This is a genomic window from Ruegeria sp. N8, assembly GCF_056531325.1.
Genome location: NZ_JBQFLQ010000010.1, coordinates 57,672 through 101,342, shown reverse-complemented (window position 1 = coordinate 101,342; position 43,671 = coordinate 57,672). Strand labels below are relative to the sequence as shown.

Here is a 43,671-nt window from a genome sequence, read left to right as displayed (position 1 = left end):
CTGGCTGGGGTGGTAGGAATCCTTGCCCTCCGATGATTGTTATCGGCTTTTTAGCGAAGCCTTAGAAACTGGGGCGGTTGCGGGGGCATTTTGGCTGCTAGAGAGGCTGCTGCGAGACCGCTAGAGAACCGCCCACCGGCGCTGAGACGACCGCTGACGAGTCGTTCCGGGTGCTGAAGACTGGTCGCTGGTGCTGGCGGTTGAATGTGGCGTACAGGCCTTAAGTCGAAATTCTACACATATTCTGCTATCCTAAAAATCGGAGGACTTGCATGGAGCGAAGGATAGCAGCCGTTCTCGCCGCCGACATGGTTGGGTACTCGCGCCTCATGGAGGCAGACGAGACCGGTACTATTGAGCGGCAAAAAAGACACCGGATCGAACTCATAGACCCCAAAATAGATGTCCACAAAGGCCATATAATAAAACTAACCGGGGACGGCATGATCGCTGAATTTCCCAGCGTTGTAGAGGCGGTTCATTGCGCGGTTTCTATTCAAGAAGCCATGAAAGCCCGAGAAGAACATGTCCCTGAAGATCGTAAGATTCGTTACCGAGTTGCGGTTAATCTAGGCGACATTGTCTTTGACGAGGGGGATATCTACGGAGATGGGGTTAACATCGCGGCACGGCTGGAAGAACTGGCATCGCCGGGTGGTGTGGTCGTATCCGGCACAGCCTACGATCACCTCAAAGCCAACGTGGAAGTTGGTTACGAAGATCTGGGAGAAAAGAGAGTCAAAAACATTTCTACCCCAGTGAGGGTGTATCGTGTGGTGCCGGGTGGGAAGCCACTTGTTTCAAACTCCGGAAATTTTCCGATCAAAGTAGGCATTTTAACAGCTGCCGTTGTCCTCTTCGCAGCCCTATTGGTTTGGCGGCCATGGATACCTGATTATGATCCTGCCTCACTTGACCAAATGGCCTATCCTCTTCCGGATAAGCCTTCACTCGTTGTGCTTCCATTTGACGATTTTAGTGACGATCCAGAACACGCATTTTTTGCAGACGGAATAACAGAAGATCTGATCACGGATCTGAGCAAGCTGTCTGGCATTTTCGTTATTTCACGGAATTCTAGTTGGACATATAAAGACAAAGCCGTGAAGTCCCAGCAAGTCGCCGAGGAACTTGGTGTTCAATACATCCTTGAGGGAAGCTTGCGTAGAGCAGGTGATCAGGTTCGAGTAAACGCGCAGTTGATCGATGCCTTGAGCGGTCACCATATTTGGGCTGACCGTTACGACAGTAGTGTTCAGCAAGTTTTTGAACTTCAGGATCAGGTCCTAGAAGAAATAACATCCGCATTGGCAGTTCAATTGACATCCCAAGAAAAACAGGGGTTTGGAACAACAGAAACTGAACATCCGGAGGCATATGACTTGGTGCTGTACGGGCTTGAACTCCTGCGTAGCGGCAATTCAGATGACACTTTAACCGCGATTTCCAAATTTGAAGACGCAATCGCAGTAGATCCAGATTACCACAGGGCTTATGCAGCCTTAGCTGCTGCCCACTGGCGAATTGTTCAGAGCGTCTGGTTCCTGGCTATGGGTGGCGGGTTTGAACGGTCCTGGAAGGAAGTGGAACGAAGTCTTGAAAAGGCGATGGAGGATCCATCCGCTCTGGCATATTCGGTTCAGGCCGAAATTCTTGTAGAACAAGGTCGCCATGGCGAGGCTTACAGGGAATTGGACAAAGCGTTGGCTTTGGCGCCAAATGACCCTGACATACATTTAGTAAAAGCCAAGGTTCTCAACGCAACAGGGCGTGCAACGGAAGCGGAAGCGGCGATCCGGTACGCATTGCGTTTTGACCCGCTTGAACCAACCCGTTACTTGCGCGAATTGGGTGTTTCGCAGCTTCACCAAAAAAAATATGAGGACGTCGTGACAACGATGCGGCGCGTACTCAAACGCAATTCTGACATTGTGGCCGATATTACAACGTTGGTATCCGCACTAGGTCACTTGGAGCGGCTGGATGAAATCCCCGATCTGATAACGCAGTACGACGCTATTGCGGTGCCGTCTTATTATGATCCGTTTACGGCTGAAGAAAGCCTTATCTGGTGGTATGGAGACATGTACGGTTACGATCCAGACTATCGCCGACATTTGTACGAAGGCGTAGTGAAAGCCGGTGTACCACCCAGCACTGGCAACGACCTTGATTACGATGAGGTCGCAGGCCGTATGACGCGTGTCGAAGGTTTGTACTACCCTGAATCAATCTCACGAATTGACACTGAAGAAGCACTTGGGCTTTGGGAACAAGGAACAGCGAAATTCGTCGACGTCCGTGCAAAGCTAGATTTCAATGCCGGGCACATACCCAATTCAGTCAACTATTCTCTGTTAGTTGGTCTGTCCCGGGACGCTCTTCTCGAAATAGCAAATCTTGATGACACTATAGTTTTCAGCTGCCATGGGCCTCATTGCCCATATTCGGTTTATGCTGCGATAAAGGCACAACTCTGGGGCTTCGAAGATCCTCGGTACTATGCTGGCGGGTATCCGGATTGGGTCGAGCAAGGGCTTCCGACGGCCGCCATAGAAAACGAGTAGTTTGACGTACGCCTTTCAACCTTGGTTTCAATCCGAAAAGGGCCGGAAGCGTTTGTTGGGAACCTCTGATGGGCGATAGAGCAGATGTTCACTGGCTTTGACGAGTCGTTCCGGGTGCTGACGAGCGGTCGCTGGGGCTAGCGGCTTGGGGGTCTTGGGCAGTTGGTGGTGGGGACGTTCCAGCCAATTGAATCGAAGGACTGTTGAGAGCCCCGAACTGCCGCTAGCTTTTTGCTAGGCCCTCAGGAGACTGCACCTATTTGTCCACCGGATGAAGTAGAACCCAATGCCTTTAGTAGTAAATGAATGTTCGCTCTTGCGGCACCTTCGTTAGCTTTTTGCAACCTTTCAACGCCAACAAATGCCTCCGAAAAATCTGCCGTGTACTCCGACTTTATAGTTCTGTCGAAAAGTATCCTGCTATTAGTATCAATAATGTTGTATCGGACGGTCATTGCGACCTTCAAATCGATGCCAACAAGCGGTTGTTCGACACTAAGAATATCAGCACGTAGCGTGTACTGGCCTGAAGTAGAGTAGATTCCAGCTTGACGAAGAGAAGTTTCTACAGCCGCCTGAAAATCTTCTTTTGATATTTCCGATGTCCACATGGGGTTGGTTTCTTCCCCACCATATCCAGTCACCTTTCCGACTGAACTGTGGTATTTCGCCGAACTTGGTATTGGTGCAATTGAACCCGGAACCATGGCCGTTTTTTGCGCTGGTTGAGCACAACCGGCTAAGAGTATGCACATTGCCACCCCTGTTACTCTGAAGGCAAAATCAAAAGACATAATCGCCCCTTTCATTCACAGCCACTGTTATTTGGCTCAAAAGTGAAGTGAACTGCCCATGATTTAATAATCTTAGGCCAGAAGCGTCTTTGATGTGTATCAACTCAGAATTTAGCTGGCACCGCAACGAGTGTCCTTAATAAGGAGACGCTTTTGTACGTTAACCGGTCCATCAAAGTATTTGACGGTGCCGCACCGGTTCAAACGGCAGCTTTGTCCGCATTGCGGATAATCATCGGAATGGATCGGGTGTCTGCGTAGACTTCAAAGCGGTCTTTCGTGCTAAGTGCACCAAATAGCCAAGCAGCTGATGTACTCTCGGCGTAACGAGTTTGTAGTCGCGCGGGGGTGGCCATATCTCACCTGACCTGGCAGTCAAAAAGTCCAGATACCCCGCGCTTAGTGTGCGTGGGGTATAAACAAAATTGCGCCGCGTCCGGGTGAGGCCGGGGGGTGGGGTGCGGCATTCCGACTCGGTTGGGCCTCGGGGATACGACGCTGGAAGCCTCGGCCAGCGGCGTGAATTTAGGGTTAGAATAGGGGCAGACGCGCAATAACGCGAAATAATTCAATAAAATCAAGGGTTTTTTGGTGGAGCCTAGGGGAGTCGAACCCCTGACCTCTTGCATGCCATGCAAGCGCTCTCCCAACTGAGCTAAGGCCCCATCAAGGTACTGCTTAAGCAGTGGGCGGACGTTTATGAGACGGCGGCGATGAGTGCAAGTCCAAAAAAGGAATTCTGGAAAAAACTTTCGCCCCAATATCCGGGATGGTTCGAGGCGACGCAGGGTCGCCTCTGAACGGGATCAGTTTTCGTCTTCCGACGACATGTCGGTGATGTCGTCCAGCGAAACATCATCATTGCTGTCGTCATCATCATCCAGCAGGTCATCGTCCAGATCGACATCGACATTGTCGTCATCGTCCAGAACCAGATCTTCGTCCGACGCTTTCTCGCGCGCTTTGGCCGATGCCGCATCTTCCGCGTCAGCAGCAATCATCCGGCTTTTGCCGGTGTCCAGTTCCACGATCTCGCCGGTATAGGGGCTGACGATCGGGTCCTTGTTCAGGTCGTAAAACCGCTTGCCGGTTGTCGGGCAAACGCGCTTTACGCCCCATTCTTCCTTGGGCATGTGAAATCCCCTTGATATCAGGTGAGTCGTAATAACGATTCAGGTCACGTGCCACATGCAGCGGGCACTGTCAAAGCCTTTGAGCAGGAGAAACCGACCCATGGGGGATCACGCCTTACCGGGAACGCCTCGGGTCCCGTTGACGTTGCGAAAATCGGCGCGTGCGCGGCGGATCAGCCTGCGGATTTCCCAACTGGACGGGCGGGTTACGCTGACCTACCCGCACGGGGTGCCCGAGGCCGAAGCGCTGAGTTTTGCGCGCGCCAAAGAGGATTGGATCAGGCAGCACCTGCAAGACCGTCCTGACCCCGAACAGGTTCAGATCGGCCAGAGCATACCGGTAGAAGGGGTCGACCGGCGAATCGTTGCTGCACAGGGACGCCGTGTTACCTTGATGGGCGGTGAGATCGCGGTGCCCAAAGGGTCGGAAGGGCGCAGGCTGGCTCGGTTCCTCAAGGAATTGGCACGCGACCGGCTGACTGAGGCCTGTGATGATTATGCGGCAATGCTGGGGCGGGACTATTCTAGCCTGACCATCCGGGACACGCGGTCGCGGTGGGGCTCATGCAGTTCGGCGGGCGGGTTGATGTTTTCCTGGCGTCTGATCCTCGCCCCGTCCGAGATCCTGCATTATGTCGCCGCGCACGAGGTGGCACATTTGGTCGAGATGAACCATTCTCCAGCGTTCTGGGCGCAGGTGGAAAGGATTTTCGGCGACTACCGGGATCAAAGGCGCTGGCTGCGCGACAACGGGGCGCAGCTTCATCACTATAGATTTGATAGCCCGCCGAGTTGACGGCGGGGCTGGATGTGATCACATGGGCACATGCAGAGCCCTCGTTCCTCCGACTCGCAGACCGCGACACATGACCGGATCTATCGGGCGCTGCGCGCGCGGATCATGCATGGCGAGATTGCACCGGGCCACGCGCTGACCTTGCGTGGGATCGGCAAAGAGTTTGGTGTATCCATGACGCCCGCCCGCGAGGCGGTGCGGCGGTTGGCAGCCGAAGGGGCGTTGTTCCTGTCCTCGTCCGGACGCGTTTCGACGCCTGAGTTGACCAATGACCGGATCGAAGAACTTGCCGCCCTGCGCGCACTGCTAGAGGTCGAATTGGCTAGCCGCGCCTTGCCGCGTGCCCATATTGCCCTGATCGACCGGTTGCAGAGCATCAACATGACCGTGGCCGAAATGGTCACGAAAAGGGACGCGGTGGGCTATATTCGCACCAATCTGGAGTTTCACCGCACGCTTTATCTGCGGGCGCAAGCGCCGGCGATGCTGGCGATTGCCGAGACGGTCTGGTTGCAGTTGGGGCCGACTATGCGCGCGCTTTATGGGCGTTTGCGCCGGACCGAGCCGCCGCATTACCACAAGCTGATTATCGCCGCGCTGAAAGCAGGGGACGAGCCGGGATTGCGTCTAGCTGTGCGGTCGGACGTGACCCAGGGGCTGCGGATGCTGGTCAGCTAGGCGGCTTGCCGCCGAAGGGCCTGTTGCTGGGCGAATGGATGACACTTTGCTGGCTTGGGTCCGGCCGCTGCTGTAGTCTGGTTCCAATCAAAACAAGAGCAGATTTCAGCCATGATCAATCGTCGGGTATTTTCCATCGGCCTCGGGGCGTCCCTTTTGACAGCTTGCACGGAAGGGGCGCAGACAACCGCCCCCGCATCGCGGATGCGCCCTGTTCCGAATGCAGGTTGGGACGCTTGGGTCGCAAGCTTCAAAAACCGCGCTGCGGCGCAGGGCATCTCGCAAAGCACACTCGATCGGGCCTTTCAGGGGGCGGGCTATTTGCCGGGCGTGATCGAGCGTGATCGCAATCAGGTCGAATTCAAGCGCTCGCTTGAGGATTATCTGGCCATCGCCGCCTCGGACGAACGGATCGAGACCGGCAAGCAAATGATGGTGCGTCACGCCGGAACCCTGTCGCAGATTGAATCGCAATATGGTGTCGACAAAGAGGTTGTGGTCGCTGTTTGGGGGCTGGAGAGCCGCTATGGCGCGCGGCGAGGCGATATACCCGTGATCTCGGCGACGTCAACGCTGGCCTATGACGGACGACGGGGTGCCTTCTTTGAAAAGCAGCTGATCGCGGCGCTTCAGATCATACAGGAGGGCGACACGACCCCTGCCAACATGACCGGCAGTTGGGCTGGGGCGATGGGGCACACGCAGTTTATTCCGACCTCGTATCTGGCCTTCGCGGTGGATCATACCGGCGATGGACGGCGCGATATTTGGTCTGATGACCCGGCGGACTCATTGGCTTCGACCGCAGCCTACCTTGCCCGTTCGGGTTGGGTGCGTGGCCAGCCTTGGGGGGGAGAGGTTGGGACTGTGTCCGGCACGCCAGTCGCGGTGCTGCAACCGCAGGTGCCGGGACCGCGCATTGCTGTGTTCCGCAATTTTCAGGTGATCAAGCGCTATAATAACTCGGATAGCTACGCGATCGGTGTCGGGCATCTGTCCGACCGGATTGCCGGCGGCGCACCCTTTCAGGCCTCATTCGGCCCGGATGAGACAGGTCTGACATTGGAGGATCGGAAAGAGTTGCAGCGTCGCCTGACCGCGGCGGGCTATGACACGCAGGGCGCGGATGGGGTGGTTGGAAATAACACCAAAACCGCCATCAGCGCCTATCAACGCGCCAACGGCCTGCCGGTGACGGGCACGCCCTCGGTCGCGTTGCTGCGTCGGTTGGGGGGCTAGGGTCAGGAGCCACTAATCTTGCACCACTGGCGCGCGAACGGCAAAAAAAAGCGATGGTTTCTGGGCGCGCCGGGACTGGCGGTGTCAGTTCCAAGCGATCAAAGCCGCTGCTTTGCAGCGGTTCATGCGTCCGAAGGATTTGACTGATTTTGCCTCTGAACTGCGTTACATCCTTTAGAAATAGAACCACTATTCCAGCAAGAATGTGTCTTGTCAGAACCAAAATCAGTCAAACCAGTGGCGCAAGATTAGTGGGTCCTGACCCTAGGCCTACGCGGCTAGCCCTTTGGCGCCGATATCCAGGAATTTCTGGCGGCGGTGCTGAATCAGCGCGGCGGCATCCTTGCCGTCCAGCTCTTTCAGCATGTCCGTGATGGCTGCGCGCACCGATTCCACGGTGGCCGGACGATCGCGGTGGGCACCGCCCTTGGGTTCCGAGATGATCCGGTCGCATACGCCCAGCTTATACAGATCCTGCGCCGTCAGGCGCAGTGCTTCAGCCGCTTCGCGCATCTTTTCAGCGTCCTTCCAAAGGATCGAGGCGCAGCCCTCGGGCGAGATCACCGAATAGACCGAGTGTTCCAGCATCGCCACCTTGTTGGCCGTCGCAAAGGCAACCGCACCGCCCGATCCACCTTCGCCGATGATGACCGAGACCAGCGGTACGCCGATCTTCAAGCACATCTCGGTCGACCGCGCGATAGCCTCGGACTGGCCCCGTTCCTCGGCCCCTTTGCCGGGGTAGGCGCCAGCGGTGTCGATCAGGGTGATCACCGGCAGGCCAAAACGCCCCGCCATCTCCATCAGGCGCACAGCTTTGCGATAACCCTCGGGGCGCGCCATACCGAAATTCCGTTCGATCCGCGATTTGGTGTCGGACCCCTTTTCGTGACCGATCACCATGACAGGCTGGTCGTTGAAGCGGGCCAGCCCGCCGATCACGGCCAGGTCGTCGGCAAAGTTCCGGTCGCCCGCCAGAGGGGTGAATTCCGTAAACAATTCTTTGACATAGTCCTGACAATGGGGGCGTTCGGGGTGACGCGCCACCTGGCATTTCCGCCAGGGGGTCAGATCGCTGTACAATTCATCCAGCAGTTTGACGGCCTTGGCGTCCAGCGCGGCGGCTTCTTCGGCCACGTCCATCTCTTCGTTGGCGCGGGCCAAGGCGCGCAATTCCTCGGCCTTGCCTTCGATCTCGGCCAGGGGTTTTTCGAAATCCAGATATTGGGTCATGACGCCTCTCAACGCGGAAATTCATTGCTATATGACCTGACGTCGCGAGGGATGCAACTCAACAGCAGTTTTCCGCACCAAAAGGCTGTCTAGCCCGGCCACAGGATCGGGTAGAGCGACAGGACCAAAAGCGCGGCCATTGTCCAGTTGAACACCACCAGCCTTCGTGCGTTTGTCAGCAGCCGGGCCATCTGCTGTCCCAGTACTGTCCATGTGCTGACCGAGGGCAGGTTCACCGCACCAAACACCAAAGCAACAGTGATGATCGCGCCCATCGTGTGGTTGGGCGTGTAGACCGTCGTCGCCGTCAAGGCCATTGTCCACGCTTTGGGGTTGACCCACTGGAAAGCGGCGGCTTGCCCAAATGTCATTGGCGTTCCTTCGGTTTCGCCCCTGGTCGCTGGCGCGGCGTGGGCGATTTTCCATGCAAGCCAAAGCAGATAGGCGACGGACAGAATTTTCAGTGCGCTGTGCAACAGGGGTACCCGCATAAAGACCTGCGCCAGGCCGGCTCCCACCAATAGAACCATAACGGTGAACCCGATCCCGATGCCCAGCATATGCGGGACGGTGCGGCGAAACCCGAAATTCGCACCCGAGGCCATCAGCATCAGGTTATTCGGCCCTGGCGTGATGGACGAGACGAAAGCAAACATCATCAATGCGAAAAGCAGATCATAGGTCATTGCAGGATATTTGTCCGATCCACAGCAAATGAAATTGCGAAATCGCGCAAGTTTTTCTAAGTTTCGCAATGAATGGCGAAGATTGACCAAATAAACCAACATTTATTGCGCGAGCTGTCACGCGACGGGCGTATCAGCAATCTGGAGCTTGCCGACCGGGTGGGCCTGTCTCCCTCGGCCTGTCTGAGGCGGGTGCAGGAGTTGGAGCGCGTGGGTGTCATCCAAGGCTATCGGGCGGTTCTGAACCCAGCGGCATTGGGTGTTGGGTTCGTCGCCTATATCGGAGTTGGTCTGGGCGAGCATACCAAAGCTGCACAAGAAGGGTTCGAACGCGCTTTGCAGCGTGCCCCTGAAGTGGTGGAATGTCACAACATTACCGGAACGATTGAATACCTGCTGCGGGTGGAGTGCGCGGACCTTGCCTCGTACAAAACGTTCCACACCGAAGTGCTGGGTACATTGCCGCATGTGACCTCGATCACGTCCTATGTGGTGATGGATTCGCCCAAGGATTTGCGTGCCTAACAGCGCAAATGTGAATTTTAACTGTCTTGCGAGGTTAATTCTCACATCCTAGTGTTTATCCAATGTCCTGACCAAAATGGGGGTTAACCCCAATGGGACCACACTCAGGGAGAAGACCATGAAATTCGCTCAGACCGGAGCGCTGGCCGTGACCCTGGCGATGATCGCCGGGATGGCTGTGTCCGCGCCGCTGAAATTGCAACCTGCCAATCCTCAGCCAAGCCCCAAAGCGGGTTTGAATGTGAAATATGCGTGGGAGGGGAACCCGCCGCGCAAAATCCAGAACCTGTCAAAAGTTGAGTTTTTGTTGAAAAAGGCCGAGCCTGGCCCGCCTTTAATTGGGCTCGACTATCGCGACACGAATGAAGGGGACCCGGTTCTGACTTACAATCAGGCGTTCAATGTGGCGGCTGAAGTCACCGGTTATATCAAGTTCGATTCGCCTGGAATCTATGAATTGGAAACATGGTCCAATGACGGCATTGACGCTTGGGTCGGCGGTCAGCAGATCGGCTATGTGAATGGTCGACAGGGCTGTGAAGCCAATCAACGCACAGAGGTTGAGGTGCCCAAGGCCGGTTGGTATCCGCTCAACATCAAGTATTTCCAGAAATACGGAACCTCTTGCCTGATGATGAAATGGGGCAAGCAGGGCGAGCGGTTCACCTGGACGCCAAACAACGTGTTCGGAAGGTAAGAAAGGCGCCCCGCGGGGCGCCTTTTTCGTCAGCCATTTGCAGCGATCAGCTCGGCCTGTGCCACGATCACCTCGGCCTGCTTGATCGAGGCGATATCGACCAGACGTCCTTTGTAAACGGTTGCGCCTTCGCCATTGGCCTTGGCCTGTTCCATTGCCGCCAGTATCTCGCGGGCCTCTGTAACCGCCTCGTCCGAAGGGGTGAAGACCTGATTGGCCAGAGCGATCTGCTTGGGGTGGATCGCCCATTTGCCCACCATACCCAGCGTGGCCGAACGTTTGGCCTGCGCGATATAGCCCTCATCATCCGAGAAATCGCCGAACGGGCCGTCAACGGGCAGCACGCCATGGGTGCGGCAGGCGGCGACGATGGCCACCTGTGCCCAATGCCACGGATCGGACCAGTGCTTTTCGCCCTCGCGCAGCATGTAATAGTTTTCCTGCGTGCCGCCGATGCCGGTGGTCTGCATCCCCATCGAGGCCGCAAAGTCTGCTGCCCCAAGGCTCATGGCCTGCAGGCGCGGGGATGAGGCCGCGATGGCTTCGACATGGGCGATACCAGCCGCGGATTCGATGATGACCTCAAAGCTGATGGGCTTGGTGCGGCCCTTGGCGCGCTCGATCGCCGTGACCAGCGCGTCAACGGCATAGACGTCCTCCGCACAACCCACCTTGGGTATCATGACTTGGTCCAGACGGTCGCCGGCCTGTTCCAGCAGATCAACCACGTCGCGATACCAGTAGGGCGTGTCGAGGCTGTTGATGCGGACGGACATGTATTTGCCGCCCCAGTCGATTGTGTTCAGCGCCTCGATCACATTGGCTCGGGCCACATCCTTGTCAGTGGGTGCAACGGAATCCTCAAGGTCCAAGTTGATCACGTCGGCGGCCGAGGCGGCCATTTTCGGGAACAGCTTGGTGTTCGAACCGGGACCAAACAGCTGACAACGGTTTGGGCGGGCAGGGGCGGCGGGTTGAAGGCGAAAGCTCATCTGGACCTCGTGCGGGAAAGGAAATTGCGATTTTGTTGGCTTATCTGGTATTAAATTGCGCAACGCGGCGCAAGCGTCTTTGTGCAGGCGCGGCAATGCATTCGCAGCATTCCCCAAAATACGCTGCGTCGTGGGCGGTTAAAGTTTAATCACTTTGGAAACTTGAAAAGTCTTTGCGCATTTTCGGCAAACTGCGCAAAATTCTCCCAACCCAACTGACGTTGACAGAAGGATTCGCGAAACTCTCGCCTGCCGGCTCCACTAGCCTGCGTCGGAATCAAAGGAGTGCACCGCAATGATCGAGACACCGTATCTGTTGTTTTTGGGCGATGCGCCCGACCAGTTGGCCGCAAAAGTCGCCATCGGCATCCGGGACTGGCGTCCCGAGAACGCCGTGGGCCAGTACCGGATGGAGGGTTGCAAGGCCGATCTGGGTATGACCGACCTGACTCTGGCCGAAGCCAAAGCCGCCGGCGCGAAAACGCTAGTCATTGGCGTTGCCAACCGGGGCGGTGTGATCAGTGCAGCGTGGAAGAAAGTGTTGATCGAGGCGCTCGAGATGGGGTTTGATCTGGCCTCTGGCCTACATAACCTGTTGCGCGATGAGGGCGATCTGGTGGCCGCGGCGCAAACCCACGGCTGCACGTTGCACGACGTACGTGTGCCGACTGTTGGCTATCCAATTGCCAATGGTAAAAAGCGCAGCGGCAAGCGGTGTCTGGCCGTGGGGACCGATTGTTCGGCAGGCAAGATGTACACCGCCATGTCGATGGATGCCGAGATGCGCAAGCGGGGCATGAAATCCACTTTCCGCGCCACGGGGCAGACGGGCATTCTGATCACCGGGCAGGGGGTTCCGCTGGACGCGGTCGTGGCCGATTTCATGGCCGGTGCGGTCGAATACCTGACGCCAGAGAATGACGCCGATCACTGGGATCACATCGAAGGGCAGGGGTCACTGTATCATGTGTCCTATTCCGGTGTGACTATGGCGCTGATCCACGGCGGTCAGCCCGATGCGCTGATCCTGTGCCACGAGCCTACGCGGACGCATATGCGTGGCTTGCCCGAGTATTCCCTGCCGTCGCTGCCGGATCTGCGTGACGCGGCGCTGCCGCTGGCGCGGATCGCCAACCCGGCCTGTCAGGTTGTCGGCGTCTCGATCAACACGCAGAACCTGAGCGAAGACGAAGCGCGCGCCTATATCGCCGAGGTCGAGGCCGAGATGGGCTTGCCCGCAACCGACCCGTATCGCTTTGGCGCGGGTAAGCTGGTTGATGCGCTGGCGGCGCTGTAACACGATCTGGCAAAGATTTTTCGTCGAAAAATCTTGGTCGCTCTGCTGGGGAAAGGTGTGTGATGCGGATAGACATTTCGCGGGATGTGTTTCGGTTGGCGCAGGTGTTCACCATCTCGCGCGGGTCTCGGACCGAGGCCAAGGTGCTGACCGTTCGGGTCTCGGACGGGGTGCATCAGGGCTGGGGCGAATGCGTGCCCTACGCGCGCTATGATGAAACGCTGGAGTCGGTCGAGGCCGAGATCGCGGGTCTGCCTGCGGACATCACCCGGCAATCGCTTATGGACCTGCTGCCCGCTGGGGCGGCGCGAAATGCCGTAGACTGTGCGCTGTGGGATCTGGAATGCAAGCGTGCGGGCAAACGGGCGTGGGACTTGGCCAGTTTGCCAGTTCCGGGCCCCGAGATCACCGCATATACTCTGTCGCTGGACACGCCCGAGGCGATGCAGGCACAAGCAACCGCCAACGCGCATCGTCCGCTTCTCAAGATCAAGCTGGGCACACCGGACGACATGCCCCGGCTTGAAGCTGTGCGCGCGGGCGCGCCGAACGCACGGATCATCGTCGACGCGAATGAGGGTTGGTCGGCCGCTGTTTATGCCGACCTTGCCCCGCATCTGGTGCGTTTGGGTGTGGCTCTGGTCGAGCAACCCTTGCCTGCCGGTGAAGATGACGCGCTGATCGGAATGGAGCGTCCGGTGCCCGTGTGCGCCGACGAGTCCTGTCATGATCGCAGCAGCCTACCCGGTCTTAAAGGCAAGTACGATGTCGTCAACATCAAGCTCGACAAAACCGGCGGTCTGACCGAGGCTCTGGCGCTGCGGCAGCAGGCGCTGGCCGAGGGCTATAGGGTCATGGTCGGTTGCATGGTCGGCAGCTCGCTTGCGATGGCACCTGCGACCTTATTGGCGCAGGGTGCGATGGTCACAGACCTTGACGGCCCGCTTCTTCTGGCCGAAGACCGCACCAACCCGCTGATTTTTGATGACGCCGGAGTGCATCCGCCAAAAGCGGCGCTCTGGGGCTGAGGAGAGTGACATGACCCGCACCGTTTACGTGAACGGAGAGTACCTGCCCGAGACCGAGGCCAAGGTTTCGATCTTTGACCGTGGTTTTCTGATGGCCGACGCCGTTTATGAGGTGACCAGCGTGCTGGACGGCAAGCTGATCGACTTTGAAGGCCACGCGGTGCGTCTGAAACGCTCGCTGGACGAGCTGCAGATGGCCGAGCCCTGCAGCAAGGATGAACTTCTGGCAATTCACCGCAAACTGGTTGAGCTGAACGGAATCGAAGAAGGTCTGATCTATCTGCAGGTCTCGCGTGGCAGCGACGGGGACCGGGATTTCGTGTTCCCTGCGGCCGATACCAAGCCGACGCTGGTTCTGTTCACCCAGAACAAGCCTGGATTGGCCGACAGCCCGGCGGCGCAGAAGGGCGCTAAGATCATCTCGATTGATGACATTCGCTGGGGCCGCCGTGATATCAAGACAGTGCAGTTGCTTTACCCGTCGATGGGCAAGATGATGGCCAAGGCCGCCGGATGCGATGATGCGTGGATGATTGAGGATGGCTATGTCACTGAAGGCACTAGCAACAACGCCTATTTCGTCAAAAACGGCAAGATCGTGACCCGTCCGCTGTCCAACGACATCTTGCACGGGATCACCCGCAGGGCTGTGCTGCGTATGGCAGCCGAGGCGCAGATGGAAGTCGAAGAACGCCTGTTTACGATCGATGAGGCGAAAGAGGCGGATGAAGCCTTCACCACCTCGGCCAGCGCCTTTGTCATGCCGGTAGTTGAGATTGATGGGGTTTCGCTGGGCGACGGCACGCCGGGGCCGATTGCCAAACGCTTGCGTGAGATTTATCTGGATGAAAGCCGCAAGGCGGCGATCTAAGCAAAAGGCCCGCCAAACCGGCGGGCCTTTTTGATTTCAGCGTTCAACCTTTTTTTGTGACGTTTTCGTCAAAGGCGACCTCGAAGGCGGCCTGTTTTTCGGCACTGGCTTCGGTCTGATAATTGGCTTTCCACTCATCCATGGTCATGCCGTAGAAAATTTGACGGGCTTCGTCCTTGCCCATCTCGATGCCCTTTTCATTCGCCGCTTCCTGATACCAGCGCGACAGGCAGTTGCGGCAGAACCCGGCCAGATTCATCATGTCGATGTTCTGCACGTCGGTGCGGTCTTCCATCAGGTGCTTTTGCAACCGGCGGAAGGCTGCGGCCTGAAGTTCGATTTCGGTTTGCTTGTCCATGCGCTGACTCCGGATGACAGTATCGTTGTCCTTGACCTAGCGGTCCGGAGGCGATGTTTCAACAAACAGGATGTCAGGCCAGTTTCAAGGCCAGCCAAGGTACGATGCAAAAGATCAATGTAAGGATCTTGTAGTTGGCCAGATACCGGAAATACGCTCGTTTCACTTCCGACCGCTCCATCTGGAATAACTTGCTGTGAATGCCCGCAATCTGCTCCTGCAGCAACAGGACCATTAATGCTGTAAACAACAGCACCGCGATGTTCAGCGCGGCCATCCAACCAAAAACAGAGGTTGCGAATTCCTGGGTCATGGCGATCCCCTTTCGACGAATATATGGGGATCAGGTGGTATCCTCACAATGACGTGTGATCAAAGGTCGCTAGTATCCAGCGCGTCCTGTAACACAACGGCCAAACGTTCCGCCCAAGCCCTTTGTCCCGCGTGATCGGCGATCAGATCATTGCGCAGCTCGATCAGGGCATTGGGGCGGCCAAAGGCGGTGCAATGTTTATCAATCGCATCGCCGGGCAGAACACCGGTATAGGGCTCGTTGACGCCGACGCACAGGTCCCCTTCGGCCTCAAGCCGGTCGACCAGCGGGCGCGAAAAACGCTCGTCCGGGGTGTGCAGCACGCTAACATGCCACGGACGCGGCTCGCGCCCTCGCAACTGACGGGTGAAGGAGTGCATTGAGATGATCACCGCATGAGGCAAGGCGGCCAGCTCGGCCAAAGCGTTGTGATACGGGCGGTAACACATGTTTAGCCGCCGCTCCCGCTCGGCCGCGTCGGCGTAACGATTGCCTGGGATGATCGACCCGTCATAAAGCTTCATCAGCAGGGTCGGGTCATCCTCGCCCCGGTTCGGGTCGATCACCAGGCGCGAGAAATTGGCAGCCACCACGGGCGCGTTCAGGATTTCCCCAAGATGTTTCGAAACCTCATAGGCACCCACGTCATAGGCGATGTGGCGCTCCATATCTTCGCGCGGCAGGCCAAGGTCGCCGCCGTTGATGTCGGGCGGGACGGTGTTGGTGGCGTGGTCACATGTGATTAGCCAGCGCGACGGGCGATCAGCGCCGTGGATAAAAAACGGAGAATACGTCATAAGCCTGTCATCTTGTTTGTCGCAGGTGTAGGGCAGTTGCTTTGAAAAGGGAATTGCGCAATAAGCAGCTTGAAGTGATGTTTGCGGTAACATTTACGCGACACCTAAAGAAAACGTGAGGAGAGCACCACCAATGCGACGCCTGAGAAATGTGAAAATCGTGGCGACGCTGGGTCCGGCGTCGAATGACTATGACATGATCCGAGCTCTGCACGAGGCCGGGGCGGATGTGTTCCGCCTAAACATGAGCCACGGTAGCCATGATGAAATCCGCGAGCGGCACAGGATCATCCGTCAGGTTGAAAAGGATCTGGACAGCCCGATCGCCATTCTGGCCGATTTGCAAGGACCGAAACTGCGTGTCGGCGTCTTCGCCAACGACTCTGAAGAATTAGAAGAAGGCGCGGCCTTCCGGCTGGACCTTGACCCCGAGGCCGGGGATATCAACCGCGTTTGCCTGCCGCACCCCGAGATTTTCGCGGCGCTGGAACCGGGCGCGCGTCTGCTGGTCAATGACGGTAAAATCCGCCTGATCGTACAGGATTGCGGTCAGGATTTCGCCAATTGCACGGTTGAGGTCGGGGGCACGATCTCGAACCGTAAAGGGGTGAACGTGCCCGATGTGGTGCTGCCGCTGGCGGCCTTGTCGGCGAAGGACCGTGACGATCTGGAATTTGTCTGCCAATTGGGCGTCGACTGGTTGGCGCTGAGCTTTGTGCAGCGTGCTAAGGATGTGTTCGAAGCCCGCGGGCTGGCGGATGGGCGCGCTTCGATCCTGTCGAAGATCGAAAAGCCAGCGGCGGTTGAGGCGTTTGACGACATCCTCGATGCGTCTGACGGGATCATGGTCGCGCGCGGCGATCTGGGGGTCGAACTGCCGGTATCGGCCGTGCCGCCGATCCAGAAACGTTTAGTGCGCAAGTGCCGGGGCGCGGCCAAACCAGTGATCGTGGCCACGCAGATGCTTGAAAGCATGATCGAAAGCCCCATGCCCACGCGGGCCGAGGTCTCGGACGTGGCGACGGCGATATATGAGGGCACTGACGCTATCATGCTCAGTGCGGAATCGGCTGCGGGCTCTTACCCGGTCGAAGCGGTCCAGACCATGAACAAGGTCGCCATCGAGGTTGAGGCCGACCCGACCTATACGCAGATCATAGCGTCATCGCGGACCGCGAAAGGCACGACAATTGCAGACGGTATCGTGGCGGCGGCCCGCGAGATTGCGGAAAAGACGGATATCAAAGCGATCTGCTGTTTTACTCAAAGTGGGACCACGGCCTTGTTGACAGCGCGCGAGCGTCCTGGAGTGCCAATCATCGCCATGACCCCTGCGAAGGGCACGGCCCGCCGCTTGTGCCTTAGCTGGGGCTGCCACTGCGTCATGACACCAGAATTGGAGCGGTTCAAAGGCGCGGTTGTGAACGCGGCCCGGGCCGCTCGGTCGGGTGGGTTCGCAGCTGAAACCGACCAGATCGTGGTCACCGCAGGGGTGCCATTCAACGTTCCGGGCACGACTAATATTCTGCGGATTGCACCGTGTGATGAGCGTTTGATCTATAACACGGATCCCGGGTGATGGGTGGTTTGCCTTAATTTTGGGCAAAAAAAGAATATAAAAAACATATATATAGAAAAATAGGAGGGGAAACTTTCAGTTTCCCCTCTATTTTTTGGTGTTTTTCTCGGATACTGGTTCGCGTGGGCGGTCAATTTAAAAAGTTCCAGACTCCGACTGCCCGGCCGGGGGCACGGGCCTCGGTATAATCAACAAAATTGGAGGAACACCATGACAACCAAGATTGTCATCGGACTGGACGGGACAGAAACCGGAGAACGCGCGATCGCATTTGCCAAAGATTTGGCTGAGCGGATCGGGACGTGTGAATTGCTGGTGGTTTATGTCATCGAATGGTCCCCGTTTACATTTCAGACACCGGAAGAAAACGCCCTGCGTCACAAGCGCCGCGAGGAAGAGGTTGAACTGGCCACGACGCGTATCATCGCGCCTGCGGTCGATGCGCTCAAAGCCGCCGGGTTCGAGGCACATGGTATCGTGCGTCACGGCGACGTTGCAGAAACGCTCAACAAGATCACCGTCGAAAACGGCGGCACACAGATCATCGTAGGACGCGCCTCCGCCGATGGGTTCAAGAAACGCCTGTTTGGCAGCTCGACCCAAAATCTGGTCATGCATGCCGATGTGCCGGTCACGGTCGTGAACTGAGGGGAGAGACAAGAATGAGAATGCTCAAACAATTTGGCGCTTTCGCCGCTGGAGCCTTTGCCGCTGGTCCTGCCCTGGCGCAAGAGGCTCCGGGTCTCGACGAAAAGATCAATCAGGCGTTCGCCGATTTCACCGGCCCCTTCGTCAGCTTCATCTTCGCACCGTTTCCGGGAACCGGTTTCCCGTGGATCGTAGGTTGGTTGGTGATCGCCGCCACGGTGTTCACAGTTTATTTTGCCTTCGTGCAATTGCGCTTCTTCAGCCACGCGATCAGCCTTGTCAAAGGCGACTACTCCGACCCCAATGATGCAGGCGAGGTCAGCCACTTTCAGGCGCTTGCAACGGCGCTGTCGGGTACAGTCGGCCTTGGAAACATCGCCGGCGTGGCGGTGGCCATCGGTATCGGCGGGCCGGGTGCTACGTTCTGGATGATCGTCGCAGGTCTGCTGGGAATGGCCTCGAAATTCACCGAATGTACGCTGGGTGTGAAGTACCGCAACGAATACGAGGACGGTACCGTTTCGGGCGGTCCGATGTATTACATGTCCAAGGGGTTCAGTGAACTGGGCTTGCCGGGCGGTAAGATTCTGGCCGTTCTGTTCTCGATCTTCTGTATTCTTGGCGCGCTGGGTGGGGGCAATATGTTCCAGGCCAATCAGGCGCACCAGCAGATCGCGGGCATTGTCGGAGACTATCCGGGTTGGATCACAGGTCTGGTCTTTGCGGGTATCGTCTTTGCCGTGATCGTAGGCGGCCTGAAATCCATCGCCAGCGTAACCGAAAAGGTCGTACCCTTCATGGGTGTCATGTATGTATTGGCCGCGTTGGTCATCATCATCATGCACGCGGATCAGATCGGCTGGGCTTTTGGTCAGATCTTCGCAGGTGCCTTCACCGGTCTCGGCGTGGCTGGCGGCATGGTCGGCGCGCTGATCCAGGGCTTCCGGCGTGCGGCGTTCTCGAACGAAGCAGGCGTGGGTTCTGCGGCGATTGCGCACTCGGCTGTGCGGACCAAGGAACCGATCACAGAGGGCTTTGTGTCACTGCTCGAGCCATTCATCGATACAGTCGTGATCTGTACCATGACTGCGCTTGTGATCATTATCACTCAGCAGCTGATCGTCGATCCGGCAACCGGCAACTACATGCTGAACGAAGCGGGCAATGCGATTGCCACGGTCGATGGCAATACCGGCGTCAGCCTGACCTCAGCGGCGTTCGGCAGTGCGTTTGGCTGGTTCCCGTTCATTCTGGCTATTGCCGTGGTACTGTTTGCCTTCTCGACCATGATCAGCTGGTCCTATTACGGCCTCAAGGCCTGGACCTACCTGTTTGGTGAGGGTCACACCAAAGAGCTGGTCTTCAAGATCATCTTCTGTGTGTTCGTAGTGATCGGTGCGGCGGCCAACCTTGGCCCGGTCATCGACTTCTCGGATGCGGCGATCTTTGCCATGGCGGTTGTGAACGTCTTCGCGCTGTATTTCCTGATGAAGATTGTACGTCAGGAGCTGGCGAGCTATGCGGCTCGGTTGAAAAGCGGCGAAATCCGCAAGTTCGGTCACTAAAACCTTTCACCGGGGCGGCCCGCGTCGCCCCGGTGCCTGACCAGCCGCAAAATAAGCAGATTTTGGTCCAAACCCCCTTGCCAGTATGATCGAACTTGCGTAAACGGCGCTTCTGATCGCGTGACCGGCCGAGATGGCATGCCGAGTCGCGTCTGAAACCGAACCCGAGAATAGGAGACGGAAATGCCTAAGATGAAGACCAAGTCGAGCGCCAAGAAGCGCTTTAAGGTGACTGCGACCGGTAAGGTCCTTGCTGGCCAGGCCGGCAAACGGCACGGAATGATCAAGCGGACCAAGAAATTCATCCGCGACGCCCGTGGCAACACCACCCTGTCCGCCCCCGACGCCAAGATCGTCAAGGGCTACATGCCCTACGACCGCTAAGAGGAGATACCAACATGTCCCGCGTCAAAGGTGGAACCGTAACTCACGCCCGTCACAAGAAGGTCATCAAGGCCGCCAAAGGTTACTATGGCCGCCGCAAGAGCACCTTCAAGGTTGCCCGTCAGGCCGTCGACAAGGCCAACCAGTACGCAACCCGCGACCGTAAGAACCGCAAGCGCAACTTCCGCGCGCTGTGGATCCAGCGCATCAACGCTGCTGTCCGTTCGCACGACGAGGCTCTGACCTATTCCCGCTTCATCAACGGCCTGAACCTGGCCGGTATCGAAGTGGACCGCAAAGTTCTGGCCGACCTGGCCGTGCACGAACCGGAAGCGTTCGGCGCGATCGTCGCCAAAGCCCAGGCCGCTCTGGCTGCCTGACCCTCTGCTACAGAGACAGTGAATGAAAGGCCGTCCCGTTTGGGGCGGCTTTTTTGTTTGTGCAATTGTCCGAAAGTTGGCTCTGCCCTTCCGGCAGACTTCTTTGTCGGAAAATGCTAGATGTTGAACCACTGTTTAAATTGACAAGTTCGGTGTCGGTAACATGCTTGAGTTTGATGAAGAGACAACCCGCCTTTTAGATAGTGTTTATGAAGGCGCCGACGTAACGCGTCGACGTCGAGGGTCATTTGATGCGCTGAAGCCTGCCCCCGGTGAGGTCATTGCGGACATAGGATGCGGCAACGGCCTATTAACGGCAGAGCTTGCTCGGGCAGTTGGCGGAACCGGTCACGTCACAGGAATTGATCCCAGTTATGCTATGCGGCTTTCGGCCAAAAACAGGTGTCAGACCTATGACTGGGTCGAGATCGTTGAAGGTGAAGCCGGGCAACTTCCCGTCAAAGATGTCTCGCTTGATAAGGCCGTTTCAGTACAGGTGTATGAATACCTGGACGATATTCCGGCAGCGGTGGCCGAAGCCTATCGGTGCTTAAAACAAGGGGGACTGCTGGTTATCGGCGATATTCATTTCGACAGTTTGATATGGTTCAGCGAAGATCCCGCTCGGATGGCGCGGATGGTAAGAGCTTGGGATGAGCATTTTGTGGAGAGAGAAGTACCTGCCCTATTGCCTCCAATTCTGACGGATGCTGGTTTTGCAGTAGAGGGCGTGGCGCCAGTCACCATTTGTGATACTCACCTCCGGCCCGATGGGCTGGCCAATATGATGATTGTCCTGATGGAAAAGTTCGCTAAGTCCAAGCGGCTCGTGCCAGAGGCGGAAGCAACTGCCTGGGCGGATGAACAGAGAGCGCTGGCCGTGCAAGGAAAGTTCTTCTTTTCGCTAACTCATTTCGTCGTCAGCAGCCGAAAGCTATAGCGACTTAGCAGTGGAACTGTACTCAGTTGGCTTTATCTCGAGGTGACCACAAAAAAAACCGGTGCCATGGGCACCGGTTTCTGGGCTGTAATCAGCTATTAGTCTACCCAAACACACGCCCCAGCGCACCATCGACGGCATCGGTGATCTGGTCGATATCATCCGCTGTCGCGATCAGCGCAGGCGAGAAACACAGCGTGTTGTTCCGACCCGGAACCGAGCGGTTGGTGACGCCGATGATCACGCCCTGCGCCATACAGTCGGCGACCACGGCCTGCGCCATCTTTTCGTTCACCGGCTCGCGGCTTGCGCGGTCCGAGACCAGCTCAGCACCAAGGAACAGGCCCTTGCCGCGCACGTCGCCGATGACCTTATGCTTTTCCATCAGCCCCTGCAGGTTGCCCATCATGCGCGCGCCCATGTCGGTGCAGTTCTGCAGAAGGTTCTCATCCTCGATGATCCGCATGTTTTCGATCGCTGCCGCCGGGCCTGCGGTGCAGCCGCCAAAGGTCGAGATATCGCGGAAATAGTTCATCGGGTCGTCGGCATTGTCCTTGAACATGTCAAAGATTTCCTCGGTCGTGACCATGCAGGCAATCGCCGCATAGCCCGAGGCGACACCCTTGGCCATGGTCACAAAGTCCGGCTTCACGCCATATTGCTGATAGCCGAACCATGTGCCGGTGCGGCCAACACCACAGACAACTTCGTCGATATGCAGAAGGATGTCGTATTTATCGCAAATCTCCTGCACGCGCTGCCAATAGCCTTCGGGGGCCTCAATGACGCCACCACCGGCGGTCACAGGCTCAAGGCACAGGGCACCAACAGTATCGGGGCCTTCGCGCAGGATGACCTCTTCGATCTGATCAGCCGCCCATTCGCCGAAATTCTCTTCGGGTGCGCCGTCTAGCTCGTGCTTGCGGTATTCCATGCAATGGGGCACGCGCACGAAATCGGGGGCAAAGGGGCCGTATTGCGCGTTGCGCTCGTCCTGACCGCCCGCCGACATCGCCGCCAGGGTCGAGCCGTGATAGTCGCGGTCGCGATACAGAATCTTGGTCTTCTTGCCGCCGTATTTCTTGTGGGCGATCTGACGGACCATTTTGAAGGCTTTCTCATTCGCCTCAGAACCCGAGTTCATATAGTAGACACGGCTCATTCCCGGCATCTTGCTGATCAGTTTTTCCGCAAAGATCGAGCCCGGAATCGACCCGGCCGAGTTGGCGAAATAGCACAGCTTCATCAGCTGGTCGTAGACCGCCTTGCAGATCGATTCGCGGCCATAGCCCACGTTGACCGTCCAGACCCCGCCGGATACGGCATCCAGATGTTCCTTGCCGTTCTGGTCCCAAACGCGCATTCCCTTGCCCTCGACAATGATGCGCGGGTCGTTGGTTTCAAACGGTTTATGCTGGATCAGGTGGTGCCAGATATGGGCGCGGTCGGCCTCGACCACGCGGGAAAGATCGTTTTCGTTGAACGTGCCGTCCATGACATGTCCTTTCGCAAAGTGTGGGTGCGTAAGCGGCGGAGCAGGAGCCCCGGCCCTTGACTATTCGATGGCTCAGATCACCGCGAAAGACCACCGGTAGATAGGGCCAGATTGCACTATCGCGTATTGCCAGTCTATGTCGTATTCATACGGGTTTGTCAGGCGCGCGTCTTTGTGATCAAGTCGCGCGACAGATACTGAGGGAGGATGCGCTGATGACCGCGGCAAATATCTATGAGCGTCATTTGGACAAGGGCAGGGCGAACTACACGCCCCTGTCACCGCTGAGCTTCATCGACCGCACGGCTCAGATCTACCCAGACTACCCGTCCGTCGTTTACGGCGCGCGACGTTATAGCTGGGCGGAAACCTACGCGCGCTGTCGCCGAATGGCCGGTGCTTTGGTTGCGCGGGGGATTGGCAAGGGCGACACCGTATCAATCATCGCGGCTAACATCCCAGAGATGTACGAGGCGCATTTCGGTGTCCCCATGACCGGCGCCGTTCTGAACGCCATCAACACAAGGCTGGATGCCCCGATCATTGCCTTCATCCTGAACCACGCGGAATCCAAAGTACTGCTGGTCGATCCCGAGTTCTCGGGCGTCGTGAAAGAGGCGCTGACGCAGGTCGATCACGATCTGCTGATCATTGATATCGAAGATGACAGCTATGAGGGGGGCGAGAAGCTGGGTGCGCTGACCTATGACGCTCTGCTGGCCGAGGGGGATCTCGAATACGCGTGGTCTATGCCGGGTGACGAATGGGACGCGATCACGCTGAACTATACCTCTGGTACCACGGGCAACCCCAAGGGGGTTGTCTATCACCACAGGGGTGCGGCCCTGAACGCACAGTCGGACCTGCTGGATTGGGATATGCCCAAGCATTCGACCTATCTGTGGACGTTGCCGATGTTCCACTGCAACGGCTGGTGTTTCCCTTGGGCGATGGCGGCCAATGCAGGCGTCTCGGTCTGTTTGCGCGCGGTGCGGGCCGAGCCGATCTATGCCGCTTTCCGCGACGAAAAAGTCACTCATTTCTGCGGCGCACCCATCGTGCTGAACATGCTGGCCAACGCACCCGAGGCACTCAAGGATTTCGACCAGAAGATCAAGGTGATGACCGCAGGGGCCCCGCCCCCTGCCGCCGTGATTGCGAATATGGAAGGGATGGGGATCGAGGTTACACATGTCTACGGCCTGACCGAAACCTACGGTCCATCGGTCGTCTGCGCCTGGAAAGATGAGTGGAACGAAAAACCGGCCGATGAGCGCGCTGCGCTGAAGGTCCGGCAGGGGGTGCGCTACACGGCACTGTCCGGTCTGATGGTGGCCGACCCTGAAACGCTGGAGCCGGTCCCTTCCGACGGGGAGACCATGGGCGAGATCTTCATGCAGGGCAATGTGGTGATGAAGGGCTATCTCAAGAACCCCGATGCCACCGACAAGGCGTTTAACGGCGGCTGGTTTGCCTCGGGTGACCTGGGGGTGATGCACCCCGACGGCTATATCGCGCTCAAGGACCGGTCCAAGGACATCATTATTTCGGGAGGCGAGAATATCTCATCGGTTGAGGTCGAGGATATCCTCTACAAACACCCCGCTGTGATGGAGGCTGCCGTGGTTGCCCGCCCCGACGAGAAATGGGGTGAGACACCGTGCGCATTTGTCGAACTCAAACCCGATGCACAGACGACTGACGCAGACATCATCGCCTTTTGCCGCGATCACATGGCCCATTTCAAGGCACCCAAAACGGTGGTGTTCGGGCCGCTGCCCAAGACTTCGACGGGAAAGGTGCAAAAGTTCAAGCTACGCGATCAGGCCAAGGCTCTGGGCTAAGTGCCCGTTCGATCAAAGATCGTCAGGTCCAACGTCAGCATTTCGCCCATCCAGATAGCACGATCCCGGTGATCCTCAAGATGCTGGCCAGTTTCGGGATGCGTAAAGATGGTGAGCCCTTGTCGGTTCAGCATCAGCCATGGAATAACCTGATCAAACGCGTCGGGCGCAAATGCCAGCTGACAGCTCCAGCGCGGATGTGGGCCAACGTTCTTGGCGTGCATTCGGCCGACCTCAACAGGGAACAAGCGGCCCGCCTTTTCGCAAAGCTGTTGCGCGACTGTTTGAGAATGAGCATCGAAATAGACATGGGCGTGATAGCCGGTGATTTCGGGCATAGGGGTCTCCATCATTGCTGAGACGATCTTAATAAACCAGCGTCGCGTCTTTCCCTATCCGCATGGGTACACAGACCCTGTGCAGTCAGTCAGGCGCGTGCCGGTCCGGGTGAGCCTGCGCAAAAGCGGGCAGGTCTGCGCAGGTAGCGTCGACACTCAAGATACGGGGTAGCCCGGTCAGATCGACCTGCCAGCGACGTGCATTATACATCTGCGGGATTAGACACAGATCGGCCAAACCGGGCTGAGTGCCGGTACAATAGGGGGCTTGTTCGAAACCGTTCAGCAATGCTTCGAACGCCAGTAGGCCGGGACGGATGAAATGGCGCATCCAATCGCCCGGCATGCCTTCGGCGCTGCCACTTAATGTCGTTGCGTGGCGCGCGACCGACAGGTTGCAGACCGGATGCAGATCTACGGCGATGGATTGCGCCAATGCCAAAGCCTGCGCGCGAGCCGCTGGCTCGGCAGGCAGCAAGCCCATACCGCGGGTCTGGTCCAGATAGTCGATGATCGCCAACGACTGGGTCAGACGCAGCCCGTCTATCTCAAGAACAGGCACCAGGCCTTGCGGATTGCGGGCCAGATGCACGTCGGACCTGTGATCGCCCGCCACCAGGTCGACCGAAACTGCCTGATACGAAATCCCGGCGAGGTTCAGCGCGATACGCACCCGATAACTGGCCGAAGACCGCCAATAATCATATAGGATCACACTCATCCGGATCTCCCTACTAGATCAATCCCCAGGCAGCGTGGCCGTTTTCAAAGCTTGTGACAACACCTCGGCATCACCGATGTGGTTGGCCAGAACCAAGATCAGCCGCGCATTCAACGCGTCGCTTTGGTCCTTTCCCAGCCCTTCATGCGAGGCTAGCAACTGCGCATAGAAGTCGTCTGCGCTGTCGAAATTGGGGGTGAGGATCAGATCAGCCATCCTGCTTACTCCTTTCCTGTGGCCCGGCGCATCGCCTGCCGGAACGCGTTTTCTTCGAAATTGTCCCGCCGCGCCGCCACATGTTGGTCTGGGCGGATCAGATAGACGGCACTGGTCGCATCGCCCAGATAGCGGCGCTTCAGCTCAAGCGTCAGGTCATCCTTGACCGAAAGTGCGAGTCGTGTGGCCTCGACTCCGTCTTCTTCGATCCGGTCAGGAGCGTCAGCGTCGATGGTCAGCAAAGTGAATTTGCCCGCCAGTTTTGACAACAAGAATTCGTCGCCCAATGGCGCATCAGGGCAGGCCGCGCCGGGGCAGGTCAGGTCCGGCCCGCTAAGCGCATCAGCCGAACTGAGCGACGATCCCTCGTAGGTACACGGCGTGCTCAGCCGCCCGGAATTGACCAGCGGGCGTGCGAATTCGTAGTGCTCGCTCAGGTCTAGAACTGCATCGCGCATCAGGCGCGACATCTCGGATTTCGGCGTGATGAAATCGGTCGAGCGGGTGGAGTTCTGGATATTCTCATCCGCTGCCTGCACGCGCTCGCGGCTATAGCTGTCCAGCAGCAGTTCGGGTGCCTGTCCGTCGATGACTAGCTTCAACTTCCAGCACAGATTGTCGGTGTCCTGAATTCCCGAATTCGCCCCGCGCGCGCCAAACGGGCTGACCTGATGGGCGCTGTCCCCTGCAAAGAGCACACGGCCATAGCGAAACCGTTCCATCCGACGGCATTGGAACGTGTAGATCGAGACCCATTCAAGCTCAAACATCACATCCTCACCCAGCATTGCCTTGAGGCGCGGGATGACGTTTTCGGGGCGTTTCTCGCGCTCTTTGTCGATGTCCCACCCCAGTTGCAGATCGATGCGCCAGACATTGTCGGGCTGTTTGTGCAGCAGTGCAGACTGACCCCGGTTGAAGGGGGGGTCGAACCAGAACCAGCGTTCGGTGGGGAAGTCGGCCTCCATCACCACATCCGCAATCAGGAAATTGTCTTCGAATACCCGCCCGTCAAAATCCAGCCCCAGCATCCGGCGGGTGGGAGAATGCGCGCCATCGCACGCAATCAGCCAGTCGGCTTCGACGTTATAGGGGCCTTCTGGCGTCTCGACCTCAAGTTTGACGTGGTCGTCATGGGTGCCGATCGCCTCGACCTTGTTGCGGCCGCGAATTTCGATCGGTGCACCTTCGGCCTGCAAAGCGCGGACACGGTCGACCAGAATTTTCTCAAGATGATATTGTTGCAGGTTCACGAAGGCGGGGTTGGCAAAGCCTTTTTCGGGCAGCAAGTCGAACTCATAAACTTTGCGGTCGTCGAAAAAGACCTTGCCTGCTTCCCATTGAACCCCGGTTTCTGCCATCGGTTTGCCACAGCCCAGCCGGTCGGCAATATCCAATGTACGTTGTGAAAAGCAGATCGCGCGGCTGCCGAAACTGACCTTGTCATTGTCATCCAGCACCACGACCTCGACCCCTTGCTGCGCCAGATCGATGGCGGCGCTCAGGCCAACGGGACCGGCGCCCACAACGATCACCTTGTGGCGCACAGGCGTTGCAGTGTCCTGATCCGGGCTGCGATCATACGCATAAAGGGGTGTTTCGAAGATCTTGTTCATAGGCTCTCTCCCCGGTGCCTTGGCGCGAAACTCCGTGTCTCTGGCGGGACTGGGCCAGAGGGTCTTCCCGAATGGTTCCATCGAAACTCCGGCCGCAAAACGATCTGGATCAAATGCGACGCTATGTCCCTAGGCTTGCAGGGCCTCCCACATCTCCAGATCCCGTTGGGCGGTCCATATGCGCGGCGTGTCAATACCTCGGGCTTCGTCATAGGCGCGGGCGACGTTGAAGGGCAGGCAGTGTTCATAAATCGCGTAATCGGCAAACTTCGGATCACACTCGGCACGCACGGCGTCCCATGCTTCTTTCAGCGATCCTCCACGCGCCGCGACCTTTGCAGCAGGAAGGTAGGTGCTGTCGACGAAATCGCGGGTGTTTTCGATGGCGGCATTGACCATGTTCTTGCCGATCAGAGCGTCACCGCGTCCCGGCGCGATGGCGTCCACGTCGAACCATTTGATCGCATCCAGCGTATCGCCCCAGTCGCCGAAGTGCCCGTCGCCGCAGTAGCAGGCCGAGTGGTATTCGACGATGTCGCCTGTGAACATGACATTCTGATCAGGCACATGGATGACGATATCACCCGCAGTATGGGCGCGGCCCAGATGCATCAGGTCGACCCGGCGGTTGCCCAGATAGACCGTCATCGTATCGCTGAAGGTGGTGGTGGGCCACGTCAGGCCGGGGATGCTTTCATGCCCCTCAAAAAGGCGGGGAAAGCGTTGGAATTCGCTGTCCCAATCCTCTTGTCCGCGTTCCACGACCATAGCGCGGGCCATATCCGACATCAGGATTTGCTGCGCTCCGAAGGCGCTGGCCCCAAGCACGCGCACGGCGTGGTAGTGGGTCAACGCCACATGGGTGATCGGTTTGTCGGTGACCGAGCGGACGCAGTCGATGACCTTCTGCGCCAGACGGGGAGTGGCCTGTGCCTCGATGATCATGACGCTGTCATCGCCGATGATGACGCCGGAATTGGGATCGCCCTCGGCGGTGAAGGCGTAGAGCCCTTCGCCGATTTCCGTGAAGCTGATCTTTTTTTCGGACATGTCCCCTTGGGACGCGAAAGCCTTGGCCATGTTGGGTTCCTTTTTCCGAGCCGTGTGTGGATTGCGGTGTTGCACCGCCTCCGGCGGCCGTATTTTTGACGAGAAGAAGGGCTGGGTTCACCTTTTATAGGGGTCGTCCAATGCGGGCAGCAGGGTGCCGGTGCAATCTCCGAAGCCGATTGTGTAACCGTCGCCTTTGGCGGATCCGGTTAGGGTCAGAGTGTCGCCGTCCTCGATAAAGCTACGGGTCTCGCCAGTGTCGAGGGTCAGGGGTTCCTTACCGCCCCAGCTGAGTTCCAGAAGTGAGCCGCGCTCGGGTTTTGTGGGGCCAGATATCGTGCCCGATCCCAGTAGGTCGCCGGTGTTCATCGGGCAGCCCGAGGTCGTGTGATGGGCCAGTTGTTGGGCTGCAGAATAGTACATCTGGTTGTAATTCGTACGCGCGATCGTAGTGGCGGGCTTGCCAGCGGGGGCCATCGTAACGGACAGGTCGATGTCATAGAGCATGGGTCCACAATCTTTGAGGTGATCCAGCAGCTCATGTTGGCGGGCTGGGGTGTCACAGCGGAATGGCTCCAGCGCGGCTTTGGTCACGATCCAGGGGCTGATCGAAGTGGCCGTGGCCTTGGCCTGGAAGGGACCCAATGGCTGATATTCCCAGGCCTGGATATCGCGGGCGGACCAATCGTTTAGCAGAACATAACCAAAGATGTTGTCGTCCGCCTCCTGCACCGAGATCGGGCCTTCCGACGGTGTGCCCACAATGGCGCCCATCTCAAGCTCAATGTCAAAGCGGCGGCTGGGCAGGAAGGCCGGGCGGTCGTGATCGGGAGACTTCAATTGGCCCCACGGACGACGGATATCCGTGCCCGACACAACAACGGACGAGGCGCGGCCGTTGTAGCCGATGGGAATGTGCAGCCAATTGGGTGGTAGCGCATTTTCGGGCCCGCGGAACATGGTGCCAACATTCTGTGCGTGGTGGCGGCCTGCGTAGAAGTCGGTGTATTCGCTGACTGCGAAAGGCAGGTGCATCTCGGCATCACTTTGAGCCACGAGCAGGGGTTCGACTTGCCCTTGTTCTTCCGATCCGTCGGCCAAAAGACTGTTCAGGCGCGCGCGCAGGGCAGCCCAGACGGCCGGGCCTTGCTCCATCAGTGGGTTCCAAAAGGGCAGGTCAAACAAGGGCTCATCCGTCAGGACGATCAGGCCTTTGGCCTCGGCCGTGGTGATGTCGAGGATCATGTCTCCAATCGCCACTCCGCAGCGCGGTTCACCGTCTTCGGTGGAAAACACACCGTAAGGCAAGTTGTTCAATGGGAACGGATGGTTGGCGGCGTTTGCCGAAGCCACCCAGGAATTCATCAAGGACATTCTTTCTCCAGACCTTTTGTGCAGGTCGAGATTTTTCGTCGAAAAATCTTGGACCCGCGAGGTGTTTATTTTTTGCCGGGTGTTCCGTCGAACTTTTTCTCAAGCGAGGTCCAGCAGTCAATGTAATCATCCTGCAAGGGGGCCTCATTGGCGGCGAATGCCGTTAGGTGCTGCGGAAAACGGGTTTCAAACATGAAGGACATGGTGTTGTCCAACTTGTCCGGGCCGAGGTTGGAATTTGACGCTTTGTCAAACGCTTCGCGGTCCGGCCCGTGGGGCAGCATCATATTGTGCAGGCTCATCCCTCCGGGAACAAATCCCTGTGGCTTGGCGTCATACTGGCCGTAGATATTGCCCATCAGCTCGGACATGATGTTTTTGTGGTACCAGGGCGGGCGGAACGTGTCTTCTGCCACCATCCAGCGTTCGCGGAACAGGACGAAGTCGATATTGGCCGTGCCGGGCTGGCCCGAAGGCGCTGTTAAGACAGTAAAGATCGACGGATCGGGGTGGTCGAACAGGATCGCGCCGACCGGGCAATAGGTGCACAGGTCATATTTGTAAGGCGCGTAGTTGCCATGCCAGGCGACCACATCCAGCGGGCTTTGCCCGATCTTGGTGGTATGAAACTGGCCGCACCACTTTACGGTGACAGTCGAGGGGACCTCGCGGTCTTCGAACGCCGCCACGGGCGCCTTGAAGTCGCGCGGGTTGGCCATGCAGTTCGCGCCGATCGGACCTCGGCCCGGCAGTTCGAATTTCTGCCCGTAGTTCTCACAGACGAAGCCGCGCGCAGGGCCTTCCAGAACCTCGACCCGGTAGACCAGACCGCGTGGGATGATGGCGATCTCTTTGGGTTCAACGTCAATGATCCCAAGCTCGGTGGCAAAGCGTAGACGGCCTTCCTGAGGGACCACCAACAGCTCGGAATCGGCCGAGAAGAAATAGTCATCCACCATGGAGTCCGTCACCAGATAGATATGGCTGGCCATGCCCACCTGCGTATTGACATCCCCCGCCGTGGTCATGGTGCGCATGCCAGTCAGCCAGGTCAGGCCGTCACCGGAATGGGCAACCGAGTCCCAGCGGTATTGACCCAAGCTGATGACATCCGGGTCAACGCAGGGGGCCGATTTCCAATAGGGCAGGTCGATTTTCTCATATCGATGCGAATGCTTGACCGAGGGGCGAATGCGATAGCACCACGTCCGTTCCGGCGGATTGGCGGTGAATGCAGTACCGCTCAGCTGTTCGCCATAGAGGCCATAATTGCAGCGTTGCGGGCTGTTCATCCCTTGCGGCAGCGCGCCGGGCAAAGCTTCTGTTTCAAAGTCGTTTGCCCAGCCAGGCATATAGCCTTCGTGTGTGCCAACAGAGCTGCTGGCCTGGGTCATCTGATGCGGATCAGCCGGACGGTTCATCCCGTACTCCTCCTGTTTTGCTGCTTGTGGGATAATAGTTGATTTTGTAACTAACAAGCATGACAAAGACAGACACCGCAAAAAATGATGCGTTTGATTTGCAGGATTTCCTGCCCTATCTGCTGAACCGCGCAGCCGAGGAAAGCTCGTTGGAATTTCAGCGTGCCTACAAGGACCGCTACGGGATGTTGCGCACGGAATGGCGTGTGCTGTTTCATCTGGGAAACTATGGTGAGATAACCGCGAAAGAGATCGGGGAAAGAGCGCGTATCCACAAGACCAAGATCAGTCGGGCGGTCAGCAAGCTTGAACTCCGCCGATTCCTGACACGCACGCCCAACGAAAGCGACCGCCGGGTCGAGCATCTGAAACTGACCCCAACGGGCAAGGCTGCCTACCGAGAGCTCTGCGGCATAGCCCGGCAATATGATGCCAAACTGGCCGCAATGTTTGATGAGGATGAAGCCGCCCTGCTGCGCAAGATGCTGCAGAAACTGGCCGAGATGAGGTGAACTCTGGTAATTGTCATCCATTGACCCCAGATGACGTTCAGAGCGGACATAGGAAACAAAGAATGACAGCCCCGGAAAAGAACGCGGCGAAATCAACGGATTTGATCAACTGGATTGTTGCCCGCGGCCTTGAAGGCGCGGACAAAGAAGAATTGCTGGACGGGTATTGCACTCGGCTGGTTGAGCTCGGCGTGCCGCTGATGCGGTTTCATGCGGCCCAATCGGCCCTGCACCCGGTCTATGGCGGCACCGGCTATAGCTGGTATCAGGGGCAGGGCGGCGATTATCAGAAATTCAAATACTCGGAAGATGTCAGTGAGGATTGGCAGAACAGCCCATTATACGCGATCCTCAACGAAGACCTCGATTTCGTGCATGAACGGATCGTCGATCAGAACGAACCCAGCCGATATCCTCTGATCAACGACCTGCGCGAGGTCGGTGCGACCGACTATTACGCCACCAGTGTGCCCTTTGACATGCCGACCAACAACATACCACTCGATGCGAAAAAGGCGGTAGATGGGGTCTTGCTGTCCTGGACCAGCAACGCGCCTGACGGGTTTCAGGACAGCGATCTGGACCTGATCAATACGGCCTTGCCGCATCTGGGGTTGGCGTTGAAATCAGCCTCGAACGCGCGGATATCCAAGGACCTGATGCGCGTCTATCTGGGCCGCGATGCAGGCCGTCGTGTGTTGTCGGGCGAGATCCGACGCGGGTCGTTGCAGCAGATCGACGCGGTGATCTGGAACTTCGATCTTGAGGGATTTACCAGCCTGTCCGAAGAGCTGCCCGGCAACGAGATCATCGACATGCTGAACGACTATCTGGCGGTGGCGGTTGGCGTGGTCCATGACAATGACGGGAATATCCTGAAATTCATGGGCGACGGGCTGATGGCCATGTTCGATGTCGGGGATATTGATGAGGACGCAAGGGCCGCGCTGAAGGCCGTTCCGATGCTGCAATCGCGTATTGAAGAGCTGAACGCTGCGCGAAAAGCCGACGGTCTACCCGTGGCGAATTTCACGCTGGCGCTGCATTCGGGGGAAATCCTCTATGGCAATATCGGGTCCGAAAGCCGTTTGGATTTCACCGTCATCGGCCCAGCGGTAAACCAGACCGCGCGGATCGCAGGGATGCACCGGTCATTGGGCCAGCGTATCCTGATCTCGGACGATGTTGCGCAGGCAGCGCAGCCTTGTGGGCAAGACCTGATCTCGGTCGGACGCTACATGCTGCGCGGTGTACCCGAACCGAAAGAGTTGTTTACGGTCTATCGGGCGGGGGGTTAGGTATTGGGGTGCGGCAATACACCTGTCCTTGCTCGTAAGTCGTCGCAGTGATACCCCAGTTGCACGCTCGGCATGCTCGCAGGGCGATGGAGATTTTATGTTTGCGATTGCGGGAAACCGCTGAGTCCTGAACGGAAGGACGACTAGGCCAAATAAAGCCTGTTTATAATTTCTCAGGCTTCCAATGACGTATGGCTCGTGAACAGTCGAAACAACCATAACTGTGAATGACAATGGCACGGGTTCTGCGTCCGCCATATCGATAGCTTTTGCTCGTTTGGCGATACAACGAAAGACGAAGGACCAATGAAAATACGACCAACAATGCGCGACGATGTCGCCGCTTTACAGGAAGTACTTAACGGCACCGAACTTTTCCCAAGTGAGATGCTGCCTGACATGGTGAACAGTTTTCTATCCGATGAAGAAAGCTTTGAAATTTGGCTAACATGCGAAGTGGACGGAAACCCAGTGGGTTTTTGCTACGCAGTTCCAGAAGAGCTTGCAGAAGGGGCATGGAATATGCTCGCCATTGCAGTTTTGCCCACGCAGCAAGGAGGCGGTTTAGGTAGTGCAATCTCAAGGCATCTGGAGACCGAGCTTAAAGAGCGTGGGCAGCGCATCCTAATTGTTGACACGTCAGGCACGGAAGAGTTCAAGCAGACTCGCGAATTCTACCGAAAGAATGGCTACACCGAGGAAGCCCGTATCAGGGATTTTTGGGCGACAGGAGATGACAAAATCGTCTTCTGGAAGTCCTTAAACTGACTTATCAGGCTGCTGGCCTGTCTTCGGACGGGCCAGTTTCTCTCAGTTGCCTTGACGGAAAAATCAGCTTCGTCCCGCATAGCGGACTTGCGACAGCGACCTAAAAGTCGATCTCAACACCCGGCAGGTTCAACTCTTTCATCATGTCGCGCAATTCCTGTCGCGCAGCGATGTTCGAGATGTTGAGTTGTTTGACCCCGATATCCTTTAGGTCCAGCAGGGTCAGGCCACGGGGGAATAGCTCGCGGAAGATCACACGCTCGGAAAATCCCGAAGCGACGCGGAACCCGATGCGCTGCGACAGCATCTCGATCGCGCGCTGCATCTTTTCCTTATTTACCATGCGCTGTGTACCGACACGGTTGCGCACGACGACCCAGTCGATCGGTTTCAACCCGGCCTGCGCGCGCAACTGGCGGGCATTCCAGACCATCTCGGAATAAACCGAAGGACCAAGGATTTTCTCACCCTTGGAATCGATCCGCGCCAGCAGGTCAAAGTCGATGAAACTGTCGTTCAGTGGCGTGACAAGCGTATCGGCCAGCGAATGTGCCACCTGGCTGAGGCGGGTATGCGAGCCGGGGCAGTCGATCAGGATGAAGTCACTATCGCTTTCCAATTCGGCCACCGCGGCCGAGAGGCGATGGTCATAGATATTCTCGCCGGGCTTCAGCTTGCTTGCGTCAATCTCGGGCAGGTCGTGGTGGCGCGGGGTCGGCAGGGTCAGGTCCGAATTCTTCAAGAAGTTGGCCCGGTTTTCGAAATACCGCCCCAGACTGCGCTGCCGCAGGTCTAGATCTAGCGTGCTGACCTTGTGACCCAGCCGGGCCAATGCAGTGGCCACATGCATCGAGACGGTCGATTTGCCTGCGCCGCCCTTCTCGTTCCCCACTACGATAATATGTGCCATGCCTGTATTCCCAAGTCCCGCCGTGTTTGACCACAGTTTGTTGCGTGCCACTATATGTTGTGGAGCGAAGGAAGGGAAGGACCCGAAACGCCATTCTAGGGCGCTGTTGCGAAAACTCAGACCCTGGGCCGAGGGGGCGGTTGCCAAAAGCGGTCCTCTATTTCACTCTTGCTTGAAGAGCTACGCTGGAAGGGCGTGAATTGGAGCAACTTTTCCTGAATGTCCTGAACGTGGTCCTGCCGGTTCTGATCTGCGCCGGGATCGGGTACGTGTTGGCGCTGACAAAAGCACCCTTTGACAATAAGGTCATCGGAGGGGTGGTTTCGCGCGTTGGGTATCCGACCCTGATCATCTCGCATCTTTCGACGACCCAGATCGCGGTTGGCACCTTTCTGGACGTCATGGCCGCCGCAGCGTTGGCGATTGCGGCGTTTGGCATGTTGGGCTTTGTCGCGCTGAAGGCGATGCGCCTGCCGGTTCGGGCGTTCTTGACGCCATTGATGCATGGGAATGTAGGCAATATCGGCCTGCCGATTACTCTGCTGGCGTTGGGCGATGCCGGGATGGCCTATACGATGGGTTTTGTGGTCGTCGTTTTGATCAGCGTTTTTACCCTTGGAATGTGGATCCCGGCCGGAGAGTTCTCGGCCAGAAAGCTTCTCACCTCTCCGGTTATTTATGCTGTCGTCATCTCACTGATCCTGATGACGACCGGGTACAGCCTGCCGCAACCCGTGGCCAAGTCCTTTGACATCCTCGGTGGGCTGTCGATCCCGCTGATGCTGCTGACGCTGGGCCATACGCTAGCCAGCCTAAGGGTGCAAAGTCTGGGGCGTGCGGTGAGCCTGACCGCATTGCATCTGGGTATGGCGTTTGCCATCTCAACGAGCCTCGTCTGGGTCTTTGGGTTTACGGGGGCCGAGCGTGGCGCGGTGATCCTGTGCTGCCTGATGCCGTCCTCGGTGGCGACCTATTTGTTTGTCGACCAGCATCTGCCGGAATACGGCCCTGACGTGGCTGGTTTCATTCTTGTCTCGACCCTGGCAACCATTCTGGTTCTGCCTGTGGCGCTATCCTATTGGATCTGATTGCGCCAGCCCAAAGAAAAAGGCCGCCCCAAGAGACGGCCTTTCGGATCTGATCCGGGTCAGGCTTAGAAGCCCAGACCTTCGTATTTCTTCTTGAACTTCGACACGCGGCCGCCGGCGTCCATCAGGCGCGCGCCGCCACCGGTCCATGCGGGGTGCACGGAGGGGTCGATCTCCAGGGCCAACTGGTCGCCTTCGCTGCCCCAGGTGGATTTCATCTGAATCACGGTGCCATCGGTCAGTTTGACGTCGATGAAGTGGTAGTCGGGATGGATGTCTTTTTTCATCTTTCCGCTCCTTACGCCTCGGCGCCTGCCTTGGGCTTGTAGTTGGTGACTTCGGCGATACGCGCGGATTTACCACGGCGCGAGCGCAGATAGTACAGTTTGGCGCGACGGACGCGGCCACGGCGGACAACGGTGATGCTGTCGATGTTGGTCGAATGCAGCGGGAACACACGCTCCACGCCTTCGCCGAACGAGATTTTGCGGACGGTGAACGAACCGGCGATGCCGCTGCCACCTTTGCGCGCGATGCAGACACCTTCGTAGTTCTGCACACGGGTACGCGACCCTTCGGTCACTTTAAAGCCGACACGGATGGTGTCACCGGCTTTGAAATCGGGGATGTCTTTCCCCAGGGCGGCAATCTGTTCCGCCTCAAGCTGTGCGATCAGGTCCATCGCATTCACTCCTATCTGCTCGTGGTTGGTCCACGAAGTTTGGGCACGGGCTGAGAGCTCTTGGTCTTCACCGGGTCCTGCATGCAGCCCGCCAGAGGTCAGATCGAATGTTCCTTAGTCCAGTTTGTTCCGCCGCGCCGTGGCCGAAGAAAGCCGGGCGTCACGACATGGACCAAACCAAAACACCGGAGTCGCATGACGCGGCACCGGATTGCGGTCGTTTAAGGGCATTATGTGCAGGGATCAAGCCCAAAATGCTGTGAAACGGTGGGATTCCGCCGCCTCAAAACAGCATCGTTGCTTTGATCCGTCGATCAGGCATTCTGAGGGTAATTACAAGAGCAGTCATTTCAAACAGGAACAGAACATGCGCATTGCATTGATGCTTGCTGTAGCGGCTTTTGCCATCCTGTCCTGCGGTCGCAGCAGCCCGCCGCCGCAACAGGTTGAGGCCAACGCGTTTCTGGACACGACCTCACCTTCGGTGATCTTCCCGGCTTTTGGCGATGCTGATCCGCACCCGTGGGAGGGGCGTCATCCTGGCCACTATCCGGTGCACGGTCTGGACGTGTCGCGTTGGCAAGGGCCGATTGACTGGCACAAGGCCAAGGCTTCGGGGGTTAGCTTTGTCTTCATCAAGGCGACTGAGGGTGGTGATGTAGCTGATCCGATGTTTGCAAGCCACAGCAGCGGGGCGAAAGCCGCCGGGGTGCCTTGGGGGGCTTATCACTACTACTATTTCTGTCGTCCTGCGCGCGAACAAGCCCGTTGGTTCATCCAGAATGTCCCTAAAGGATCGGACCTGCCGCATGTTCTGGATATGGAGTGGACGCCGCATTCCAAGACCTGCACCCTACGCCCCGATGGCGCGACTGTCCGGGCCGAGGCAAGGCGGTTTCTGGATATTCTCGAACGTCACTACGGGCGGCGTCCGATTGTCTACACCACCGTGGATTTCTACGGCGACACCGACATAGGGCGCCTTCCCAAGACAGAGTTCTGGCTGAGGTCAGTGGCAGGCCACCCCCGCAACGTCTACCCCAAGGCGGTTTGGCGGTTCTGGCAATATACCGGCACTGGTTTGGTGCCCGGCGTGCAGGGACCCGTGGACATCAACACCTTCAACGGCCCACCCGAGATTTGGGCGCGGTGGAAGAACGGCTAGTCTTTGTCTTTGGTGTAAGCATCCCACAAGTCGGGGCGGCGTTCTTGTGTGATCTGCTCGGACATCTCATGCCGCCAGTTGGCAATACGGCCGTGATGGCCCGACATCAGAATGTCCGGGATCGGACGGCCCTTCCATTCGGCGGGGCGTGTGTATTGCGGGTGTTCCAGCAGACCTGAGGAAAAGCTCTCCTCCTCAGCCGAAGCCTGATTGCCCAATACGCCGGGGATCAGCCGCACAGTCGCGTCGATCAGAGCCTGCGCGGCAATCTCGCCGCCGGTCATAACGAAATCGCCCAAGGAGACCTCTTGCACGCCGTAATGCTCCAACACCCGCTCATCGACGCCTTCGAACCGGCCACACAGCAGGGTCATACCGTCACAGCGCGCCAGATTCTGCATCATGCGCTGATTCATCCGGCGGCCACGCGGGCTGAGGTAGATCAGCGGCCAGTTACCCCGCACCCCCGCCATCGTGTGTTCAATCGCCTCGCCCAGTACATCGGCGCGCAGCACCATGCCCGCGCCGCCACCGGCAGGCGTGTCGTCCACATTGCGGTGCTTTCCGACGCCGAATTGGCGCAGATCGACGGTTTCCAACTGCCAGAGGCCCTCTTGCAGTGACTTACCCGTCAGGCTCTCGCCCAACACACCGGGAAAAGCTGAAGGGAACAGAGTGATGATCTTAGCCTTCCACACTCCGTGCAGGTCGGGCGTTGGGGTCAGCAACTCACGCGGTTTCAGGGTCGGGCGGATCGCCTTGCGCCCATGAGATTTCGACGGTTTTTCGGTCATGTCGCACCCATCAGCGCCTGCTGCGCCCGTTCAACTACGGCGGCCTTTTGCGCGACCAAGGCGGCTTCGTCCAGACGTGATCTGTTCAGGTTCAGCAATTCCGCCAAAACGTTCTCGGGCAACCGAGTGTTAGATTTGGAGGGCGGAACCAGCCGTTGCGCCTTGTCATAGGGTAAGTCCAGATACTCGGCAAAGGGCGCACCCGGCCCGAATTGACGCAATTGCAGTTCCTCCAGCCATTCCGTGGTCACGGTGACCGAGGGCAGTTTCTCACGGATCTGGTCAACGGTCTCTTGCAACGAGGGCAAATGGTCGATGCTGTCGCGGAACGTGTCGAAATCTTGCACCTGTCGCATCCGCTGCAAATCATGGGCCCACAGGCTGCGCAGCCAACTGCCCCGTTGGCGCAAAGACAGGTAAAGCGTGATCTCGACCTCCTGCCCTGAAAACCTCTGGTGGATCGAATCTACCAGACAGGCGGCCAGATCGGGAGCCGCCGCGTAGCCCTGTTCCAGATTGCGACTGGGGCGGAGACCCGCGAAGTTTTCCTCGCTGAGGATCAAGCCGCGCTTTTCTCCAAAATCCAGCGTATCGAGGAAGTCGCGCATCTGGCGACCGAATTCGGACAAAGTGCCAACGGTGCCATAAACGGAATGGTTAGTTGCTGCCCGCGACAATCCCGAATTGCGCGTGCGATAAGGCAGAACCAGCGCGAAATGCGGCCAGATCAATTCGCGGTTGTCGTAGAGGAAGGATTGCGCCGCAGTGGTGCCGGTCTTGTGCAGGCCCAAATGCAGCAGGGCGCGGCGCATCAGATCAGCCCTTCGGGCGGGTCGGCGATGATGCGGCCTTGGTCCAGATCGACCGTGGGGACGGCCTCAAGCGTGAAGGGCAGCAGAACGGTGGCCTTCAGCCCCGGCCCGTGCAGTTCCAGCAGGTCGGCAGCGCCGTGGTTTTGCACAGACTTCACACGGCCCAGCAGGGTGCCGCCTGTGTCATAGACCTCAAGCCCGATCAGGTCAGTATGATAGAACTCATCATCGGGTAACGAGGGCAGTTGATCGCGCCGCGCAAACAGTCGCAGACCTTTCAGTGCATCGGCCTGTTCTTTGGTTTCAACTCCGCCCAAACGCGCCGCAAAGCCGTTCTTGATCGACCGGGTCAGGATCAGTGGATAGCGTTCTCCACCGGCCTCATCAGTCAGGGGAGAATAGGCTTCGATATCCTCGGGGATGGCGCAATAGCTTTTCAGCCGCACCTCACCGCGCACGCCATATGATCCCGCAATGCTGCCGACGCAGATCAGATCACTCATTTGCCCCATCCGTCACACAAAGTCCGTTATCCCATTGCCCGATGCCTTCGCAGGCTTCGCGCTGGTTTGAGCGTTCGAAGAACACGCCGACAATAAAGGCGATCATCAGCAGGATGGGAAGGCGTAATAACCCGAACATGCGCCTATCGCACCTCAATGGGCAGGCTGTCGTCGCGGCATTCCCAGCCGACCTGTTCCAGTTCAGGCGTGTCCGATTGCGTTTCTGGCAGGCCAACGCAGAAATAACCGATCAGGCGCCAATCCTCGGGCACGTCCAGATCGCGCGCCATCTGGTCGGGGTCCAGAATGGACACCCAGCCCAGCCCCAGACCCTCGGCCCGCAAGGCCAGCCAGAACAGGGTGATGGCCGAGACCACGGAATAGCGCCGCATCTCGGGCATCGTGCCTGCGCCCAGACCTTGCCCCTTGTCGGTGGTGTCGTCGCAGAACACGGCCAGTTGCACCGGGGCCTCTTGGATCCCCGACAGTTTCAGGCGGCTGTAGAGCTGCGCCTTTTCGCCGGAATACCCGTCTAATGCCTGCGCATTGGCGGTTTGAAAATTTCGCAGCGCCGCGTCGCGCGCGGGCTGGCTTTTGACGCGGATCACGCGCCAGGGTTCGCTGAGCCCCACCGAAGGGGCCAGCCGAAACGCGTCGAGGCAGCGCGTCAGCACTGCCTCGTCAATCGCGTCGGTGCGAAACCGACGCACATCGCGCCGGAGTCGCAGCAACAGGTCAAACTGCGCGCGAAAATCGTCGGTGAAAGTCTGATCCCGCACGCGCTTTCCTGCTTATTCTTCTGCAGCCGCTTCTTCAGCCGGAGCAGCAGCAGCTTCTGCCGCCTCAGCAGCCTTGGCCGCTTTCTCTTCGGCGCGTTCCTGGGCTTTCTTGCCCGGAGTACCCTTGTTGGGGTTGTTGCGCTCGGCCTTGTCGCGGGCGCCAGCGGCTTCCAGCATACGTGCGATCCGGTCGGTGGGCTGAGCACCCTGATCCAGCCAGTACTGGATGCGTTCCATGTTCATTTTCACGCGCTCTTCGCTGTCTTTGGGCAGCAGCGGGTTGTAGGTGCCCAGTTTCTCGATGAAACGGCCATCGCGAGGCATACGGCTGTCAGCCGCAACGATGCGATAGAACGGACGTTTTTTCGAGCCGCCGCGGGCGAGACGAATTTTCATTGCCATGGTGGTATCTCCTTAAGATGGCGTGACCGGTCAAGGACCGGGTATTCTATGGGTGGAAACGACGGGTCATTCCTGATGTTTCCGGTGGTGTCGGATGACTTCCTGAATGATGAAATTCAGGAAAGCCTTGGCGAAGTCGGGGTCCAGATCGGCCTCTTTCGCCAGGTCTTCAAGCCGAGCGATCTGCGCAGCTTCGCGCGTGGGATCGGACGGGGGAAGGTCGTGTTCGGCCTTGAGCTTGCCAACGGCCTGCGTGTGCTTGAACCGCTCGCCCAGCGTGTAGACAAGGATCGCGTCCAGCCGGTCGATACTTTCGCGATGCTCTTTCAGCAGCGTGGCAGCCTGTGCTACGGGATCGGTCATGCGTATGCCTCCATGCCGCCATTCACCAGATCGGCTGGGGCGGGGTGCCGCCAGACCTCGGAAGGGCCGAATTTCGGGTGCTCAAAGTGGTAGTCAAATGCTGCGCCCAGACGTTTGGCGACTGCCTTGCTAGCGTGGTTTTCCGGGTCGATCAGCGAAATCGCCGTGTCCCAGCCCAGCACGTCATAAGCGTGAGTACGTGCGGCCATTGCGGCCTCGGTCGCATAGCCTTTGCCGGTGGCGTGGTTCATTAGCGTCCAACCGACTTCGCGTTCGGGCCAGCTGTGAGGATACCACAGGCCGACATGTCCCACATAGATCCCGGTGTTCTTTTCCTCAACACCCCAAAAGCCATAGCCGCGCATCGCCCAATGGCCCAAAAGCTGCGCAATGAAGCGCCATGTCTCATCAGGTCTTTTGCGGCCACCGAGAAACTTGGCTGCGTCTGATGCGAAAAACTCAGCCTCGGCCTCGAAATCAGCCTCGGACGGCGCGCGGAGGATAAGGCGCTCGGTCTCAAGCCGGGGGATATGATCGGCGATCAGGTTCACTTTTTCTTACCGAAACCGCTGAGGCCCGGAGGCAGAGCCATGCCGCCGCCCATGCCAGGCATGCCACCGGGCATTTTGCCCATGGCCTTTGCGGCCTGTTCCAGCGCCTTGGGGTCCATGCCTGCGGCCATGTCTTCGGGCGAGGGGCCGCCTTTGCCGAACATGCCCTTCATGGCCTGTTTCAGCATCTTGCCTTTGCCCATTTTGCCCATCTTTTTCATCATGTCCGACATCTGCCGGTGCATCTTGAGCAGTTTGTTGAGGTCGCTGACTTCCATCCCCGAACCGGCGGCGATGCGCTTCTTGCGGCTGGCCTGCAACAGCTGAGGGTTGGCACGCTCACGTTTGGTCATCGACTGGATCATGGCGATCTGCTGGCGCAGGATCTTGTCGTCCAGACCGGCCTGATCCATCTGCTTGGCCATTTTACCCATGCCGGGCATCATACCCATCATGCCCTGCATACCGCCCATCTGGATCATCTGCTCCAGCTGCATTTTCAGGTCGTTCATGTTGAACTGACCTTTGACCATGCGCTTCATCATGCGCTCGGTCTGTTCGATCTCCATCGTTTCCTGGGCTTTTTCGACCAGAGCAACAATGTCACCCATGCCCAGAATACGTCCGGCGATCCGATCCGGCTCGAAGGTCTCAAGCGCGTCCATCTTCTCGCCCAGACCGACAAAGCGAATGGGCTTGCCAGTGACCGCGCGCATCGACAGCGCCGCACCGCCGCGCCCGTCACCGTCCATACGGGTCAGGACCACGCCCGAGATGCCTACCTTGGCGTCGAACTCCTCAGCCACTTCCACGGCAACCTGACCAGTCAGGCCGTCGACGACCAGCAGGGTCTCGCGAGGGTCAACCACGTTGCGGACCTGCTCGACTTCGTCCATCAGGACTTCGTCGATATGCAGGCGGCCCGCGGTGTCGAGCATGTAGACGTCATAGCCGCCCAAAGTCGCCTGCTGTTTGGCGCGCTTGGCGATATCAACCGGCTTCTGACCGGGCACGATCGGCAGCGTGTCGACGCCTACCTGCGTCCCCAGAACGGCCAGCTGATCCATCGCCGCCGGGCGATAGACGTCCAGCGAGGCCATGAGGACCTTCTTGCCCTCTTTCTCTTTCAGGCGTTTCGCCAGCTTACCGGTCGTGGTCGTCTTACCCGAGCCTTGCAGACCGACCATCAGGATCGGCGCAGGCGGGTTGTCGATCTTCAGCTTGCCGGGGTCTTCTTCACCGCGCAGCGTGTCAACCAGCGCGTCATGCACGATCTTGACGACCTGCTGGCCGGGGGTGATCGACTTGGTGACGGCCTGACCGGTCGCCTGTTCCTGCACCTTCTTGACGAAAGCACGGGCGACGGGCAGCGAGACGTCGGCCTCAAGCAGGGCCACGCGAACCTCACGCAGGGCGGTTTTCACGTCTTCTTCGGACAGCGCGCCCTGTTTGGTCAGCCGGTCAAAGAC

General features: G+C 58.0%; 49 protein-coding genes and 1 tRNA gene (1 of these 50 cut by a window edge). 21 read left to right on the top strand and 29 right to left on the bottom strand.

Annotated features, from left to right (window positions below; all coding sequences use genetic code 11):
• Nucleotides 1-272: 272 nt before the first annotated feature.
• The gene (locus tag ACR0C5_RS16930) at nt 273-2,567 is read left to right on the top strand and encodes a rhodanese-like domain-containing protein (RefSeq protein ID WP_480878047.1); all 2,295 of its coding nucleotides are present in this window, start codon (nt 273-275) and stop codon (nt 2,565-2,567) included.
• 242 nt (nt 2,568-2,809) lie between these two features.
• On the opposite strand, the gene ACR0C5_RS16925 is transcribed toward ACR0C5_RS16930, so the two are convergent.
• The 3 genes from ACR0C5_RS16925 to ACR0C5_RS16915 all read right to left on the bottom strand — a co-directional run bounded on the left by ACR0C5_RS16925 (nt 2,810) and on the right by ACR0C5_RS16915 (nt 4,494).
• On the bottom strand, nt 2,810-3,376 hold the full coding sequence (locus tag ACR0C5_RS16925; RefSeq protein WP_170507134.1) for a hypothetical protein: 567 nt from the start codon (nt 3,374-3,376) through the stop codon (nt 2,810-2,812).
• Nucleotides 3,377-3,950: 574 nt separating this feature from the next.
• Nucleotides 3,951-4,026: transfer RNA gene (locus ACR0C5_RS16920), tRNA-Ala, on the bottom strand.
• Between the two features lie 141 nt (nt 4,027-4,167).
• Entirely contained in the window at nt 4,168-4,494 is a 327-nt protein-coding gene (locus tag ACR0C5_RS16915) for a TIGR02300 family protein (RefSeq protein ID WP_170775209.1), read from the bottom strand.
• A gap of 100 nt (nt 4,495-4,594) precedes the next feature.
• Between ACR0C5_RS16915 and ACR0C5_RS16910 the strand changes: the two genes are divergently transcribed.
• The 3 genes from ACR0C5_RS16910 to ACR0C5_RS16900 all read left to right on the top strand — a co-directional run bounded on the left by ACR0C5_RS16910 (nt 4,595) and on the right by ACR0C5_RS16900 (nt 7,207).
• Nucleotides 4,595-5,290 (top strand): M48 family metallopeptidase, encoded by a 696-nt coding sequence (locus tag ACR0C5_RS16910; protein WP_480878044.1) that lies wholly within the window; start codon nt 4,595-4,597, stop codon nt 5,288-5,290.
• 30 nt (nt 5,291-5,320) lie between these two features.
• Nucleotides 5,321-5,968, top strand: a complete 648-nt coding sequence (locus ACR0C5_RS16905) for a GntR family transcriptional regulator (RefSeq protein ID WP_170775205.1) — start codon at nt 5,321-5,323, stop codon at nt 5,966-5,968.
• Between the two features lie 111 nt (nt 5,969-6,079).
• Nucleotides 6,080-7,207 carry a lytic murein transglycosylase gene (locus ACR0C5_RS16900; RefSeq protein WP_480878042.1) on the top strand — a complete coding sequence of 376 codons (1,128 nt, stop codon included), beginning with the start codon at nt 6,080-6,082 and terminating at the stop codon, nt 7,205-7,207.
• Between the two features lie 270 nt (nt 7,208-7,477).
• On the opposite strand, the gene ACR0C5_RS16895 is transcribed toward ACR0C5_RS16900, so the two are convergent.
• Both ACR0C5_RS16895 and ACR0C5_RS16890 read right to left on the bottom strand, forming a co-directional pair.
• A complete protein-coding gene (locus tag ACR0C5_RS16895; RefSeq protein ID WP_170775201.1) occupies nt 7,478-8,440 on the bottom strand; it encodes an acetyl-CoA carboxylase carboxyltransferase subunit alpha in 963 nt (320 codons plus the stop codon).
• A gap of 89 nt (nt 8,441-8,529) precedes the next feature.
• A complete protein-coding gene (locus tag ACR0C5_RS16890; protein WP_170787112.1) occupies nt 8,530-9,126 on the bottom strand; it encodes a LysE family translocator in 597 nt (198 codons plus the stop codon).
• Nucleotides 9,127-9,198: 72 nt separating this feature from the next.
• On the opposite strand from ACR0C5_RS16890, the gene ACR0C5_RS16885 reads away from it, so the two are divergent.
• Nucleotides 9,199-9,651 (top strand): Lrp/AsnC family transcriptional regulator, encoded by a 453-nt coding sequence (locus ACR0C5_RS16885; RefSeq protein ID WP_170775197.1) that lies wholly within the window; start codon nt 9,199-9,201, stop codon nt 9,649-9,651.
• Between the two features lie 118 nt (nt 9,652-9,769).
• Complete coding sequence (locus tag ACR0C5_RS16880; protein ID WP_170775195.1) at nt 9,770-10,348, top strand: PA14 domain-containing protein; 579 nt, start codon at nt 9,770-9,772, stop codon at nt 10,346-10,348.
• Nucleotides 10,349-10,377: 29 nt separating this feature from the next.
• Here ACR0C5_RS16880 and ACR0C5_RS16875 read toward each other — a convergent pair whose 3' ends face one another.
• Nucleotides 10,378-11,340, bottom strand: coding sequence for an L-malyl-CoA/beta-methylmalyl-CoA lyase (locus tag ACR0C5_RS16875; RefSeq protein ID WP_480878038.1), 963 nt, complete (start codon nt 11,338-11,340; stop codon nt 10,378-10,380).
• A gap of 295 nt (nt 11,341-11,635) precedes the next feature.
• Here ACR0C5_RS16875 and dgcN point away from each other — a divergent pair, with 295 nt between their 5' ends.
• From dgcN to ACR0C5_RS16860, 3 genes are all read left to right on the top strand, one after another.
• The gene (dgcN, locus tag ACR0C5_RS16870; protein ID WP_480878036.1) at nt 11,636-12,637 is read left to right on the top strand and encodes an N-acetyltransferase DgcN; all 1,002 of its coding nucleotides are present in this window, start codon (nt 11,636-11,638) and stop codon (nt 12,635-12,637) included.
• A 62-nt stretch (nt 12,638-12,699) separates the two neighbouring features.
• Nucleotides 12,700-13,665 (top strand): N-acetyl-D-Glu racemase DgcA, encoded by a 966-nt coding sequence (gene dgcA, locus ACR0C5_RS16865; RefSeq protein ID WP_480878034.1) that lies wholly within the window; start codon nt 12,700-12,702, stop codon nt 13,663-13,665.
• 10 nt (nt 13,666-13,675) lie between these two features.
• The gene (locus tag ACR0C5_RS16860; protein WP_480878032.1) at nt 13,676-14,536 is read left to right on the top strand and encodes a D-amino-acid transaminase; all 861 of its coding nucleotides are present in this window, start codon (nt 13,676-13,678) and stop codon (nt 14,534-14,536) included.
• 43 nt (nt 14,537-14,579) lie between these two features.
• Here ACR0C5_RS16860 and ACR0C5_RS16855 read toward each other — a convergent pair whose 3' ends face one another.
• The 3 genes from ACR0C5_RS16855 to ACR0C5_RS16845 all read right to left on the bottom strand — a co-directional run bounded on the left by ACR0C5_RS16855 (nt 14,580) and on the right by ACR0C5_RS16845 (nt 16,004).
• A complete protein-coding gene (locus ACR0C5_RS16855; RefSeq protein ID WP_480878030.1) occupies nt 14,580-14,894 on the bottom strand; it encodes a DUF1244 domain-containing protein in 315 nt (104 codons plus the stop codon).
• Nucleotides 14,895-14,967: 73 nt separating this feature from the next.
• Nucleotides 14,968-15,207 carry a DUF6868 family protein gene (locus ACR0C5_RS16850; RefSeq protein ID WP_480878028.1) on the bottom strand — a complete coding sequence of 80 codons (240 nt, stop codon included), beginning with the start codon at nt 15,205-15,207 and terminating at the stop codon, nt 14,968-14,970.
• Nucleotides 15,208-15,266: 59 nt separating this feature from the next.
• Complete coding sequence (locus ACR0C5_RS16845) at nt 15,267-16,004, bottom strand: N-formylglutamate amidohydrolase (protein WP_480878026.1); 738 nt, start codon at nt 16,002-16,004, stop codon at nt 15,267-15,269.
• Nucleotides 16,005-16,137: 133 nt separating this feature from the next.
• Between ACR0C5_RS16845 and pyk the strand changes: the two genes are divergently transcribed.
• The 6 genes from pyk to ACR0C5_RS16815 all read left to right on the top strand — a co-directional run bounded on the left by pyk (nt 16,138) and on the right by ACR0C5_RS16815 (nt 21,500).
• Entirely contained in the window at nt 16,138-17,583 is a 1,446-nt protein-coding gene (gene pyk / locus ACR0C5_RS16840; RefSeq protein WP_170787126.1) for a pyruvate kinase, read from the top strand.
• A gap of 210 nt (nt 17,584-17,793) precedes the next feature.
• Nucleotides 17,794-18,231 (top strand): universal stress protein, encoded by a 438-nt coding sequence (locus ACR0C5_RS16835; protein ID WP_170775177.1) that lies wholly within the window; start codon nt 17,794-17,796, stop codon nt 18,229-18,231.
• Between the two features lie 14 nt (nt 18,232-18,245).
• Nucleotides 18,246-19,796 carry an alanine/glycine:cation symporter family protein gene (locus ACR0C5_RS16830; RefSeq protein ID WP_170787128.1) on the top strand — a complete coding sequence of 517 codons (1,551 nt, stop codon included), beginning with the start codon at nt 18,246-18,248 and terminating at the stop codon, nt 19,794-19,796.
• Between the two features lie 183 nt (nt 19,797-19,979).
• Nucleotides 19,980-20,180, top strand: a complete 201-nt coding sequence (gene rpmI / locus ACR0C5_RS16825) for a 50S ribosomal protein L35 (protein WP_010443552.1) — start codon at nt 19,980-19,982, stop codon at nt 20,178-20,180.
• 14 nt (nt 20,181-20,194) lie between these two features.
• Nucleotides 20,195-20,560 carry a 50S ribosomal protein L20 gene (gene rplT / locus ACR0C5_RS16820; RefSeq protein WP_008756009.1) on the top strand — a complete coding sequence of 122 codons (366 nt, stop codon included), beginning with the start codon at nt 20,195-20,197 and terminating at the stop codon, nt 20,558-20,560.
• A gap of 163 nt (nt 20,561-20,723) precedes the next feature.
• On the top strand, nt 20,724-21,500 hold the full coding sequence (locus ACR0C5_RS16815; RefSeq protein WP_480878023.1) for a methyltransferase domain-containing protein: 777 nt from the start codon (nt 20,724-20,726) through the stop codon (nt 21,498-21,500).
• 103 nt (nt 21,501-21,603) lie between these two features.
• Here ACR0C5_RS16815 and ACR0C5_RS16810 read toward each other — a convergent pair whose 3' ends face one another.
• Nucleotides 21,604-22,995: an aminotransferase family protein gene (locus ACR0C5_RS16810; RefSeq protein ID WP_170791406.1), complete on the bottom strand. Its 1,392-nt coding sequence runs from the start codon at nt 22,993-22,995 to the stop codon at nt 21,604-21,606.
• 215 nt (nt 22,996-23,210) lie between these two features.
• On the opposite strand from ACR0C5_RS16810, the gene ACR0C5_RS16805 reads away from it, so the two are divergent.
• Entirely contained in the window at nt 23,211-24,839 is a 1,629-nt protein-coding gene (locus ACR0C5_RS16805; RefSeq protein ID WP_480878021.1) for an acyl-CoA synthetase, read from the top strand.
• Here the strand turns inward: ACR0C5_RS16805 and ACR0C5_RS16800 are convergent.
• The 7 genes from ACR0C5_RS16800 to hmgA all read right to left on the bottom strand — a co-directional run bounded on the left by ACR0C5_RS16800 (nt 24,836) and on the right by hmgA (nt 31,575).
• Nucleotides 24,836-25,177, bottom strand: coding sequence for a DOPA 4,5-dioxygenase family protein (locus ACR0C5_RS16800; RefSeq protein ID WP_170791410.1), 342 nt, complete (start codon nt 25,175-25,177; stop codon nt 24,836-24,838). The genes ACR0C5_RS16805 and ACR0C5_RS16800 overlap by 4 nt on opposite strands.
• Before the next feature lie 85 nt (nt 25,178-25,262).
• Nucleotides 25,263-25,898: a maleylacetoacetate isomerase gene (gene maiA / locus ACR0C5_RS16795; protein WP_170791412.1), complete on the bottom strand. Its 636-nt coding sequence runs from the start codon at nt 25,896-25,898 to the stop codon at nt 25,263-25,265.
• 18 nt (nt 25,899-25,916) lie between these two features.
• Nucleotides 25,917-26,114 (bottom strand): DUF2783 domain-containing protein, encoded by a 198-nt coding sequence (locus ACR0C5_RS16790; protein WP_480552470.1) that lies wholly within the window; start codon nt 26,112-26,114, stop codon nt 25,917-25,919.
• A gap of 5 nt (nt 26,115-26,119) precedes the next feature.
• Complete coding sequence (locus tag ACR0C5_RS16785; protein ID WP_480878018.1) at nt 26,120-27,730, bottom strand: FAD-dependent oxidoreductase; 1,611 nt, start codon at nt 27,728-27,730, stop codon at nt 26,120-26,122.
• Between the two features lie 129 nt (nt 27,731-27,859).
• Nucleotides 27,860-28,810 (bottom strand): MBL fold metallo-hydrolase, encoded by a 951-nt coding sequence (locus tag ACR0C5_RS16780; protein ID WP_480878016.1) that lies wholly within the window; start codon nt 28,808-28,810, stop codon nt 27,860-27,862.
• Nucleotides 28,811-28,897: 87 nt separating this feature from the next.
• Nucleotides 28,898-30,154, bottom strand: a complete 1,257-nt coding sequence (fahA, locus tag ACR0C5_RS16775; RefSeq protein ID WP_480505529.1) for a fumarylacetoacetase — start codon at nt 30,152-30,154, stop codon at nt 28,898-28,900.
• Nucleotides 30,155-30,219: 65 nt separating this feature from the next.
• Nucleotides 30,220-31,575 carry a homogentisate 1,2-dioxygenase gene (hmgA, locus tag ACR0C5_RS16770; protein ID WP_480878014.1) on the bottom strand — a complete coding sequence of 452 codons (1,356 nt, stop codon included), beginning with the start codon at nt 31,573-31,575 and terminating at the stop codon, nt 30,220-30,222.
• Between the two features lie 59 nt (nt 31,576-31,634).
• Here hmgA and ACR0C5_RS16765 point away from each other — a divergent pair, with 59 nt between their 5' ends.
• The 3 genes from ACR0C5_RS16765 (at nt 31,635) to ACR0C5_RS16755 (ending at nt 34,153) form a co-directional block, all read left to right on the top strand.
• Nucleotides 31,635-32,087: a MarR family winged helix-turn-helix transcriptional regulator gene (locus tag ACR0C5_RS16765; protein WP_170791422.1), complete on the top strand. Its 453-nt coding sequence runs from the start codon at nt 31,635-31,637 to the stop codon at nt 32,085-32,087.
• A 62-nt stretch (nt 32,088-32,149) separates the two neighbouring features.
• On the top strand, nt 32,150-33,385 hold the full coding sequence (locus ACR0C5_RS16760; RefSeq protein WP_170787151.1) for an adenylate/guanylate cyclase domain-containing protein: 1,236 nt from the start codon (nt 32,150-32,152) through the stop codon (nt 33,383-33,385).
• Nucleotides 33,386-33,691: 306 nt separating this feature from the next.
• A complete protein-coding gene (locus tag ACR0C5_RS16755; protein ID WP_480878011.1) occupies nt 33,692-34,153 on the top strand; it encodes a GNAT family N-acetyltransferase in 462 nt (153 codons plus the stop codon).
• Between the two features lie 100 nt (nt 34,154-34,253).
• Here ACR0C5_RS16755 and ACR0C5_RS16750 read toward each other — a convergent pair whose 3' ends face one another.
• The gene (locus ACR0C5_RS16750) at nt 34,254-35,063 is read right to left on the bottom strand and encodes a division plane positioning ATPase MipZ (RefSeq protein WP_170775140.1); all 810 of its coding nucleotides are present in this window, start codon (nt 35,061-35,063) and stop codon (nt 34,254-34,256) included.
• Between the two features lie 200 nt (nt 35,064-35,263).
• Here ACR0C5_RS16750 and ACR0C5_RS16745 point away from each other — a divergent pair, with 200 nt between their 5' ends.
• Nucleotides 35,264-36,151 carry an AEC family transporter gene (locus ACR0C5_RS16745; protein WP_480505536.1) on the top strand — a complete coding sequence of 296 codons (888 nt, stop codon included), beginning with the start codon at nt 35,264-35,266 and terminating at the stop codon, nt 36,149-36,151.
• Nucleotides 36,152-36,216: 65 nt separating this feature from the next.
• On the opposite strand, the gene rpmE is transcribed toward ACR0C5_RS16745, so the two are convergent.
• Together rpmE and rplS are read right to left on the bottom strand one after the other, a co-directional pair.
• Nucleotides 36,217-36,438 carry a 50S ribosomal protein L31 gene (gene rpmE / locus ACR0C5_RS16740; RefSeq protein ID WP_170775136.1) on the bottom strand — a complete coding sequence of 74 codons (222 nt, stop codon included), beginning with the start codon at nt 36,436-36,438 and terminating at the stop codon, nt 36,217-36,219.
• A gap of 11 nt (nt 36,439-36,449) precedes the next feature.
• Complete coding sequence (rplS, locus tag ACR0C5_RS16735) at nt 36,450-36,833, bottom strand: 50S ribosomal protein L19 (RefSeq protein ID WP_170328369.1); 384 nt, start codon at nt 36,831-36,833, stop codon at nt 36,450-36,452.
• 367 nt (nt 36,834-37,200) lie between these two features.
• On the opposite strand from rplS, the gene ACR0C5_RS16730 reads away from it, so the two are divergent.
• Nucleotides 37,201-37,998, top strand: coding sequence for a glycoside hydrolase family 25 protein (locus ACR0C5_RS16730; RefSeq protein ID WP_480878008.1), 798 nt, complete (start codon nt 37,201-37,203; stop codon nt 37,996-37,998).
• Here the strand turns inward: ACR0C5_RS16730 and trmD are convergent.
• From trmD to ffh, 9 genes are all read right to left on the bottom strand, one after another.
• A complete protein-coding gene (gene trmD, locus ACR0C5_RS16725) occupies nt 37,995-38,792 on the bottom strand; it encodes a tRNA (guanosine(37)-N1)-methyltransferase TrmD (protein WP_480878006.1) in 798 nt (265 codons plus the stop codon). The two genes, ACR0C5_RS16730 and trmD, sit on opposite strands and share 4 nt — an antisense overlap.
• Nucleotides 38,789-39,604, bottom strand: a complete 816-nt coding sequence (locus tag ACR0C5_RS16720) for a hypothetical protein (protein ID WP_480878004.1) — start codon at nt 39,602-39,604, stop codon at nt 38,789-38,791. The genes trmD and ACR0C5_RS16720 overlap by 4 nt, the downstream gene beginning before the upstream one ends.
• Nucleotides 39,604-40,107, bottom strand: coding sequence for a ribosome maturation factor RimM (gene rimM, locus ACR0C5_RS16715; protein ID WP_170775128.1), 504 nt, complete (start codon nt 40,105-40,107; stop codon nt 39,604-39,606). The genes ACR0C5_RS16720 and rimM overlap by 1 nt, the downstream gene beginning before the upstream one ends.
• Nucleotides 40,100-40,246, bottom strand: a complete 147-nt coding sequence (locus tag ACR0C5_RS16710; RefSeq protein ID WP_480878001.1) for a hypothetical protein — start codon at nt 40,244-40,246, stop codon at nt 40,100-40,102. The genes rimM and ACR0C5_RS16710 overlap by 8 nt, the downstream gene beginning before the upstream one ends.
• Nucleotides 40,247-40,250: 4 nt before the next feature.
• Complete coding sequence (gene bluB / locus ACR0C5_RS16705) at nt 40,251-40,886, bottom strand: 5,6-dimethylbenzimidazole synthase (RefSeq protein ID WP_480877999.1); 636 nt, start codon at nt 40,884-40,886, stop codon at nt 40,251-40,253.
• A gap of 12 nt (nt 40,887-40,898) precedes the next feature.
• Nucleotides 40,899-41,288 carry a 30S ribosomal protein S16 gene (gene rpsP / locus ACR0C5_RS16700; RefSeq protein WP_010437590.1) on the bottom strand — a complete coding sequence of 130 codons (390 nt, stop codon included), beginning with the start codon at nt 41,286-41,288 and terminating at the stop codon, nt 40,899-40,901.
• Between the two features lie 66 nt (nt 41,289-41,354).
• The gene (locus tag ACR0C5_RS16695) at nt 41,355-41,651 is read right to left on the bottom strand and encodes a chorismate mutase (protein ID WP_480877997.1); all 297 of its coding nucleotides are present in this window, start codon (nt 41,649-41,651) and stop codon (nt 41,355-41,357) included.
• Nucleotides 41,648-42,202, bottom strand: a complete 555-nt coding sequence (locus ACR0C5_RS16690) for a GNAT family N-acetyltransferase (RefSeq protein ID WP_480877995.1) — start codon at nt 42,200-42,202, stop codon at nt 41,648-41,650. Before ACR0C5_RS16690 ends, ACR0C5_RS16695 begins: the two co-directional genes overlap by 4 nt.
• Nucleotides 42,199-43,671 carry the 3' portion of a signal recognition particle protein gene (gene ffh, locus ACR0C5_RS16685; RefSeq protein ID WP_480877993.1) on the bottom strand. The gene runs 33 nt beyond the window's last position, so 1,473 of the gene's 1,506 nt are visible here — the last part of the coding sequence; its start codon lies beyond the right edge, outside the window — the gene reads right to left on this strand; the stop codon is at nt 42,199-42,201. Before ffh ends, ACR0C5_RS16690 begins: the two co-directional genes overlap by 4 nt.

Coding starts and splice junctions, on each gene's coding strand:
- ACR0C5_RS16880 (WP_170775195.1), top strand. CDS start 9,770: ATGAAATTCGCTCAGACCGGAGCGCTGGCCGTGACCCTGGCGATGATC.
- ACR0C5_RS16830 (WP_170787128.1), top strand. CDS start 18,246: ATGAGAATGCTCAAACAATTTGGCGCTTTCGCCGCTGGAGCCTTTGCC.
- ACR0C5_RS16890 (WP_170787112.1), bottom strand. CDS start 9,126: ATGACCTATGATCTGCTTTTCGCATTGATGATGTTTGCTTTCGTCTCG.
- ACR0C5_RS16720 (WP_480878004.1), bottom strand. CDS start 39,604: ATGCGCCGCGCCCTGCTGCATTTGGGCCTGCACAAGACCGGCACCACT.
- ACR0C5_RS16915 (WP_170775209.1), bottom strand. CDS start 4,494: ATGCCCAAGGAAGAATGGGGCGTAAAGCGCGTTTGCCCGACAACCGGC.
- ACR0C5_RS16730 (WP_480878008.1), top strand. CDS start 37,201: ATGCGCATTGCATTGATGCTTGCTGTAGCGGCTTTTGCCATCCTGTCC.
- ACR0C5_RS16860 (WP_480878032.1), top strand. CDS start 13,676: ATGACCCGCACCGTTTACGTGAACGGAGAGTACCTGCCCGAGACCGAG.
- ACR0C5_RS16835 (WP_170775177.1), top strand. CDS start 17,794: ATGACAACCAAGATTGTCATCGGACTGGACGGGACAGAAACCGGAGAA.
- ACR0C5_RS16780 (WP_480878016.1), bottom strand. CDS start 28,810: ATGGCCAAGGCTTTCGCGTCCCAAGGGGACATGTCCGAAAAAAAGATC.
- ACR0C5_RS16755 (WP_480878011.1), top strand. CDS start 33,692: ATGAAAATACGACCAACAATGCGCGACGATGTCGCCGCTTTACAGGAA.
- ACR0C5_RS16910 (WP_480878044.1), top strand. CDS start 4,595: ATGGGGGATCACGCCTTACCGGGAACGCCTCGGGTCCCGTTGACGTTG.
- ACR0C5_RS16790 (WP_480552470.1), bottom strand. CDS start 26,114: ATGGCTGATCTGATCCTCACCCCCAATTTCGACAGCGCAGACGACTTC.
- ACR0C5_RS16760 (WP_170787151.1), top strand. CDS start 32,150: ATGACAGCCCCGGAAAAGAACGCGGCGAAATCAACGGATTTGATCAAC.
- ACR0C5_RS16925 (WP_170507134.1), bottom strand. CDS start 3,376: ATGAAAGGGGCGATTATGTCTTTTGATTTTGCCTTCAGAGTAACAGGG.
- hmgA (WP_480878014.1), bottom strand. CDS start 31,575: ATGAACCGTCCGGCTGATCCGCATCAGATGACCCAGGCCAGCAGCTCT.
- ACR0C5_RS16815 (WP_480878023.1), top strand. CDS start 20,724: ATGCTTGAGTTTGATGAAGAGACAACCCGCCTTTTAGATAGTGTTTAT.
- ACR0C5_RS16900 (WP_480878042.1), top strand. CDS start 6,080: ATGATCAATCGTCGGGTATTTTCCATCGGCCTCGGGGCGTCCCTTTTG.
- pyk (WP_170787126.1), top strand. CDS start 16,138: ATGCGACGCCTGAGAAATGTGAAAATCGTGGCGACGCTGGGTCCGGCG.
- ACR0C5_RS16805 (WP_480878021.1), top strand. CDS start 23,211: ATGACCGCGGCAAATATCTATGAGCGTCATTTGGACAAGGGCAGGGCG.
- rpmI (WP_010443552.1), top strand. CDS start 19,980: ATGCCTAAGATGAAGACCAAGTCGAGCGCCAAGAAGCGCTTTAAGGTG.
- ACR0C5_RS16850 (WP_480878028.1), bottom strand. CDS start 15,207: ATGACCCAGGAATTCGCAACCTCTGTTTTTGGTTGGATGGCCGCGCTG.
- ACR0C5_RS16695 (WP_480877997.1), bottom strand. CDS start 41,651: ATGACCGATCCCGTAGCACAGGCTGCCACGCTGCTGAAAGAGCATCGC.
- ACR0C5_RS16885 (WP_170775197.1), top strand. CDS start 9,199: ATGGCGAAGATTGACCAAATAAACCAACATTTATTGCGCGAGCTGTCA.
- rpsP (WP_010437590.1), bottom strand. CDS start 41,288: ATGGCAATGAAAATTCGTCTCGCCCGCGGCGGCTCGAAAAAACGTCCG.
- ACR0C5_RS16765 (WP_170791422.1), top strand. CDS start 31,635: ATGACAAAGACAGACACCGCAAAAAATGATGCGTTTGATTTGCAGGAT.
- dgcA (WP_480878034.1), top strand. CDS start 12,700: ATGCGGATAGACATTTCGCGGGATGTGTTTCGGTTGGCGCAGGTGTTC.
- rimM (WP_170775128.1), bottom strand. CDS start 40,107: ATGAGTGATCTGATCTGCGTCGGCAGCATTGCGGGATCATATGGCGTG.
- fahA (WP_480505529.1), bottom strand. CDS start 30,154: ATGTCCTTGATGAATTCCTGGGTGGCTTCGGCAAACGCCGCCAACCAT.
- ACR0C5_RS16930 (WP_480878047.1), top strand. CDS start 273: ATGGAGCGAAGGATAGCAGCCGTTCTCGCCGCCGACATGGTTGGGTAC.
- ACR0C5_RS16710 (WP_480878001.1), bottom strand. CDS start 40,246: ATGTTCGGGTTATTACGCCTTCCCATCCTGCTGATGATCGCCTTTATT.
- ACR0C5_RS16855 (WP_480878030.1), bottom strand. CDS start 14,894: ATGGACAAGCAAACCGAAATCGAACTTCAGGCCGCAGCCTTCCGCCGG.
- rplS (WP_170328369.1), bottom strand. CDS start 36,833: ATGGACCTGATCGCACAGCTTGAGGCGGAACAGATTGCCGCCCTGGGG.
- ACR0C5_RS16750 (WP_170775140.1), bottom strand. CDS start 35,063: ATGGCACATATTATCGTAGTGGGGAACGAGAAGGGCGGCGCAGGCAAA.
- rpmE (WP_170775136.1), bottom strand. CDS start 36,438: ATGAAAAAAGACATCCATCCCGACTACCACTTCATCGACGTCAAACTG.
- rplT (WP_008756009.1), top strand. CDS start 20,195: ATGTCCCGCGTCAAAGGTGGAACCGTAACTCACGCCCGTCACAAGAAG.
- ACR0C5_RS16895 (WP_170775201.1), bottom strand. CDS start 8,440: ATGACCCAATATCTGGATTTCGAAAAACCCCTGGCCGAGATCGAAGGC.
- trmD (WP_480878006.1), bottom strand. CDS start 38,792: ATGACCGAAAAACCGTCGAAATCTCATGGGCGCAAGGCGATCCGCCCG.
- maiA (WP_170791412.1), bottom strand. CDS start 25,898: ATGAGTGTGATCCTATATGATTATTGGCGGTCTTCGGCCAGTTATCGG.
- ACR0C5_RS16810 (WP_170791406.1), bottom strand. CDS start 22,995: ATGGACGGCACGTTCAACGAAAACGATCTTTCCCGCGTGGTCGAGGCC.
- ACR0C5_RS16800 (WP_170791410.1), bottom strand. CDS start 25,177: ATGCCCGAAATCACCGGCTATCACGCCCATGTCTATTTCGATGCTCAT.
- ACR0C5_RS16875 (WP_480878038.1), bottom strand. CDS start 11,340: ATGAGCTTTCGCCTTCAACCCGCCGCCCCTGCCCGCCCAAACCGTTGT.
- dgcN (WP_480878036.1), top strand. CDS start 11,636: ATGATCGAGACACCGTATCTGTTGTTTTTGGGCGATGCGCCCGACCAG.
- ACR0C5_RS16905 (WP_170775205.1), top strand. CDS start 5,321: ATGCAGAGCCCTCGTTCCTCCGACTCGCAGACCGCGACACATGACCGG.
- ACR0C5_RS16785 (WP_480878018.1), bottom strand. CDS start 27,730: ATGAACAAGATCTTCGAAACACCCCTTTATGCGTATGATCGCAGCCCG.
- ACR0C5_RS16845 (WP_480878026.1), bottom strand. CDS start 16,004: ATGACGTATTCTCCGTTTTTTATCCACGGCGCTGATCGCCCGTCGCGC.